This window comes from Cellulomonas sp. S1-8 (assembly GCF_026184235.1).
Lineage (GTDB): Bacteria > Actinomycetota > Actinomycetes > Actinomycetales > Cellulomonadaceae > Cellulomonas.
Genome location: NZ_CP110806.1, coordinates 2,693,887 through 2,750,910 on the forward strand (window position 1 = coordinate 2,693,887; position 57,024 = coordinate 2,750,910).

At 75.3% G+C, this 57,024-nt stretch carries 55 protein-coding genes and 3 tRNA genes (2 of these 58 cut by a window edge); 18 read left to right on the forward strand and 40 right to left on the reverse strand.

Going from position 1 to position 57,024, the window contains the following annotated elements; all coding sequences use genetic code 11:
• The 3 genes in view from OKX07_RS12090 to OKX07_RS12100 are tightly spaced (at most 26 nt apart) and all read left to right on the forward strand, a layout consistent with a single transcriptional unit that may run on beyond the window.
• Nucleotides 1-171: the final stretch of a hypothetical protein gene (locus OKX07_RS12090; protein ID WP_265628318.1), read on the forward strand. Its footprint begins 285 nt before the window's first position; only the last 171 of its 456 coding nucleotides appear in the window; its start codon lies off the left edge, out of view; the stop codon is at nt 169-171.
• 26 nt (nt 172-197) lie between these two features.
• Nucleotides 198-698, forward strand: a complete 501-nt coding sequence (locus tag OKX07_RS12095) for a MarR family winged helix-turn-helix transcriptional regulator (RefSeq protein WP_265628319.1) — start codon at nt 198-200, stop codon at nt 696-698.
• Entirely contained in the window at nt 695-1,258 is a 564-nt protein-coding gene (locus OKX07_RS12100) for a hypothetical protein (RefSeq protein WP_265628320.1), read from the forward strand. Before OKX07_RS12095 ends, OKX07_RS12100 begins: the two co-directional genes overlap by 4 nt.
• A 149-nt stretch (nt 1,259-1,407) precedes the next feature.
• On the opposite strand, the gene OKX07_RS12105 is transcribed toward OKX07_RS12100, so the two are convergent.
• The 12 genes from OKX07_RS12105 to OKX07_RS12160 form a co-directional block, all read right to left on the reverse strand.
• Nucleotides 1,408-1,480 (reverse strand) — tRNA-Ala (locus OKX07_RS12105).
• Between the two features lie 108 nt (nt 1,481-1,588).
• Entirely contained in the window at nt 1,589-2,290 is a 702-nt protein-coding gene (locus OKX07_RS12110) for a histidine phosphatase family protein (protein ID WP_265628321.1), read from the reverse strand.
• Nucleotides 2,287-2,670 (reverse strand): ribosome silencing factor, encoded by a 384-nt coding sequence (rsfS, locus tag OKX07_RS12115; RefSeq protein WP_265628322.1) that lies wholly within the window; start codon nt 2,668-2,670, stop codon nt 2,287-2,289. The genes OKX07_RS12110 and rsfS overlap by 4 nt, the downstream gene beginning before the upstream one ends.
• Nucleotides 2,671-2,737: 67 nt before the next feature.
• A complete protein-coding gene (locus OKX07_RS12120) occupies nt 2,738-3,169 on the reverse strand; it encodes a hypothetical protein (protein WP_265628323.1) in 432 nt (143 codons plus the stop codon).
• 909 nt (nt 3,170-4,078) lie between these two features.
• On the reverse strand, nt 4,079-4,696 hold the full coding sequence (gene nadD, locus OKX07_RS12125) for a nicotinate-nucleotide adenylyltransferase (protein WP_265628324.1): 618 nt from the start codon (nt 4,694-4,696) through the stop codon (nt 4,079-4,081).
• Between the two features lie 2 nt (nt 4,697-4,698).
• Complete coding sequence (locus OKX07_RS12130) at nt 4,699-4,854, reverse strand: hypothetical protein (protein ID WP_265628325.1); 156 nt, start codon at nt 4,852-4,854, stop codon at nt 4,699-4,701.
• A gap of 149 nt (nt 4,855-5,003) precedes the next feature.
• Nucleotides 5,004-6,308 carry a glutamate-5-semialdehyde dehydrogenase gene (locus OKX07_RS12135; RefSeq protein WP_265628326.1) on the reverse strand — a complete coding sequence of 435 codons (1,305 nt, stop codon included), beginning with the start codon at nt 6,306-6,308 and terminating at the stop codon, nt 5,004-5,006.
• 106 nt (nt 6,309-6,414) lie between these two features.
• A complete protein-coding gene (gene proB / locus OKX07_RS12140; RefSeq protein WP_265628327.1) occupies nt 6,415-7,563 on the reverse strand; it encodes a glutamate 5-kinase in 1,149 nt (382 codons plus the stop codon).
• 64 nt (nt 7,564-7,627) lie between these two features.
• On the reverse strand, nt 7,628-9,145 hold the full coding sequence (obgE, locus tag OKX07_RS12145; protein WP_265628328.1) for a GTPase ObgE: 1,518 nt from the start codon (nt 9,143-9,145) through the stop codon (nt 7,628-7,630).
• A 108-nt stretch (nt 9,146-9,253) separates the two neighbouring features.
• Nucleotides 9,254-9,511, reverse strand: coding sequence for a 50S ribosomal protein L27 (gene rpmA, locus OKX07_RS12150; RefSeq protein ID WP_089799742.1), 258 nt, complete (start codon nt 9,509-9,511; stop codon nt 9,254-9,256).
• A gap of 58 nt (nt 9,512-9,569) precedes the next feature.
• Nucleotides 9,570-9,878, reverse strand: a complete 309-nt coding sequence (rplU, locus tag OKX07_RS12155) for a 50S ribosomal protein L21 (RefSeq protein ID WP_265631916.1) — start codon at nt 9,876-9,878, stop codon at nt 9,570-9,572.
• 335 nt (nt 9,879-10,213) lie between these two features.
• Nucleotides 10,214-13,597 carry an Rne/Rng family ribonuclease gene (locus OKX07_RS12160; RefSeq protein WP_265628329.1) on the reverse strand — a complete coding sequence of 1,128 codons (3,384 nt, stop codon included), beginning with the start codon at nt 13,595-13,597 and terminating at the stop codon, nt 10,214-10,216.
• A gap of 478 nt (nt 13,598-14,075) precedes the next feature.
• Here OKX07_RS12160 and OKX07_RS12165 point away from each other — a divergent pair, with 478 nt between their 5' ends.
• Genes OKX07_RS12165 through OKX07_RS12185 form a run of 5 tightly spaced genes read left to right on the forward strand, consistent with a single transcriptional unit; the run spans nt 14,076 to nt 22,008 of the window.
• Nucleotides 14,076-15,602: a cytochrome ubiquinol oxidase subunit I gene (locus tag OKX07_RS12165; protein WP_265628330.1), complete on the forward strand. Its 1,527-nt coding sequence runs from the start codon at nt 14,076-14,078 to the stop codon at nt 15,600-15,602.
• 11 nt (nt 15,603-15,613) lie between these two features.
• Nucleotides 15,614-16,663 (forward strand): cytochrome d ubiquinol oxidase subunit II, encoded by a 1,050-nt coding sequence (gene cydB / locus OKX07_RS12170; RefSeq protein ID WP_265628331.1) that lies wholly within the window; start codon nt 15,614-15,616, stop codon nt 16,661-16,663.
• Nucleotides 16,664-16,682: 19 nt separating this feature from the next.
• Nucleotides 16,683-18,368, forward strand: a complete 1,686-nt coding sequence (gene cydD, locus OKX07_RS12175) for a thiol reductant ABC exporter subunit CydD (protein WP_265628332.1) — start codon at nt 16,683-16,685, stop codon at nt 18,366-18,368.
• Nucleotides 18,369-18,388: 20 nt separating this feature from the next.
• The gene (cydC, locus tag OKX07_RS12180) at nt 18,389-20,239 is read left to right on the forward strand and encodes a thiol reductant ABC exporter subunit CydC (protein WP_265628333.1); all 1,851 of its coding nucleotides are present in this window, start codon (nt 18,389-18,391) and stop codon (nt 20,237-20,239) included.
• A gap of 17 nt (nt 20,240-20,256) precedes the next feature.
• Nucleotides 20,257-22,008, forward strand: coding sequence for a GAF domain-containing protein (locus OKX07_RS12185; RefSeq protein WP_265631917.1), 1,752 nt, complete (start codon nt 20,257-20,259; stop codon nt 22,006-22,008).
• 27 nt (nt 22,009-22,035) lie between these two features.
• Here OKX07_RS12185 and OKX07_RS12190 read toward each other — a convergent pair whose 3' ends face one another.
• Nucleotides 22,036-22,662, reverse strand: coding sequence for a response regulator (locus tag OKX07_RS12190; RefSeq protein ID WP_265631918.1), 627 nt, complete (start codon nt 22,660-22,662; stop codon nt 22,036-22,038).
• A gap of 91 nt (nt 22,663-22,753) precedes the next feature.
• Here OKX07_RS12190 and OKX07_RS12195 point away from each other — a divergent pair, with 91 nt between their 5' ends.
• A complete protein-coding gene (locus tag OKX07_RS12195; RefSeq protein ID WP_265631919.1) occupies nt 22,754-23,692 on the forward strand; it encodes a phosphoglycerate dehydrogenase in 939 nt (312 codons plus the stop codon).
• A 23-nt stretch (nt 23,693-23,715) separates the two neighbouring features.
• On the opposite strand, the gene mutM is transcribed toward OKX07_RS12195, so the two are convergent.
• The 6 genes from mutM to coaD all read right to left on the reverse strand — a co-directional run bounded on the left by mutM (nt 23,716) and on the right by coaD (nt 27,402).
• On the reverse strand, nt 23,716-24,660 hold the full coding sequence (gene mutM, locus OKX07_RS12200) for a bifunctional DNA-formamidopyrimidine glycosylase/DNA-(apurinic or apyrimidinic site) lyase (RefSeq protein ID WP_265628334.1): 945 nt from the start codon (nt 24,658-24,660) through the stop codon (nt 23,716-23,718).
• Between the two features lie 3 nt (nt 24,661-24,663).
• On the reverse strand, nt 24,664-25,416 hold the full coding sequence (rnc, locus tag OKX07_RS12205) for a ribonuclease III (protein ID WP_265628335.1): 753 nt from the start codon (nt 25,414-25,416) through the stop codon (nt 24,664-24,666).
• Between the two features lie 45 nt (nt 25,417-25,461).
• Entirely contained in the window at nt 25,462-25,659 is a 198-nt protein-coding gene (rpmF, locus tag OKX07_RS12210) for a 50S ribosomal protein L32 (RefSeq protein WP_265628336.1), read from the reverse strand.
• A 2-nt stretch (nt 25,660-25,661) separates the two neighbouring features.
• Entirely contained in the window at nt 25,662-26,165 is a 504-nt protein-coding gene (locus OKX07_RS12215; RefSeq protein WP_265628337.1) for a YceD family protein, read from the reverse strand.
• A gap of 233 nt (nt 26,166-26,398) precedes the next feature.
• Entirely contained in the window at nt 26,399-26,899 is a 501-nt protein-coding gene (locus OKX07_RS12220; protein ID WP_265628338.1) for a hypothetical protein, read from the reverse strand.
• Nucleotides 26,896-27,402, reverse strand: a complete 507-nt coding sequence (gene coaD / locus OKX07_RS12225) for a pantetheine-phosphate adenylyltransferase (RefSeq protein WP_265628339.1) — start codon at nt 27,400-27,402, stop codon at nt 26,896-26,898. The genes OKX07_RS12220 and coaD overlap by 4 nt, the downstream gene beginning before the upstream one ends.
• Before the next feature lie 61 nt (nt 27,403-27,463).
• Between coaD and OKX07_RS12230 the strand changes: the two genes are divergently transcribed.
• The gene (locus OKX07_RS12230) at nt 27,464-28,135 is read left to right on the forward strand and encodes a GNAT family N-acetyltransferase (protein WP_265628340.1); all 672 of its coding nucleotides are present in this window, start codon (nt 27,464-27,466) and stop codon (nt 28,133-28,135) included.
• A 38-nt stretch (nt 28,136-28,173) separates the two neighbouring features.
• Here OKX07_RS12230 and OKX07_RS12235 read toward each other — a convergent pair whose 3' ends face one another.
• The 6 genes from OKX07_RS12235 to OKX07_RS12260 all read right to left on the reverse strand — a co-directional run bounded on the left by OKX07_RS12235 (nt 28,174) and on the right by OKX07_RS12260 (nt 35,821).
• Entirely contained in the window at nt 28,174-28,956 is a 783-nt protein-coding gene (locus OKX07_RS12235; RefSeq protein ID WP_265628341.1) for a DUF899 family protein, read from the reverse strand.
• A 114-nt stretch (nt 28,957-29,070) separates the two neighbouring features.
• Complete coding sequence (gene rsmD, locus OKX07_RS12240; RefSeq protein WP_265628342.1) at nt 29,071-29,643, reverse strand: 16S rRNA (guanine(966)-N(2))-methyltransferase RsmD; 573 nt, start codon at nt 29,641-29,643, stop codon at nt 29,071-29,073.
• Nucleotides 29,640-31,292, reverse strand: coding sequence for a DUF6297 family protein (locus OKX07_RS12245; protein WP_265628343.1), 1,653 nt, complete (start codon nt 31,290-31,292; stop codon nt 29,640-29,642). Before OKX07_RS12245 ends, rsmD begins: the two co-directional genes overlap by 4 nt.
• Nucleotides 31,289-31,975, reverse strand: coding sequence for an ABC transporter ATP-binding protein (locus OKX07_RS12250; protein ID WP_265628344.1), 687 nt, complete (start codon nt 31,973-31,975; stop codon nt 31,289-31,291). The genes OKX07_RS12245 and OKX07_RS12250 overlap by 4 nt, the downstream gene beginning before the upstream one ends.
• A gap of 101 nt (nt 31,976-32,076) precedes the next feature.
• Nucleotides 32,077-34,320, reverse strand: a complete 2,244-nt coding sequence (locus OKX07_RS12255; protein WP_265628345.1) for an ATP-dependent DNA helicase RecG — start codon at nt 34,318-34,320, stop codon at nt 32,077-32,079.
• Between the two features lies 1 nt (nt 34,321).
• On the reverse strand, nt 34,322-35,821 hold the full coding sequence (locus OKX07_RS12260) for a DAK2 domain-containing protein (RefSeq protein ID WP_265628346.1): 1,500 nt from the start codon (nt 35,819-35,821) through the stop codon (nt 34,322-34,324).
• A 356-nt stretch (nt 35,822-36,177) separates the two neighbouring features.
• On the opposite strand from OKX07_RS12260, the gene rpmB reads away from it, so the two are divergent.
• Both rpmB and OKX07_RS12270 read left to right on the forward strand, forming a co-directional pair.
• The gene (gene rpmB / locus OKX07_RS12265) at nt 36,178-36,369 is read left to right on the forward strand and encodes a 50S ribosomal protein L28 (protein WP_265628347.1); all 192 of its coding nucleotides are present in this window, start codon (nt 36,178-36,180) and stop codon (nt 36,367-36,369) included.
• 132 nt (nt 36,370-36,501) lie between these two features.
• Nucleotides 36,502-37,026: a GNAT family N-acetyltransferase gene (locus OKX07_RS12270; RefSeq protein WP_265628348.1), complete on the forward strand. Its 525-nt coding sequence runs from the start codon at nt 36,502-36,504 to the stop codon at nt 37,024-37,026.
• A gap of 112 nt (nt 37,027-37,138) precedes the next feature.
• Here OKX07_RS12270 and OKX07_RS12275 read toward each other — a convergent pair whose 3' ends face one another.
• Nucleotides 37,139-38,116 (reverse strand): thiamine-phosphate kinase, encoded by a 978-nt coding sequence (locus OKX07_RS12275; RefSeq protein WP_265628349.1) that lies wholly within the window; start codon nt 38,114-38,116, stop codon nt 37,139-37,141.
• 87 nt (nt 38,117-38,203) lie between these two features.
• Here OKX07_RS12275 and OKX07_RS12280 point away from each other — a divergent pair, with 87 nt between their 5' ends.
• Nucleotides 38,204-38,686 carry a DUF3515 family protein gene (locus OKX07_RS12280; RefSeq protein WP_265628350.1) on the forward strand — a complete coding sequence of 161 codons (483 nt, stop codon included), beginning with the start codon at nt 38,204-38,206 and terminating at the stop codon, nt 38,684-38,686.
• Between the two features lie 46 nt (nt 38,687-38,732).
• Here OKX07_RS12280 and OKX07_RS12285 read toward each other — a convergent pair whose 3' ends face one another.
• The gene (locus OKX07_RS12285) at nt 38,733-39,905 is read right to left on the reverse strand and encodes a D-alanine--D-alanine ligase family protein (RefSeq protein WP_416220782.1); all 1,173 of its coding nucleotides are present in this window, start codon (nt 39,903-39,905) and stop codon (nt 38,733-38,735) included.
• Nucleotides 39,906-39,982: 77 nt separating this feature from the next.
• Here OKX07_RS12285 and OKX07_RS12290 point away from each other — a divergent pair, with 77 nt between their 5' ends.
• On the forward strand, nt 39,983-41,269 hold the full coding sequence (locus OKX07_RS12290) for a trans-sulfuration enzyme family protein (protein WP_265628351.1): 1,287 nt from the start codon (nt 39,983-39,985) through the stop codon (nt 41,267-41,269).
• 43 nt (nt 41,270-41,312) lie between these two features.
• Here OKX07_RS12290 and OKX07_RS12295 read toward each other — a convergent pair whose 3' ends face one another.
• From OKX07_RS12295 to leuC, 5 genes are all read right to left on the reverse strand, one after another.
• The gene (locus OKX07_RS12295; RefSeq protein WP_265628352.1) at nt 41,313-42,332 is read right to left on the reverse strand and encodes an NAD(P)H-dependent glycerol-3-phosphate dehydrogenase; all 1,020 of its coding nucleotides are present in this window, start codon (nt 42,330-42,332) and stop codon (nt 41,313-41,315) included.
• Nucleotides 42,329-43,063 carry a lysophospholipid acyltransferase family protein gene (locus OKX07_RS12300; RefSeq protein ID WP_265628353.1) on the reverse strand — a complete coding sequence of 245 codons (735 nt, stop codon included), beginning with the start codon at nt 43,061-43,063 and terminating at the stop codon, nt 42,329-42,331. Before OKX07_RS12300 ends, OKX07_RS12295 begins: the two co-directional genes overlap by 4 nt.
• Nucleotides 43,064-43,112: 49 nt before the next feature.
• Complete coding sequence (murA, locus tag OKX07_RS12305; RefSeq protein WP_265628354.1) at nt 43,113-44,444, reverse strand: UDP-N-acetylglucosamine 1-carboxyvinyltransferase; 1,332 nt, start codon at nt 44,442-44,444, stop codon at nt 43,113-43,115.
• A 151-nt stretch (nt 44,445-44,595) separates the two neighbouring features.
• Nucleotides 44,596-45,264 (reverse strand): 3-isopropylmalate dehydratase small subunit, encoded by a 669-nt coding sequence (gene leuD / locus OKX07_RS12310; RefSeq protein ID WP_265628355.1) that lies wholly within the window; start codon nt 45,262-45,264, stop codon nt 44,596-44,598.
• A gap of 29 nt (nt 45,265-45,293) precedes the next feature.
• Complete coding sequence (leuC, locus tag OKX07_RS12315) at nt 45,294-46,754, reverse strand: 3-isopropylmalate dehydratase large subunit (protein ID WP_265628356.1); 1,461 nt, start codon at nt 46,752-46,754, stop codon at nt 45,294-45,296.
• Between the two features lie 116 nt (nt 46,755-46,870).
• On the opposite strand from leuC, the gene OKX07_RS12320 reads away from it, so the two are divergent.
• Nucleotides 46,871-47,590, forward strand: a complete 720-nt coding sequence (locus tag OKX07_RS12320) for an IclR family transcriptional regulator (protein ID WP_265628357.1) — start codon at nt 46,871-46,873, stop codon at nt 47,588-47,590.
• Between the two features lie 170 nt (nt 47,591-47,760).
• Here the strand turns inward: OKX07_RS12320 and OKX07_RS12325 are convergent.
• The 5 genes from OKX07_RS12325 to OKX07_RS12345 form a co-directional block, all read right to left on the reverse strand.
• Nucleotides 47,761-47,833: transfer RNA gene (locus OKX07_RS12325), tRNA-Glu, on the reverse strand.
• A gap of 142 nt (nt 47,834-47,975) precedes the next feature.
• Nucleotides 47,976-48,047, reverse strand: a tRNA-Gln gene (locus OKX07_RS12330).
• A gap of 153 nt (nt 48,048-48,200) precedes the next feature.
• Nucleotides 48,201-48,659, reverse strand: coding sequence for a DUF6912 family protein (locus OKX07_RS12335; RefSeq protein WP_265628358.1), 459 nt, complete (start codon nt 48,657-48,659; stop codon nt 48,201-48,203).
• A 26-nt stretch (nt 48,660-48,685) separates the two neighbouring features.
• Nucleotides 48,686-49,930 (reverse strand): AAA family ATPase, encoded by a 1,245-nt coding sequence (locus OKX07_RS12340; protein ID WP_265628359.1) that lies wholly within the window; start codon nt 49,928-49,930, stop codon nt 48,686-48,688.
• A 1-nt stretch (nt 49,931) separates the two neighbouring features.
• The gene (locus tag OKX07_RS12345; RefSeq protein WP_265628360.1) at nt 49,932-50,600 is read right to left on the reverse strand and encodes a hypothetical protein; all 669 of its coding nucleotides are present in this window, start codon (nt 50,598-50,600) and stop codon (nt 49,932-49,934) included.
• Nucleotides 50,601-50,819: 219 nt separating this feature from the next.
• On the opposite strand from OKX07_RS12345, the gene OKX07_RS12350 reads away from it, so the two are divergent.
• Nucleotides 50,820-51,044: a helix-turn-helix domain-containing protein gene (locus OKX07_RS12350; RefSeq protein WP_265628361.1), complete on the forward strand. Its 225-nt coding sequence runs from the start codon at nt 50,820-50,822 to the stop codon at nt 51,042-51,044.
• A gap of 38 nt (nt 51,045-51,082) precedes the next feature.
• Here the strand turns inward: OKX07_RS12350 and OKX07_RS12355 are convergent, their stop codons facing one another.
• Nucleotides 51,083-51,640: a hypothetical protein gene (locus OKX07_RS12355; protein WP_265628362.1), complete on the reverse strand. Its 558-nt coding sequence runs from the start codon at nt 51,638-51,640 to the stop codon at nt 51,083-51,085.
• A 98-nt stretch (nt 51,641-51,738) separates the two neighbouring features.
• On the opposite strand from OKX07_RS12355, the gene OKX07_RS12360 reads away from it, so the two are divergent.
• Both OKX07_RS12360 and OKX07_RS12365 read left to right on the forward strand, forming a co-directional pair.
• On the forward strand, nt 51,739-52,710 hold the full coding sequence (locus OKX07_RS12360) for a LysM peptidoglycan-binding domain-containing protein (RefSeq protein WP_265628363.1): 972 nt from the start codon (nt 51,739-51,741) through the stop codon (nt 52,708-52,710).
• A complete protein-coding gene (locus OKX07_RS12365; RefSeq protein WP_265628364.1) occupies nt 52,707-53,435 on the forward strand; it encodes an Rv3235 family protein in 729 nt (242 codons plus the stop codon). The genes OKX07_RS12360 and OKX07_RS12365 overlap by 4 nt, the downstream gene beginning before the upstream one ends.
• A gap of 79 nt (nt 53,436-53,514) precedes the next feature.
• Here OKX07_RS12365 and secA read toward each other — a convergent pair whose 3' ends face one another.
• Entirely contained in the window at nt 53,515-56,307 is a 2,793-nt protein-coding gene (gene secA, locus OKX07_RS12370; protein ID WP_265628365.1) for a preprotein translocase subunit SecA, read from the reverse strand.
• Between the two features lie 121 nt (nt 56,308-56,428).
• Nucleotides 56,429-57,024, reverse strand: the 3' portion of a protein-coding gene (locus tag OKX07_RS12375; protein WP_265628366.1) for a winged helix-turn-helix domain-containing protein. It continues 688 nt past the right edge of the window; 596 of the gene's 1,284 nt are visible here — the last part of the coding sequence; its start codon lies off the right edge, out of view; its stop codon occupies nt 56,429-56,431.

The following is a 57,024-nucleotide window of genomic DNA, read 5'->3' on the forward strand; positions in this document are numbered from 1 at the left end:
CTGGTGCACCGGGCCGACGGGACGTGGCGGGTGTGGGTGGGTGACGTACCGCCCGACGGCTTCCCCCTCGTCCCCGAGGGCCTGGACACGCTGGCGGCCCCCGAGCTCACGATCCTCGGGGTGCCGGTGCGGCGGCTCGACGGCCCCGCGCCGACCACGGATAGGCCGTAGTTGTCGCGTCAAGTAGAATCCGGGGAGTGACCTCCGACACCTCCTGGCTGACCCCCGCCGAGCTGCGCGCCTGGCTCGGGCTCGTCGCCGTCGCCGAGCTCCTGCCCGCACAGCTCGACTCCCAGCTGCAGCGCGACGCCGGGCTCACGCACTTCGAGTACCAGGTCCTCGCGATGCTGTCCGAGGCCCGGGACCGCACGCTGCGCATGTCGGCGCTCGCGCAGCGCGCCAACGCGACGCTCCCCCGCCTCTCGCACGTCGTCAGGCGCCTCGAGGAGCGCGGCCTCGTCGAGCGCGCTCCGTGCGCGCAGGACCGCCGCGCCACCAATGCGCACCTCACGCCCGCCGGGTGGGACCTCGTCGTGCAGACGGCGCCCGGCCACGTCGCCACGGCGCGCGAGCTGGTCGTCGACGCGCTCACCGCCGACCAGGTCCGCCAGCTCGAGGACCTGACCCGCACGATGCTGCAGCGCCTCGACCCCGAGGGGCGCCTCGCCCCGCCGCTCGACGAGGTGGGGCGCGCGTGAGCACGCACGACGGCACGGGGCCCGCGACGACCGGCGACGGCACCGTCCGCGACGCGGTCGCGGCCCTGCGGCGCTGGGAGGACTCCGGTGCGGTGTGGCGCGTGCTGTCGCGCGACGGCGCGCAGCTCACCGTGGGCCTGCTGACGTGCACGGGCGACGAGGTCGTCGACCGCATCACCTCCACCGACCCCGCGCTCGCGCGCTTCGTCGCGGGCCGCGCCGGCAGCGACGACCCCGCCGCCTCCCCCAGGACGCCCCCCGGGGCCGACGCGGGCGAGCTCACGCTGTGCTGCCTGCTCTGGGCGGTCCCGGGGCAGGAGGCCGCGATGTCGGGCTACGAGGACACCGTGCTCGCGCTCGTCGCCGACCACGACGCCCGCGTGCTGCAGCGCGTGGTCGGGGACGGCGCGGACGGGCACCCGCACGAGGTGCAGGTCTACCGCTTCGGCAGCAGGGCGGCGCTCGACGCGTACCTCGCCGACCCGCGACGCGTGCGGCTCGCCGCCGAGCGTGACCGCGTGGTCGCGCGCACGGAGACCTTCCCGGTCAGGGAGCGCTGAGCGGAAGGGGCCCGCACCCCCGGACCGCAGGGCACGACCGGCTCCGTCGTCGGCTCGGTGGCACGGCAGGTCCGCGCCCCGGACGACCAGAGGCCACGTCGGCCCCTGTGTCCAGGATCCCGGCGTGGCCTCTGACCAGCACTCTCGGGTGGAGCTGAGGGGATTCGAACCCCTGACCCCCTGCATGCCATGCAGGTGCGCTACCAGCTGCGCCACAGCCCCGTGGTCCGCGGACGGACCGTGCGTCCCCCGAGGGGCGCCCGGAGAGTCTAGGACGAACGTGCCGCGGAAAGCGAATCGCCCCCGCGGCCCGCGCAGCCCCGGTCAGCGTCAGTCGGGGTCGCGGGTGGAGCCGTCGGGGTCGTCCGCCGGCTCGGGGTCGGGCCCGGCGTTCCAGTCCGACGACGCGTCCGTCGGGCCGATGTTGTAGCCGAGCATCCGCCACGCCGGGGCGACACCGGTGCCGGCCGCCACGAGCTCGGCCCAGTGGGCGTTGTGCATGCCGACGAACCCCCGCCACGCGGGGTCCTGACCCAGCAGCTCGGCGACGACCGACCCGATCGCGGCGCCGTGGGACACGAGGACGAGCTCGCCGAGCCCCGCCGTGCGCTCTACCTGGTCGGCGACCGCGTCCGCGAGCCGCCGGGCGAGGTCCGCACGCGTCTCGGCACCCACCCCGACGGGGTCGCCACCGGCACGCCAGGCGCGGAACTCCCCGGGCCACCGGGCGTCGATCTCGTGACCCGCCAGGCCCTCCCACTCGCCGAACGCGCGCTCCCGCAGCCGCGGGTCGAGCTCGACCGGGACACCCAGCGCCCGGCCGAGGTAGCCGGCCGTCTCGGCCGCGCGCGTCAGGTCCGACGCGACGATCCGGGCGGGCCGCCGGTGCCGTGCCGCGAGACGTGCGGCGGACGTGCGCGCCTGCCAGTGCCCGACCTCGTCGAGCGGGATGTCGATCTGGCCCTGCAGGCGCGCCTGCGCGTTGTACGCCGTGCGCGCGTGCCGCCACAGCAGCAGGTGCTGCTGCGTCACGCCTCGGCCAGCTCTCCGCGCTCCTCGGGGGGCAGCTCGATGAGCGGGCAGTCCTTCCAGAGCCGCTCGAGCGCGTAGTAGACGCGGTCCTCGGCGTGCTGCACGTGCACCACGACGTCGCCGAAGTCGACGAGGACCCACCGGCCCTGCGCCTTGCCCTCGCGCCGCACGGGCTTGGCGCCCAGGCGGTGGAGCGCTTCCTCGACGGCGTCGACGATCCCGCCGACCTGCCGCTCGTTGGTGCCCGACGCGATGAGGAACACGTCGGTGAGGACCAGCTGCTCGCTGACGTCCAGCGCGATGATCTCCTGCGCCTTCAGGTCGGATGCGGCGCGCGCAGCGGCGTGGGCCAGCTCGATTGCGCGGGGGGTCGCGGGCACAGGTGCTCCTCGTGTCGTGTCGGGACGGGTCGCACCGGAGGCGCGACGCCGGAAGGTGTCAGGTGCGTCAGAGCGGACCGGCGTGACCGGTGACCTGCACGACGGTCGCAGCCGCCGTCTCGCCGGGCTCCTCACCGCCGCGCGTCTGGATGACCAGCAGCATGATGAGGAAGCCGAGCACGAACGCCACGACGGCGAGCACCAGCACGTGCAGCCACGTGTACGGGTGCATGCGGCGCGTCGGCTCGTCGTCGTCGTCCTCGTCGTAGTCGTCGTCGTCCTCGTCCGTTGCGGCGTCCGCCGGGGCGGTCGCCGGACGGGACGCGGCCCAGGGCGGTGCGGCCGGCTCGTCGGTCGGTCGCGCGGGCGCGTCGGGCGTCGGACGACCGGCGCGCGGCCACGCGTCCGGCGCCGCGGCCGGGGTCGCGACGTCGGGCTGCGCCGGCGCGGCCTGCGCGCCCGCGGGTGCCCAGGCCGGGGACGCCGGGGGCGACGCCACCGGTGCCGGTGCGGCGGCCTGGAACGAGCTGACGGACGGGGCAGCAGGCTGCGCGGGGCCGCCGGACGGGGTCCAGGGCTGCGTCGCCGGGGCCTGCGGCGCCTGCGTGCCGGAGCCCCACGCGGAGGTGCGGGGAGGCGCGGGCGGCGCCGAGGACGCGGCCGCGGCCCAGCTGGGTGCACCCGACGCGGGTGCGGCACCGTTCTCGCGCGACCACCCCGGGCTCTCCGCCGGACGGGGTGCCGTTGCGGGACGCGGCGTCGGCGCGGGTGCCGCGCCCTGCTGCTGGCCCCAGGGCGTGGACGGTGCGGGCTGCGGTGCGGCCGACGGGCGGGACGTGGCGCGCTGGTCGGCGCCGCCCTGCGGGGCGGGCGAGGCCCCCAGGCCGGCGCGCCCGACGTGGGCGCAGGACGCGGGGCGGGCGCGGGGCGCTGCTGGGGCTGGGGTGCGGCGGGCCGCGGGGCGGGCGGCGGTGTGCCTGCCCGCGGTGCTGCGGGACTGCCGGACCGGGGCCCGGACGTCGGGTCGAGCGCCGAGTCTCGGTACGAGCGCCGGGACCGCGACGAGTCGGCGCCGGGCGGCGGACCCTGCGGTGCGGACGGACCCCGCGAGGCGGGGCCCGGACCGGCCGGGGTCGACCGTGGACCTGCGGACACCGGACCTGCGGACACCGGGCCCGCGGACACCGGGCCGGGACGTGCGGGCTGCTGACCGGGACCCGAGGACCACGCCGGGGTCGCCGGGGGCGGCGCCGAGGTGGTGCCGGTGGGCGGCGTCACCAGTCGGCTGCGCATGGCGCGGCGCGAGCTGGGGGCTGACTGCTCGTCGCCGGCGGACGGGGACGCAGGTCCCTGACCGCCGTCCTGGGCGGCTCGCTCCATCTCACGACGGCGGCGGCGCTCTCCGGGTTCACTCATCAGGACCTCGATACAACCTGTGTTTGGCGATGTACTGGACGACCCCGTCCGGGACGAGGTACCACACGGGCTCTCCCGCACGCGCACGGGCGCGGACGTCGGTCGAGGAGATCGCCAGGGCCGGGATCTCCAGCACGTCGACCCGCCCGGCGGGTAGGTCGTCGACCGACAGTGCGTGACCCGGGCGGGTGACCGCCACGAACCGCGCCATGTCGAACAGCTCCACCGCATCCTTCCACGTGAGGATCTGGGCGATCGCGTCCGCACCGGTGATGAAGTAGAGGTCGACCTCCGGACGCTCGGCCTTGAGGTCCCGGAGCGTGTCGACCGTGTACGTCAGGCCTGCGCGGTCGATGTCCACCCGGCTGACCGTGAAGCGCGGGTTCGACGCCGTGGCGATGACCGTCATGAGGTAGCGGTGCTCGGGCGGCGACACGTCGAGGCCCTGCTTGAAGGTCGGGTGCCCGGTGGGCACGAACACGACCTCGTCGAGGGCGAACCGCGCGGCGGCCTCGCTCGCGGCCACGAGGTGGCCGTGGTGCACGGGGTCGAACGTGCCGCCCATCACCCCGAGGCGTGGGCGGGCAGGGACCCCCGCGGTGGCCGGCACCGTCAGTGGCGCGTCCCGACGGACCGGAAGGCGTACGTCACCAGGAGCATGGCGATCAGCCCCGCGAACGCGCCGACGCCGAAGACCACGGGCGAGAAGGGCAACGTCGTGGTGTGCTCGGCGGCCGTCTCGGCCGCGGCGATCAGGGTGGCGTTCACGTCGTCCTCCTGCTGGTCGTCGTCGGTGTGCGTGTCCGTCGTCGCGGCTCCCGGTCTCCCGAGCCCGCAGCGACCCAGTGTCGCACGCGGGGGCGGAGCGCCGGACCACGTCCTGACACGGTGCCAGAGGTGCCAGAGGTGTCAAGGGGTCAGGGCCGGACGTGCCCGTCGCCGTGCACGACCCACTTGGTCGTCGTGAGCTCGCCCAGACCCATCGGACCGCGGGCGTGCAGCTTCTGCGTCGAGATCCCGATCTCCGCGCCGAGACCGAACTGGCCGCCGTCCGTGAACCGGGTCGAGGCGTTGACCACCACGGCCGCCGAGTCGACCTCCGCCACGAAGCGCTCGGACGCGCCCAGGTCCTGCGTGAGGATCGCCTCGGTGTGCCCGGTCGACCAGCGCCGGATGTGCGCGATCGCGGCGTCGAGGTCGTCGACCACCCGCACCGCGAGGTCGAGCGACAGGTACTCGGTCCCCCAGTCCTCGTCGGTCGCGGGGACCGTCGGCGCCTCCTCCGGCGCCCGTCGCAGCGTCGCCTCGTCGCCGTGCACCGTCACGCCGGCGTCCGCGAGCGCCGCCACGGCGGACGGCAGGAAGTCGTCGGCGACGTCGCGGTGCACCAGCATCGTCTCGACGGCGTTGCACACGCCCACGCGCTGCGTCTTGGCGTTGAGCAGGATCGCCAGCGCGTCGGCCAGGTCGGCGCTCGCGTCGACGTACAGGTGGCAGTTGCCCGCACCGGTCTCGATGACCGGGACGGTCGCCTCCCGCACGACCGTCGCGATGAGGTCGGCGCCGCCGCGCGGCACGAGCACGTCGACGAGCCCGCGCGCGTGCATCAGCGCGACCCCGCCCGGGCGTCCCCACGCGTCGACGGACTGCACGAGGTCGCCCGGCAGCCCCTGCGCGAGGAGCGCGTGGGCGAGCACCTCGACGATCACCTCGTTGCTGCTCGCAGCGGCCGATCCCCCGCGCAGGATCACGGCGTTGCCGCTCTTGAGAGCCAGTCCCACGGCGTCGACCGTGACGTTGGGACGGGCCTCGTAGATCATCCCCACGACGCCCATCGGCACGCGCAGCTGACGCAGCCGCAGGCCGTTCGGCAGCGTCGAGCCGCGCACGACCTCCCCCACCGGGTCGGGCAGCGCCGCGAGCTCGCGCAGCGCGTCGGCGATCGCGGCCACCCGCGGCGGGGTCAGCGCGAGGCGGTCGAGCAGGCCCGGGGACATGCCGTTCGCGCGACCGCGCTCCAGGTCCCGCGCGTTGGCGTCCAGGACCCGGTCGGTCGCGGCCACGAGCGCGTCCGCGAGGGCGTGCAGCGCCGCGTCCTTCGTGGCGCGCGTCGCGGTGGCGAGCGCCCGCGACGCCTCCCGGGCACGGCGGGCGACGGCGAGGACCGCGACCTCGGGGTCGTCCTGGACGGCGGGTGTCTGCTGCTCCAGCGACGTCGTCATGGCGCCAGGTTAGCCGTGCGGCGCGGTCGGGTGCTGCGGGGCCCGGGCCTCGATCCGCGGCCGGCGCGGGCCTCCCGTCCGACCGGGCGTGCCGACGGTGCCGGGCTCAGCGTCGCCGACGCACCAGCACGAGGTCGTCGCGGTGCACCAGCGCACGGTCCCACCCGGGGCCCAGCGCGTCCCGCAGCGCCCCCGTGCTGCGTCCGAGCAGCTGGGGGATCTCCTGGTCGCCGTACGCGACGAGCCCGCGCGCGACGACGGCGCCGGCCGGGTCGACCAGCTCGACCGGGTCACCCGCCTCGAAGTCCCCCTCGACGCCGGTGACGCCCGCGGGCAGCAGCGACGTCCGGCGCTCGACGACGGCCCGCACCGCGCCCTCGTCGAGCACCAGCCGCCCGCGGGTGCGCGCCGCGTGCGCGAGCCACAGCAGCCGGATCGAGCGGCGCCGACCGGTCGCGGCGAACCACGTGCCGACGTCGTCGCCCGCCAGCGCGGACGCGGCCAGCGCCGCCGACGTCAGGACGACCGGGATGCCCGACTGGGTGGCGATCGCGACGGACTCGAGCTTGGTGACCATGCCCCCCGTGCCCACGGCGCTGCCGCGCGCCGTGACGTCGACGCCCTCGAGCTCACCGGGCCCGTGCACCTCGCCGATGCGTCGCGAGCCCGGCCGCGACGGCGGCCCCGTGTACAGCGCGTCGACGTCCGTGAGCAGCACCAGCGCGTCGGCGTGGACGAGGTGCGACACCAGCGCCGCGAGCCGGTCGTTGTCGCCGAACCGGATCTCGTCCGTGGCGACCGCGTCGTTCTCGTTGATGATCGGCACGACGCCGAGGTCCAGCAGCCGGGTCAGGGCACGGTGCGCGTTGCGGTACTGCCCGCGCCGCCACGTGTCCTCGGCGGTCAGCAGCACCTGCGCGACCCGTAGCCCGTGCGCCGCGAACGCGCGCGTGTAGTGCGCCACGAGCAGCCCCTGGCCCACGGAGGCCGCCGCCTGCTGCGTCGCGAGGTCCCGCGGCCGGGCCGCCAGCCCCAGCGGGCCGATGCCCGCAGCGATCGCCCCCGACGACACCAGGACGACCTGGGTCCCCGCCGCGCGGCGCACCGCGAGCACCTCGACGACGGCGGCGAGGCGCTCGGTGTCGAGGTGCCCGTCCGGCGTCGTCAGCGACGACGAGCCGACCTTGACGACGATGCGGCCCGCGGCGGGCAGCTGGTCACGTCCCGACAGGGCGGCGGCACTCACGGCCCCCATGATGCCCCGCCCGCGGCCGCTGCCCGTGCAGCGACCGCCCCCCGGACGCACGGCGCGCGCCGGCTCAGGAGTCGGGGTCGGTCCAGACCCCCTGCTCGCGCTCCGTCCACAGCTCGGCGCGCGCGGCCGCCTTGGCGTCCATGCGCTCGGTGTACTCGCGACGCTTCTGGCCGCGCGTGGGCCGCGCCCGGTCCTCGAGCCGCGCGTCGGAGCCGCGCGGGCCGCCGAGCAGCTCGGACCCCGTGAGCAGGGTGGGCTCCCAGTCGAACACCACCGAGTTCTCGTCGGGTCCGATCCGTACCTCGTCGCCCGCCACGGCGCCCGCCCGGTACAGCGCGTCCTCGACGCCGGCGCGTGCCAGACGGTCCGCGAGGTAGCCGACCGCCTCGTCGTTCGAGAACTCGGTCTGGCGCACCCACCGCTCGGGCTTCTCGCCGCGGATCGCGAACCAGACCTGCCCGCCGCCCTCGCGGCGCTTCACCGTGAAGCCGTTGTCGTCGACGGCGCGCGGGCGCAGCACGGTGCGCGTGGGCTCGGGGAGCGGTGCGGCGCGACGCGACGCGTCGACCTGCCCCGCGAGCGCGAACGTCAGGGCGCGCAGGCCCTCGTGGCTGGCCGTCGAGATCTCGTAGACGGGCAGCCCGCGCGCCTCGAGCTCGGGTCGCACCAGCTCCGCGAGCTCGCGCGCCTCGGGCACGTCGATCTTGTTCAGCACGATGACGCGCGGACGCTCCGCGAGCGGCACGCCGCCGGCCGCCACCTCGAGGTCCTCGGCGTAGGTGCCGAGCTCGGCCTCGATGACGTCGAGGTCGGTGATCGGGTCGCGGTCGGGCTCGAGGGTCGCGCAGTCCAGGACGTGCACGACGAGGGCGCAGCGCTCGATGTGCCGCAGGAACTCCAGCCCCAGCCCCTTGCCCTGCGACGCGCCGGGGATCAGACCGGGGACGTCCGCGACCGTGTAGCGGGCGTCACCGGCCTGCACGACGCCCAGGTTCGGCACGAGCGTCGTGAACGGGTAGTCAGCGATCTTCGGCCGGGCCGCGGAGATCGCCGCGACGAGGCTCGACTTGCCGGCCGACGGGTACCCGACCAGCGCGACGTCGGCGATGGTCTTGAGCTCGAGGACCACGCTGGCCTCGTCGCCGGGCTCCCCCAGCAGCGCGAAGCCCGGGGCCTTGCGCCGCGGCGACGCGAGCGCGGCGTTCCCGAGGCCGCCCCGCCCGCCCGCGGCGACGACGTAGCGCGCACCGGTCCCGACGAGGTCGACGATGACGGTGCCGTCGGGCGACTTCACGACGGTGCCGTCGGGGACGCCGAGGACGAGGTCCTCGGCCGTCGAGCCGCTGCGGTGGTCGCCCATGCCCTGCGTGCCGGACGCGGCGCGGCGGTGCGGCAGGTGGTGGAACGGCAGCAGGGTGGTGACCTGGGGGTCGACCTCGACGATCACGGACCCGCCGTTGCCGCCGTTGCCGCCGTCGGGGCCGGCGAGCGGCTTGAACTTCTCGCGGTGGATGGACGCGCAGCCGTGCCCACCGTCACCGCCGGTCGCGTGCAGCACGACACGGTCGACGAACGTCGCCATGGCTGGACCTCCTTCACCTTCTCCTGCAGATCTTGATCGTCACACGACGAAGGGGCGCACCGTGCCGGTGCGCCCCTTCGACCGTGAAAGCTGGGGTGTGTCGCGACCTCAGGCGTCCGCGACCACGATGTCGATGACCTTGCGGCCACGACGCGTGCCGAACAGCACCGAGCCCGCGGCCAGCGCGAACAGCGTGTCGTCCCCACCGCGGCCGACGTTGTCGCCCGGGTGGAAGTGGGTGCCGCGCTGGCGGACGATGATCTCGCCGGCCTTGACGACCTGACCGCCGAAGCGCTTGACGCCGAGGCGCTGCGCGTTGGAGTCGCGACCGTTGCGCGATGAGCTCGCGCCCTTCTTGTGTGCCATGACTGACCTGCTCTCCGGATGCTCAGAAAAGGTGGACGGCCGCGTGAGCGGCGCGGGCTCACGCGATGTCGGTGACCTTCAGGCGCGTCAGCCGCTGACGGTGACCCTGACGCTTGCGGTACCCGGTCTTGTTCTTGTACTTGAGGATGTCGATCTTGGGACCCTTCTCGTCCCGCACGACCTCGGCCGTCACCGTCACCTTGGCGAGCGCCGCGGCGTCGGTGGTGACCTTGTCCCCGTCGACGAGCAGCAGCGCCGTCAGCTGGACCGACGACCCTGCCCCGGCGGCGAGGCGGTCGACGACGACGACGTCGCCGACGGCGACCTTCTCCTGGCGGCCGCCAGCCTTCACGATCGCGTACACCACGTTGCTGCTCATCTCTGCTCGTCGGACCTGCTCATCGGTGCTTCGTGCGTCCTGCCCGTCGGTGCCGCGTGACCCGCCGGTACCCGCGCACCGCCGCACCACGAGGGTGAGGGGTTCGCGTCGGCGATGTCGTCCGCGGCGCCTGGACCAGGACCGGCAGGACGTCCGCCCCCGGGTCTCCCCGGGTCACGCGGCCGTCAGGCCTCCCGGCACGCGCGCGACGCACCGACGTTCTAGCGTACGGACCCGCCCCCGCCCGGTCAAACGAGCACCGGCGGGGCCGGGTCCTTCGTGCGGGATCGCTCGTGATCGCACGTGCGATCACGAGCATTCCCTCAGTCGTCGCGGTCGGACGGACCCTCGCCGGTCACGTCCGCCGCCTCGCCGTCCTGGTCGGCTGCCTCGCCGTCCTGGTCGGCCGCCTCGCCGTCCTGGTCGGCCGCCTCGTCCTGCCGGTCCGCGTCCTCGAACAGCTCGGGTGCGACGGCGTGCAGCTCGAGGGGCGCGTCCGTCCCGACGGCCGGCGCTCCCGCGCCGTCCGTGCGCTCGACCCCCACGGCGCTGAGCTCGGCGAAGACGTCGAGCGTGCCGCTCGTCGGTGCCGCAGCGACGGCCACCGCGTCCTGCGGCGCCCCCGCGTCGCCGGGCGCGTCCTCGACGGGCACCACGGTGTCGTCGGCGGGCTCCTCGGAGGCGCCACCGTCGACGGTCGGAGCGTCGTGCTCGTGCTCGTGCTCGTGGGCGTGGGCGGCCGCGGCCGCGATCGTGGCGAGCGTAGCCTTGACGGCCTCGCGCGCCTCGGGCAGCACGGGCACGGCGGGGTGCGACGTCCCGTTGCCCTGGTCGGAGGTCGCGCGCTTGCGCCGCGACCGCTTCGACTCCGCCGCCTCGGGTGCCGGCTGCGCGACGACGTCCGGACGACCGCCCTTGCCGACGGGGTCGGTGTGCACGATGAAGCCGCGCCCGTGGCAGTGCTCGCACGTCTCGCTGAACGCCTCGACGAGGCCCTGGCCGACGCGCTTGCGGGTCATCTGCACCAGGCCCAGCGACGTGACCTCGGCCACCTGGTGCTTGGTGCGGTCGCGTCCCAGGCACTCGACGAGCCGGCGGAGCACCAGGTCGCGGTTGGACTCGAGCACCATGTCGATGAAGTCGATGACGATGATGCCGCCGATGTCGCGCAGCCTCAGCTGGCGGACGATCTCCTCGGCGGCCTCGAGGTTGTTGCGGGTGACCGTCTCCTCGAGGGTGCCGCCGGCACCGGTGAACTTGCCGGTGTTGACGTCCACGACCGTCATGGCCTCGGTCCGGTCGATGACCAGCGAGCCCCCCGACGGCAGCCAGACCTTGCGGTCCATGCCCTTGGCCAGCTGCTCGTCGACACGGTGCACCGTGAACACGTCCTGGGTCCCCGTCCAGCGCTCGACGCGTGCGGCGAGGTCGGGTGCGAGGTCGCCGACGTACGTCGAGATCGTCGACCAGGCGTCCTGCCCCTGCACGACCAGCGAGGAGAAGTCGTCGTTGAAGATGTCGCGGACCACGCGGATCGCCATGTCCGGCTCGCCCTGCAGCAGCGCGGGCGCGTTGGCGGTCTTGCGCTTCTTCTCGATCGCCTCCCACTGGCCCTGGAGGCGGACGACGTCGGCGCGCAGCTCGTCCTCGCTCGCACCCTCGGCCGCGGTCCGCACGATCACGCCGGCGGTGTCCGGGACGAGGTCGCGCAGGATCTTCTTGAGCCGCGAGCGCTCGGTGTCGGGCAGCTTGCGGCTGATGCCGGTCATGCCGCCGCCCGGGACGTAGACGAGGTAGCGGCCCGCGAGCGTGATCTGGCTGGTCAGCCGTGCACCCTTGTGGCCGATGGGGTCCTTGGTCACCTGGACCAGCACGGCGTCGCCGGACTTCAGCGCCTGCTCGATGCGGCGCGACTGGCCCCCTTCGAGGCCGGCGGCGTCCCAGTTCACCTCGCCGGCGTAGAGCACGGCGTTGCGGCCCTTGCCGACGTCGACGAACGCGGCCTCCATGCTCGGCAGCACGTTCTGGACGCGGCCGAGGTACACGTTGCCGACCATCGAGGCCTGCGCCTGGTGGGAGACGTAGTGCTCGACGAGCACGCCGTCCTCGAGCACGGCGATCTGGGTACGGGCGTCGACCTCGCGCACGACCATCGCCCGCTCGACCGACTCGCGGCGTGCGAGGAACTCGGCCTCGGTGATGACCTGACGACGCCGGCCCGCGTCGCGCCCCTCACGGCGCCGCTGACGCTTGGCCTCGAGGCGCGTCGAGCCGCGCAGCGCGGTGACCTCGTCACCGGCGGGCCGACGACGCGGCTCCTCGGCGGGGGCGTCGCCGCGGGCACCACGACGACGACGGCGGCGCCGGCGGCTGGAGCTGCCGGCCTCGTCGTCTCCCGCGTCGTCCGCGCTCTCGGGCTCCGTCTCGGTCTCCGGCTCGTCGTCGCCGGGCTCGTCCGTCGCGTCCTCGCCCGGCGCGTCGGCACGGCCACGACGTCCGCGGCCGCCCCGCCGGCGGCGTCGACGCGGACCCGCGCCGTCGTCGCCCGGCTCGTCGTCGTCCACGTCGCCGGTCTCGTCGCCGGTCTCGTCGCCGGTCTCGTCGACGATCTCGGCGTCGTCCTCGTCCTCGTCGACCGGCACGGCGTCGGTGACGGGCAGGTCCTCGTCCGTGGTCTCGTCGGCGTCGGCCGCGGGCCGCCGACCGCGACCCCCGCGGCGGCGACGGGAGCGCCCCGCACCCTCCTCGGGGGCGGGCGTGGGGTCGGTCTCCCCCTGGACGGCGTCGTCCTGCACGTCCTCGTGGCGAGGCTCGGGCTCGGACGTCTCGACCCGGGCGGACCCCGAGATCTCCTCGGGAGACCCGGCCGAGGCCTGGGCACGGCGACGGCGCGGACGTGCCGCGGCGGCGTCCGGCGCCTGGAAGAGCAGTGCGGTCGTCGCGAGGCGCGCCCGGGCGGGCGACTCCTCCTCGGTACGCATGCCGCCCAGCTCGGCCAGCACGTCGAGCGGAGCGTCGGCGCGGGCCGCGGTGACGGGCTGCGCGGTGTCCGGCGTGCCCACGTCGGCGGCGTCGGCATCAGGAGCGACGTCCGCGGCGTCGGTCGCACCGGACGCGGCGTCGGCGTCCTGCGCGGTGCGGGTGGCCCGGCCGCTGCGACGACCCGACCGACGGCGCCGCGAAGTGCGCTCCTCGGCCTCCTCGGCCACGGACTCCGCGACCCCGCTGGCCTCGGGCTCGTCGGCGTCGGGCGTGCCTGCGTCGTCGGGCGTGACCTCGGCGTCGGGCGTGACCTCGTCGGCCGTGAGCTCGTCGGGGTCGACCTCGTCGACCACGGGTGCGTCGGTCACGGGGGCGTCGACCACGGGTGCGGCGGGTGCGGCGGCGGGCGCCTCGGCCACGGCGTCGAGGACGACGGTGCGCGTCACCCGACGGGAGCCCCGCGCGCGGGTCGTCCGCGCAGGGGCCGCGGTCGGCTCGGCGGCGTCCTGCGACCCTGCGGCGGTCTGCGGCGCGGGCTCGTCCTGCGGCGCGGGCTCAGGGACCACGACGGGGGCGGGCGGTGCCTGCTCGGTCACCTCGGCCGCGGGGGCCTCGGTCGTCACGACGTCCCGCACGACGCGGCGTCGTCGCTTCTTCGGTGCCGGGTCGGCCGCCGCGGTGACGTCGGTGTCGGTGGTGTTCTCGGTGCTGTTCACGGGAGGCAAGCCAGTGCTCCTGGGTACCAGGGAACCCCGTCCACACGACGTGCGCCCCCGGGCGGTCGGTCGTCGCTCACGCCCGGTCGGGCGCCGCGACGGAAGTCAACGGTCGTCGTCGCCGCCCGTCCGGCGCCATCGCCTGCCAGGCCGACTCGGGGCTCCGATCTGGAGCCCGGCGAGGGCGGGGCGGCGGCTGGCCTGCACGGTCACTGCTGCGGCGAGCTCGTCGGTCCCGACGGTGTGGGCGTCAGGACCTGGGCGTCAGTATCGCACAGCCCCCGGGGCCCGCCTCTCCGACGGCGGGTGAGTTGACGACGTCTCGTCAGCAATCGGGACCTTGGTCCCGCCCGTGCGAGTGCTCCCGTCCTACGGTTCCGAGCAGGACGTGGCACGACCCGCCATCGCCTGCGGACGCGTCGTCGGCACGTCCGCGCAGGACGCACCGCCCCCGCCCCGACCCCCTCGCACCAGCACGGAGACCCGCGTGGACGCCCTCGACCTGGCCCGTTGGCAGTTCGGCATCACCACCGTCTACCACTTCATCTTCGTGCCGCTGACGATCGGCCTCGCGCCGCTCGTCGCCATCATGCAGACCGCGTGGAACCGCACCGGCAACGAGCGCTGGCTGCGCCTGACGAAGTTCTTCGGCAAGCTGCTGCTGATCAACTTCGCGATCGGCGTGGCGACCGGCATCGTGCAGGAGTTCCAGTTCGGCATGAACTGGTCGGAGTACTCGCGGTTCGTCGGCGACGTGTTCGGGGCACCGCTGGCCATGGAGGCGCTCGCCGCGTTCTTCGTCGAGTCGACGTTCCTGGGGCTGTGGATCTTCGGCTGGGACAAGCTGCCGCGGCGGATCCACCTCGCGTGCATCTGGGCGGTCGCGATCGCCACCAACCTGTCGGCGTACTTCATCCTCGCCGCGAACTCGTGGATGCAGCACCCCGTCGGCACGACCTACAACTTCGAGTCCGGGCGCGCCGAGATGACGGACGTCGTGGCGGTGCTCACCAACCCGACGGTCCTCGCGGCCTTCCCGCACACCATCTCCGCCGCGTTCCTCACCGCCGGCACGTTCGTCGCCGGCATCGCCGCCTGGTGGATGGTGCGCCTCGTGCGTTCGGGCGACGAGGCCAGGGCGCGGGACGTCTACCGACCGGCGGTCGTCCTCGGCCTGGTCACGATGCTCGTCTCCGGTGCCGGTGTGGCGGCCTCGGGCGACTGGCAGGCCAAGCTCATGTTCGACCAGCAGCCGGCCAAGATGGCGGCCGCCGAGGGGCTGTGCGAGACGCAGGACGGCGCCGCGTTCTCGATCCTCGCGATCGGCGACCTCACGGGCGACTGCGCGGGAGTCCGGCACCTCATCGAGCTGCCCGGCTTCACGTCGTTCCTCGCGACTGGCGACTTCGACGCCCGGATCCGCGGCGTCGACGAGCTGCAGGAGTTCTACGCGGACTGGATCAGCCAGTGGGAGCAGGACAACGGCGTCGAGGCGACGTTCGACCCGCAGGACACCCGGTTCTACCCCAACCTCGCGATCACCTACTGGTCGTTCCGCCTCATGATCGGCTTCGGCGCCGGCTCCGCCGCCCTCGCGCTTGCCGCTCTGTGGCTGCTGCGCCGCAAGGGCTCGGTCACCGACAAGGCGTGGTTCGGGCGCCTCGGCCTCGCCGCCATCGCCACGCCGTTCCTCGCCTCCGCGTTCGGCTGGATCTTCACCGAGATGGGCCGCCAGCCCTGGGTCGTCACCCCGAACCCCAACGCCTCGGGCGTCGACGGCGTGTGGCTGCTGACGCAGCGCGGCGTCAGCGTGGTCGTCAGCCCCGGCATGGTCGTGTTCTCGATGGTCGGGTTCACGCTCCTGTACGGCGTGCTGATGGTCGTCTGGTTCCGGCTCATGAAGCGGTACGCCGTCGAGGGCGTCGCCGACAGCGAGCACGACCCGAGCCCCGACAACCCCGCCAACGCCCCCGACGCGGACGGCACCGACCGTCCCCTGTCCTTCGCGTACTGAGGAGACCGGCCATGGAGCTCTCGACCGTCTGGTTCCTCCTCGTCGCCGTGCTGTGGACCGGCTACCTCGTGCTCGAGGGGTTCGACTTCGGTGTCGGCATGCTGCTGGCGATCCTGCCCCGGGGCGACCGCGCCCGCCGGGAGAAGGAGCGCCGGCTCATGATCAACACCGTCGGCCCCCTCTGGGACGGCAACGAGGTGTGGCTGCTCACCGCGGGCGGTGCGACGTTCGCGGCGTTCCCCGAGTGGTACGCCACCCTGTTCTCCGGGTTCTACATCCCGCTGTTCCTCATCCTGGTCGCGCTGATCGTGCGCGTCTGCGCGTTCGAGTGGCGCGGCAAGATCGACTCCCCCGTGTGGCGCGCCTGGGCGGACCGGGCCCTGATCTTCGGCTCCGTCGTCCCGGCGCTGCTGTGGGGCGTGGCGTTCGCCAACCTCGTGCGCGGGGTCGAGCTCGACGCCGACCACCAGTACGTCGGCGGGTTCTGGGCCCTGCTGTCGCCGTTCGCGCTGCTCGGCGGCGTCGTGACGCTGAGCATCTTCCTCACGCACGGCGCGGTCTTCCTGGCGATGAAGACCGCCGGGGAGATGCGGGAGCGTGCCGCGGCCTTCGCCGCGCGCAGCTCGGTCGTGACGCTCGTCGTCGCCGGTGCGTGGGCCGTCTGGGCCCAGCTCGCGTTCAGCGGCAAGGCCTGGACGTGGGCCGCCGTGCTGGTGGCCGCCGCGGCCCTCGTGCTGGTGGTGGCCGCGACCCGCGCGAGGCGCGAGGGCATCGCGTTCACGGGCTCCGCGGTCGCGATCGTCGCGGCCGTCGTGCTGATCTTCGGCTCGATGTACCCGGACGTCATGCCGGCGTTCGACCCGGCCAACTCCCTGACGGTCGACAACGCGTCCTCCACCGACTACACGCTCACCGTCATGACGTGGGTCGCCGCGATCCTCACGCCGCTCGTGCTGCTCTACCAGGGCTGGACCTACTGGGTGTTCCGCAAGCGCCTGACCCTCGAGCACATCCCCGAGGCGACCGGGCTCACGTTCGACCGCGTGATCTCGCGGTCCTGATCGTGGTCGGCCGGCCCGCGTGAAGCCCCTGGACCCGCGCCTGCTGCGGTACGCGCGCGCCGCCCGCGGGTACCTCGCCCTGACGGTCGCGCTCGGTGTGCTCACAGGCGCCCTGGTCGTCGCGCAGGCCCTGCTCCTGGCGCACGCGCTCGGCGCCGCCGTCGCCGACGGGGCGTCGCTGGACCAGGTCTCCCCGCTCGTCGGCGGGCTCGTCCTCGTCGTCGCCGCGCGCGCCCTCGTCACGGGCGTGCAGGAGCGGTACGCGCACCGCGCCGCGACGCGGGTCGTCGCCGAGCTGCGTGAACGGGTCGTCGCGCACGCCGCCGCGATCGGCCCGCGCCGCGCCGCGCCGGACGACGGTGCGAGCCTCGTGACCCTGGCGACCCGCGGGCTCGACGCCCTCGAGCCGTACTTCGTGCGGTACCTGCCGCAGCTCGTCCTGGCGGCCACGCTGACCCCCGCGACCCTGCTGGTGGTCCTGGGCCTCGACTGGGTGTCGGCCGCGATCCTGCTCGGCACCCTGCCGCTGGTCCCGGTGTTCATGTGGCTCGTCGGCGTCATGACGCAGGGCCGCTCGGAGCGTGGCCTGGCGACCATGCAGCGGCTCGGCGCCCAGGTCCTCGACCTGCTCGCCGGGCTGGCGACCCTGCGGGCGTTCGGCCGCGAGCGCGGGCCCGTCGCCCGCGTCCGGGACCTGGGGGACGCGCACCGTCGCGCCACCGCGGGCACGCTGCGCATCGCGTTCCTGTCCGGCATGGTGCTCGAGCTGCTGACGACGCTGTCGGTCGCGCTCGTCGCGGTGGGCGTCGGCCTGCGGCTCGTCGAGGGCCACCTCGACCTCGTGACGGGCCTGGCGGTCCTCGTCCTGGCCCCCGAGGTGTTCGGCCCGCTGCGGCAGGTCGGCGCGCAGTTCCACGCGTCGACCGACGGGGTCGCGGCGGCCGAGCGTGCGTTCGCGGTGCTTGCCGTCGAGGCCCCGACCGCCGGGACGTCCCCCGTGCCGGACCTCGCCGCCGGGGCCGTCCGCGCCCGCGGCATCGCGGTGCACGGGCGCGGCGGGTGGGCGCCGGGGCCGCTCGACGTCGACCTGGTGCCCGGACGCGTCGTCGCGCTCGTCGGGCCGTCCGGCGCGGGCAAGTCGACGGCCGTCGAGGTGCTGCTGGGTCTGCTGCCGCCCGACGCGGGCACGGTCGTGCTCGTCGGGGCCGACGGCGGTGAGACCCCGCTCGACGACGTCGACCGCCAGGAGTACTGGCGTCAGGTGACGTGGCTCCCCCAGCGGCCCGTCCTCGAGCCGGGGACGGTGCACGAGGTCCTCGGGTCCCCTGCGCCCGCGGACCGCGACCGCGCCGCGGCCCTCACCGGTCTCGACCACGTGGTCGCGACACTGCCGGACGGGTGGGACACCCTGCTCGGCGGTGGCGGCGCGGGCCTGAGCGTGGGGCAGCGGCAGCGGCTCGCCCTCACGCGTGCCCTGCTGCGTCCCCGCCCGGTCGTCGTGCTCGACGAGCCGACCGCCCACCTCGACGGGGCGGGCGAGCAGGTGGTCCTCGCGACGATCGACGCGTTGCGCGACGCCGGCAGCGCGGTACTCCTCGTGGCGCACCGCGCGTCGCTCGCGCGGCGCGCGGACGTGGTCGTCGCCGTCACGGCGGCGACCGGTCGCCCGGACGTCACGCCCGCGGCCGCGGGGGCGGCGCGGTGAGCGGCGCGGTGAGCGGCGCCGTGAGCGGCGCCGTGGACGTCGACGTGGAACGCCGCGCACCGCGCGGCACCCTGCGCCGCGCGGTCCGGCTGCTCGACGTCGACCCGCGCCGCGTGGCGCTGGCCGTCCTGCTCGGGACCCTCGCGCTGGGCTGCGCGGTCGCCCTGGCCGCGGTCTCGGCGTGGCTCATCGCACGCGCCTCGCAGATGCCCCCGGTGCTCGAGCTGTCCGTCGCGACCGTCGCCGTCCGCACGTTCGGCATCGGGCGCGGCGTGCTGCGCTACCTGGAGCGGCTCGTGTCGCACGACGTGGCGCTGCGCGGCATGGCGGCCCTGCGCACGACCCTGTACGACCGTCTCGCGGCCGGCCGGCCGCAGGCCCTGCTCGCGGTCCGCCGCGGCGACCTGCTGGCCCGCGTCGGGTCCGACGTCGACGCGGTGGGCGACGTCGTGGTGCGCGGTCTGCTGCCCGCGGCGGTCGCCGCGACGCTGGGGATCGGCACGTGCGTCGCGATGGCGCTGTTCTGGCCGCCCGCCGGTGCCGCGGTGGCCGTCTGCCTGCTCGCCGCGGGGGTCCTCGCCCCGTGGCTGGCGGCCCACGGCGCGCGGACGGCGCAGGAGCGCGGCGTGGCCGCACGCGCGCGCATGAGCGCCACGGCGCTGGGCGTGCTGGACGACGCCGGCCCGCTCGCGGTCTCGGGCCGGCTGCCCGGTGAGCTCGCCGCGCTGCGGGCCGCCGACGGCGACCTGGCACGCGCGGCCGACACGGCGGCCGGGCCGGCGGCCCTGGCCGCGGCGATCGCGCAGCTGGCCGTCGGCGGGGCGGTGCTCGCCGCGCTCTTCACGGGCGTCCCCGCGGTCGCGGCCGGGCTGCTCGCACCCGTCGAGCTCGCGGTGGTGGTGCTCACCCCCCTGGCCGCCTTCGAGGCGACGTCGCTGCTGCCGGCCGCGGCCGTGCAGGTGCAGCGCTCCCGCGCCGCGGCGGCGCGGGTGCTCGCGCTGCTCGACGACGCCGGGGTGGGCGCCGACGCCGACGCCGGGGGCGGTGAGCCGGACCGCTCGTCGGTGCCCGCCGCGGGCCCGCGGGGCACCAGGGCCGCGGCTGCCTCCCCCGCGGCCGCCTCCCCCGTGCTCGCGGCGACGGGACTGGCGTGCGGCTGGCCGGGTCGACCCCCCGCGCTGACCGATGTCGACCTCGTGCTCACCCCCGGGTCGCGCGTCGCGGTCGCGGGCCCCAGCGGCGAGGGCAAGACGACGCTGCTGCTGACCCTCGCCGGGCTGCTGCCGCCGCTCGCGGGCGGCGTCACGCTCGACGGCGCACCGCTGGCGTCGCTGCCCCGCGGCCGGGTCGTCCGGGGCGTCGTCGTGACCGGCGAGGACGCGCACGTGTTCGCCACGACGGTGCTCGAGAACCTGCGCGTCGCGCGCGGCGACGTCACGCCGCAGGAGGCGCGCGACGCGCTGCACCGGGCCGGGCTCGGCCCATGGCTCGCCGACCTGCCCGACGGGCTCGACACGCTCCTGCTCGCCGACGCCCGCACGGTGTCCGGCGGTGAACGACGTCGGCTGCTGCTCGCCCGCGCGCTGCTGGCCGACGCTCCCCTGCTGCTCGTCGACGAGCCCGCCGAGCACCTCGACGCCCCCACCGCGGACGCCGTCCTCGACGGGCTGTGGCAGGCACCGCCGACCCGCGCCGGCACGCCCCGCGGCCTGCTCGTCGTCAGCCACCGGCTCACGCCGCTGGCGACGGCCGACGAGGTCCTGTGGCTCGCCGGGGGCGGCATCGCGGCGCGCGGCACCCACCGCGACCTGGTGGCGCGCGTGCCGGGCTACGGTGAGGCCGTGCGGGCCGAGGGGCGGGAGTCGTCGTGAACGAGCACCGGGGCGAGATGCGTCAGGTCGCCGGGCGGTCGCCGACCACGGGAGCACCGTTCGAGCGGGGCGTCCTGGCCGATCGCGCACCCACGCCCGCGCCGCTCACGGGTGACGCGCTCACCGACCTCCTCGGCGCGATCCTCGCAGTGGCGGGCAACCTGGAGCTGCCCGCCGTGCTGGACCGGTTCGTGCAGGTCAGCGCCGAGCTGACGGGCGCCCGCTACGGCGCGATCAACGTGCTCGACGACGCGGGCGCGTCCACCACGTTCGTCTACACCGGGGTCCCGACGGCCGTCGCGCGCATGATGCGCCACCCCCCGCACGCCGAGGGGGTCCTGGGGCGCATCCCGATCGACGGCGTGCTGCGGCTCGACGACCTGACCCAGCACCCCTCGTTCCAGGGCTGGCCCGCGCACCACCCGTCGATGGGCTCGTTCCTCGGCGCGTCCGTCAAGGTCGGCGAGCACGTGTACGGCCAGCTCTACCTCTCGGAGAAGGACGGCGGGGGCCCGTTCACCGCGAGCGACGAGGGCATGGTCGTGGCCCTCGCCGCGGCGGCGGGCGTCGCGATCGCCAACGCCCAGCTCTACGCCGACGCGGAACGCCGCGAGCACTGGCTGCGGGCCGGTCAGGACATCACGACGATGCTGCTCGAGGGCGTCGACGAGGAGTCCGCGCTCGAGCACGTCGCCCGCACGGCGCGCGAGGTCGCGGACGCCGACACGGCCGCCCTGGCGCTGCCCGGCATGGGCGGGGAGCTGTACATCGAGCTGGCCGACGGCTTCCAGGCCGACGTGCTGACCGGTCTGGTCATGCCGCGCGGGGGACGCGCGTGGACCGTCCTGGAGGAGGGCCGCGGGCTGCTCACGCCGTCGCTGTCGGCGTCCCGCACCGTCAAGCTCGAGGAGATGCGCGCGTTCGGTCCGGCCATGTTCGCGCCCCTGCACTCCTCGGGCCGCGGCGTCGGCGTGCTCGTGCTGCTGCGGCGCATCGGCCGCACCCCGTTCGACGAGAGCGACCTGGCCACCGCCGAGTCGTTCGCGGCGCAGGCGGCCCTCGCCTACGTGCTCGCGGAGGCCCGGCACGCGCAGGACGTCGCGGCGCTGCTCGACGAGCGCGAGCGCATCGCCCGTGACCTGCACGACCTCGCGATCCAGCAGCTGTTCGCCACCGGCATGCAGCTCGAGACGGTGCGGCGTCGGGCGGCCCGGGGCGTGGACCCGCACGAGCTGACGAGCATCGTCGAGGCCGCGCTGGACAACGTCGACAGCTCGGTGCGCGAGATCCGTCAGATCGTCTACGCGCTGCGCGACCCCGACGCCGCGACGGGCCTGGTGGAGCGGCTGCGCCGCGAGGCGTCGCTCGCCCGCACGGGGCTGGGCTTCGCGCCGTCGCTCGTCCTCCTGCTCGACGGTGAGGGCCTCGCCGCGGGCGACGGCGAGGCCGAGGACCGCATCGACGAGCGGCTCGAGCAGCAGCTCACCGACGACGTCGTCGCGGTGGTCCGCGAAGGGCTCGCGAACGCCGCGCGGCACGCCCACGCGTCGTCCGTCAGCGTGCGCGTCGTCGTGCGCGGGTCCGGGCCGACGGGTTCGGTCGCGGTCGACGTCGAGGACGACGGCGCCGGCCTGCCGTCCGTCCGCGAGCGCAGCTCCGGCACCGGCAACCTCGCCTCACGCGCACGCCAGCACGGGGGGGCGTTCAGCCTGGGGGCGTCCCCCAGCGGTCACGGGACGTTGCTGACCTGGCAGGCGCCGCTCGGGTGAGCGGCTGCCGGCCCGGCGGTCCTGTCGTCAGTGCCCCGGGTCGGCGCGCCAGCCGGAGTTCTTGCGCGACGCGACCCACGCCGCGACCTGCGTGCGGCGCTGCAGGCCCATCTTCGCCAGCAGCGACGTGATGTGGTTCTTCACGGTCTTCTCCGCGACGCCGAGCCGCTCGGCGATCTCCCGGTTCGACATCCCCTCGCCGATGAGGTCGAGCACCCGCAGCTCGCTCGGCGTCAACGACTCCGTGGGGTCCTCGTGGCCCGCGCGGCGCCGTGCGACGGTGCGGTCGTCGAGCAGGGTGCGACCGGAGGCCACCGCGCGGATCACGTCGGTGATCTCGGCGCCGCGCACGCTCTTGAGCAGGTAGGCGGCGGCGCCCGCGTCGAGGGCCGCCGCCAGCGCGTCGTCGTCGTCGAAGGACGTCAGGACGATCGCCCGGGCGTGCGGCAGCGTCTCGCGCACCGCCTTCATGAGGTCGATCCCCGTGCCGTCGGGGAGCTGCAGGTCGACCAGGAGCACCTGGGGGCGCACGAGCGTCGCCCGCCGGACGCCGTCGGCGACGGAGCCCGCCTCGGCGACGACGGTCATGCCGTCGGTGCGCTCGACGACCTCGGCGATGCCGCGGCGGACGACCTCGTGGTCGTCGACGATCATGACGGAGATGGGCCCGGACCGGGCGCCCGTGTCGGGCGGCGGGGTCGACTGGTTCGTGGCTGGCACGGTGGCATCGTATCGACCCGTGACCATGATCCTGCTGCCCGCGTCCGTCGACGGCGCGCCGTCACTCCCCCGGGGTGTCACGGCCGTCCGCTACGACGTGACGGCGCCTCCCCCGCCCGAGTCCCGCGGGGCCGACGCGATCGTCGTGTGGGGCAACCCGTCGGACCGGCTCGCCGAGCTCGCGGCGGCCGCCCCGGCGGTGCGCTGGGTGCAGACGCTCGCCGCGGGGCCGGACGCCGTGCTCGCCGCCGGGTTCGCCCCCGACGTCGTCGTGACCAACGGCCGCGGGCTGCACGACCACACGGTCAGCGAGCACGTCCTCGCGCTGACCCTGGCCTGCGTGCGGCGCGTGCCCGACCTCGTGCGCGCGCAGGCGCAGCACCGGTGGGCCGGCGACCTGGGGGGCCTGCAGCCGCTGCACCCGCCGGGCCAGGTGCGCACGCTGCTCGGGGCGCACGTCACGGTGTGGGGCTTCGGCTCGATCGCCGCGCGGCTCGCGCCCCTGCTCGCGGGTCTGGGCGCGCACGTGACGGGCGTCGCGACGACAGCGGGCGAGCGGCACGGCTTCCCCGTCGTCACGCCCGCCGACCTGACGGAGGTTCTGCCGCGGACGGACGTGCTCATCGGGCTGTTGCCGGCGGGGGAAGGCACCCGGCACGCGATCGACGCCCGCGTGGTGGACCTGCTCCCGCCGCGCGCGTGGGTGGTCAACGCGGGACGCGGGTCGACGCTCGACGAGGACGCGCTGCTCGCCGCCGTGCGGGCGGGCGGGATCGCCGGCGCGGCCCTCGACGTGTTCGCCACCGAGCCCCTGCCCGCGTCGTCGCCGCTGTGGGACGAGCCCCGGGTGCTCGTGAGCCCGCACGCCGCGGGGGGCCGACCGGTGGGCTGGCAGGACCTGGTGGCGGACAACGTCGCCCGGTTGGTCGCCGGGGCCACCCTGCGCAACGTCGTGGCCCGCTGACGGGACCGACCGCGCGCGGCGTGTCAGGGGCGCCGGGCTCGGGGGCGCGGCTGGCAGCGCGGGCAGGTGGACGACGACCGGTTCGCGAACGCGTCGCGCCGCACGAGGGTGCCGCAGCGCGGGCACGGCCGGCCCTCCTGCCCGTACACCGCGAGCGACCGGTCGAAGTACCCCGACGCCCCGTTGACGTTGACATACAGCGCGTCGAAGCTCGTCCCGCCCTGGGCGAGCGCCTCGGTCATCACCTCGGCCGCGGCGTCGAGCACCCGCGTCACCTCGGTGCGGCGCAACGTCGCCGTGGGACGCGCGCCGTGCAGCCGGGCCCGCCACAGCGCCTCGTCGGCGTAGATGTTGCCCACACCCGACACGAGCGTCTGGTCGAGCAGCGCCCGCTTGACCTCGGTCCGCCGCGCACGGACGGCCTCGACGAGCGCAGCGCGGTCCAGCGCGGGGTCCAGCAGGTCGCGCGCGATGTGCGCGACGGGCACCGGGACCACGGGCCGGGGCGAGCCGAGCCCGCCCGCCGCGCAGTCCGACGTCGCGACGAGGTCGGGGACGGACAGGTGGCCGAAGGTGCGCTGGTCGACGAAGTCGAGCGCCGAGCCGTCGTCGAGCGCGAGCCGGACGCGCAGGTGCGGGTGCTCGACCCAGCCCGCGGGACCGGGAGCGGCGGCCGCACCGGGCGCCTGCGGCCCGCGGACCAGGAGCTGCCCGCTCATGCCGAGGTGCGCCAGGAGGGCGTCGTCGCCGCGTCCCGGCCCCTCGTCGAGGAGGAACCACAGGAACTTGCCGCGGCGCACCGCCGCCTCCAGCCGCCGGCCCGTGAGGCGTGCGGCGAGGTCCAGGGGTCCGGCCTCGTGGCGGCGGACCGAGTAGTCGCGGCGCACCTCGACGGCCGTGACGGTGCGGCCCAGCACGTGTCGCGCGAGGCCGTCACGGACGGTCTCGACCTCGGGCAGCTCGGGCACGCGTCAGCGCACGTCGGCGACGGGGGCCGCGGCGAGCGCCGGGACCTCGTCCGTCGTGCCGTCCTGCGCCTCGCGCAGGGCGCGCAGCACCTCCCACGCCGCCGACGCGGCCTCCTGCTCGGCGATCTTCTTCGCCGACCCGACGCCGCTGCCGCGGACCTCGCCGCCGACGACGGCGTGCGCCGTGAACGTCCTGGCGTGGTCGGGGCCCTCACCGGTGACGTCGTAGGAGGGTGCACCGAGGCCGAGGGCCGCCGACAGCTCCTGCAACGAAGTCTTCCAGTCGAGGCCCGCACCGAGGTCGGCGGCGGCGGCGAGCGTCGGGCTGACCAGACGGTCGACGAGGACTCGGGACGTCTCCAGGCCGTGCGAGAGGTAGACCGCACCGAAGATCGCCTCGAGCGTGTCGGACAGGATCGAGTCCTTGTCCTTGCCGCCGGTCGCGAGCTCACCCTTGCCGAGCAGCACGTACGCGCCGAGGTCGAGCGTGCGCGCGACCTGCGCCAGGGCACGCTGCGACACCGTGGCGGCGCGCATCTTGGCGAGGTCGCCCTCCGAGTGCCCCGGGTGGGTGCGGTACAGGTGCTCGGTGACGACGAGCCCCAGCACCGTGTCGCCGAGGAACTCCAGCCGCTCGTTCGTCGGGATGCCGCCCGCCTCGTGGGCGAACGACCGGTGCGTCAGGGCCAGCACGAAGAGCTCGGGGTCCAGGTGGACCCCGAGCTTCTCCAGGAGCGACTGCGCTGCCGTGCTCACGCGACGTCGGTGTCGACGGGTGTGCCGGTCATCAGGCCGCGAAGGTCAGACGGCCTCGTGCTCGCTGCGCACGGCCTCGGCGTAGCTGCGGCCCTTGTAGGTGCCGCACGTCGGGCACGCCACGTGCGGGCGCATGTGCGACTTGCACTGGGGGCAGGTGGTGAGCGTCGTGGCAGTGGTCTTCCACTGCGACCGACGCGCACGGGTGTTGCTGCGCGACATCTTGCGCTTCGGAACCGCCACGGTCAGCTCTCTCTCTTCTCGTCGTCAGGGCCCTGCAGGCTGCCGAGGGCGGCCCACCGGGGGTCCAGCAGTTCGTGCGTGTGGTCCGGGTCGTCCGCGAGCCGCGCGCCGCACTCCGAGCACAGGCCCGGGCAGTCCGGCCGGCACAGGGGCCGGAACGGCAGCGCGGGCACGACCGCGTCCCGCAGCGCGGGCTCGAGGTCGACCAGGTCGCCGTCCAGCTCGCGCACGTCCTCGTCCTCGTCGTCCCCGTTGCTCGCCGCGGCGTCGGCCTTCTCAGGGTAGACGTACAGCTCCTGCACCGTGGCGTCGACAGTCTCGACGACCCGGTCCAGGCACCGCACGCACTCCCCGACGGCTTCGCCGTGGATCGCACCGGAGACCAGGACCCCCTCCATGACCGCCTCGAGCCGCAGATCCAGCTCGAGGTCGCTCCCGGCGGGGATGCCGATCATGCCACTGCCGAGCTCGTCGGGTGCCGCGACCGTCCGCTGCACCAACCGCATCGATCCCGGACGTCGGCCGAGCTCGTGTGTCTCGAGCACGTACGGCGAGCGGGGATCGAGACGGGATGGGCGCACGGTCCGGTCCCCTCGTTCCAGGTGGCACCGCGCGCGGGCGCGCGGTACGTCTACGGCGATAGCAAATTACGGCGGTGACGGCTCGGTCACGCCATGACCGGCAGGACCAACCGAGAACTCTACGGTACGGCGAGCCGCCGCCCAAACCGGTACCGGTGCTAGCTGCTCTCGCCCGGGGCGAGCCGCCCCGCGAGCTTCGCGCGTCCGGCCTGCACCTGCGACAGCACCTTGCCGAGGTCGATCTCGAAGTCCGCGAGCCGGCGGTCGCAGTAGTCGTCGGCGTCGCGGCGCAGCACGACCGCGGTCTCCTGCGCCTCGGCGACGATCGCGGCAGCGCGGGTCTGCGCCGCCGACACGACGCCCTCCTGCTCCACGAGCTCCGCCGCCCGGGCGCGCGCCCGGGCCAGGACCGTGTCGGCCTCGGCGCGGGCCGCGGCCCGCGCCGCGTCCGCATCGGCCAGGACCTCGTCCGCCCGGTACAGCTGGGCGGGCAGGGCCGCGCGCACCTGGTCGACGAGCTCGAGGATCTCCGCACGGTTCACCAGGACCGACGAGGACATGGGCATCGCCCGGGCCTGCACCACCGCCTGCTCGATCGCGTCGAGCACGCCGCCGACCCCCTCGGTGCGCTCCTCGCCGTCGTCCACGTGCTCCGTCATCGTCCGTCCTCTCCCCCGCCGCCCGCCGTGGGCGCCAACGCGTCGAGCACCGCCGCGGCCACCGCGGGGGTCACCATGTCGTCGATCCGACCGCCGTGCCGGGCCACGTCCTTGACCAGCGACGACGCGATGTGCGCGAGACCCGGGTCGCCGACGACGAAGACCGTCTCGACACCCGACAGGTGCCGGTTCATCAGGGCCATCGCCAGCTCGGCGTCGAGGTCCGCACCGCTGCGCAGGCCCTTGACCACGGCGCACGCACCGAGGTCGCGCACCAGGTCCACCAGCAGCCCGTCGGTCGTCACGACCCGCACGCCGTCCATCCCGGCGAGCGCGTCGGCCGCGAGCCGGACCCGCTCGGCCGGCGGCAGCAGGGTGCGCTTGGACGAGTTGTGCGCGACGGCGACGACGACCTGGTCGAACATCGACCGGGCCCGCCGCACGACGTCGACGTGGCCGAGCGTCATCGGGTCGAAGGACCCGGGGCAGACCGCGATGCTCACGGACGCCAACCTACGTCACACGCCCCTGACGGTCCTGGTGGCGGCCCGGTACCGTGCCGCGATGACGACGATCCGGCCCGCGCGGCCCGCGGACCTGCCGCGCCTGCGGACCGTGTGCGCCCTGGCCTACGACGACAACCCGCTGATGCGCTGGGTGCTGCCCGACGACGCGCTGCGCGTGGCGGCGTGCGCCGCGTGGCTCGGGCCCTCCCTCGAGCGCTACGTCGCGGCGGGGCACGTCGACGTCCTGACGGCCGACGACGAGGTCGTCGCGGTCGCGGCGTGGCGCCTGCCGGGGACCGCCGTCGCGAGCTCCGGTGCAGGCGCAGGCCCCGGTGCAGGCACCGGCGCCGGTGCGCCGCCGCCGCCGCGACCGGCCGCCGTCCTGGGCGCGCTCGTCGGCGACGAGCGCGCCACGCAGGTGCTGGGCGCGCTCGCCGGATCGACGGCGCTGGCCCCGGCGTCCGCAGGCCCCTACCTGAACTACCTCGCCGTCCTGCCCACGCAGCAGGGACGCGGGAGCGGCGGGCGGCTGCTGCGCCACGGCCTCGAGACGCTGGCAGGCGTGGTCGGCACGCCCTGGCTGGCGACGACGGACCCGCGCAACGTGCCGTTCTACGAGCGGCACGGCTTCACGACGGCCGGCACGCACCGCCTGGGGGACGACGGGCCGCGCCTGGCCGTGCTGCACCTGGACGCGGGCGGCACGCCGCGGGGACCGTCCGGGGCCTGACCGGCGGGCCGTGGGGCGCGGGCCCCGCGGTCGCGGTGTCAGTGGTGGTGGCCGTGGCGACCCAGGGTCTCCACCGGGCCGGCACCCGGGCGGGTCCACTGCGGGGCCGGACGGCTCGTCGGGCCCCAGCCGGCCTGCCCCGCGGCGTCGGAGCGCCAGTACCAGCACGCCTCACGCCCCTGCGGCCAGCCGTCCGGGACGTCCTGCCAGGCCTCGCCGCGGCCGTAGGGCGTCATGTCGAGCAGCGCGAACGACCCGTCCGGGCCCTCGGTGCCGCGCCCCGTCGTCTCGTAGGTGAGGAAGACCCGGTCACCGACGCGCAGGAAGACGCGGAACCACCCCATGTCGCCGCCGATCGGGGCGGGCGCGTCGCGCACCGAGAACCACGGCTGGGCGTAGCCCATGAACGCGACGAACGGCTCGACCTCCTCCCACGGCCCGGTCGTGAGGATCGCGAACGACACCCCGCGGGCGTGCAGGTAGACGGCGTCCTTGAGCTGCCAGGCGGTCATCGTGCAGCCCTCGCACTGGCCCTGGTGCGGGGCGCCGTCGTGCCACATGTGCTGGTAGACGACGAGCTCGTCCCGGCCCTCGAAGAGGTCGAGGAACGGGACGGGTCCGCCGGGACCGACCACGTCGACCGTGCCGTCGATCTCGACCATCGGCAGGCGACGCCGGGCCGCGGCGATCGCGTCACCTGCGCGCGTGTGCGCCTTCTCCTGCAGGAGGAGCTCGTCCCGCGCGGCCCGCCAGGTGGCGAGGTCGACGACGGGCGGGCGACCGGGAGACGGGGTGGCCAGGTGGTCGGGGGTGGTCGTCATGCTGTCCTCCGGTGGGTGTCGTCCGACGTCGTCGCCGGTCCACCGGGCAGACCTGCGGGGCGGTCAGAACTCATCGCCGCGGCCGGAGCCGGGCGAGACCTGCCGTGCGTCACCTCAGGCGGGATGCTCCGCGAACCACACCTGCGTCTCGCCGTAGCGGCGGTCGGCGAGCGCGACGAGCGGCGCGGGCCACGTCGGCGCCGACGCACGCGCGGAGCGTTCGACGACCACGACGCCGCCCGGCGCCGTGCACCGGGCCACGCCCGCCACGGCGGCCGCCAGCGCGTGGTCCTCCAGGTCGTACGGCGGGTCGAGGAGCACGAGGTCGAACGACTCGGCCGCGGCCCCCTCCTGCGGGGCGACGCGCCCGAGGTACCGGTCCGCGCGGTCCGCGACGACGTCGACGCGATCGGCCAGGCCGAGCGTGCGCGCGTTGCGGCGGCACACCTCGACGGCACCCCGCGCGACGTCGACGAGCACCACGTGCGCCGCGCCCCGGCTGACCGCCTCGAGCCCGAGCGCGCCGGAGCCGGCGTAGAGGTCGAGCACGCGGGCTCCGTCGACGGCGTCGAGGTGCTCGAGCCGGGAGAACAGCGCCTCGCGGACGCGCTCGCTCGTCGGCCGGGTCCCGGACGGCGGCACGGCGAGCGTGCGGCCGCCCGCGCTGCCGGCGACGATGCGGGTCACGCCGCGGCACCCTTGCGCTGGTCCTGCTCCTCGAGCATGCGTTCCATCCAGCCCTTCTCGGCCGTCGACGACGCGATCATCACCGCGATCACCGAGAGCACGACCTGCGCGCTCACCATGACCGTGACGACGGTGCCCAGACCGATCGCGATCCACAACGGCAGCAGGCAGAAGGCCACCAGGTCGGGCCCCCGCGCGATGACCTGCAGGACGCCGGTCGGCAGCGCCCCGGCCGGGGTCGCGACCAGCGGCTTGTCCCAGCGGGGTGCCGGGCGGTAGGCGGCGCGGACGGCCGCCGCGGCCCACACGGGCGTGGTCACGACGGCCAGCACGACCCAGTCGGGGGTCGACCCCGCCCACCGGCCGACCGCGGCGAGCGCCACCACCGACCACCCGAGCATGACGATCCCGGGCACGACCATCCGCAGGCGTCGGACCGTGCGGTCGTCGAGGGGCAGCAGCCGGTCGACGACCGGCGCCATCTCGGCCCACCGCGCGCCCTCGGCGCTCGCGCTGGACGCCATCCACCCGCCCAGCAGCACCGCGACGAGCACGCCGACCGTGCTCGCGAGCTGCGGCACGACCGTCGCCAGCACCGGCAGGCCCGTGGCGACGACGATCTGCACGAGGTGGCGCAGGGACCGCCGCAGCACGACGAGGTCGGCCGTCACGAGCGCCGTCGCGGGGCCGCGGGCCGTGCGCAGCCGCGACGTGCGCCGTCGCGAGGACGGCGCCGTCCCGCCCGTCAGGGCCCGCCCGAGCTCGCGGGAGTCGAGCGACACGACAGCACCCACCGCCTGCGTCGCGACGGACCCGCCCTCGCGCAGCGTGCGACCCGGCAGCGTGCCCAGGTGCCGGTCGACGACGACCGCGAGCGCGGCCGCGACGAGGGCGGCGGCCAGGACGGCGACCCACGACGGCGACGGCAGCGTCGTGGGAGTCCGGCCGCTCAGCACGACGACCGCGGCGAGCAGGGGCGCCGTCACGAGCACCGCGTCGCCGACGAGCGCGGTCCGGCGGCGCGGCACGCCCCGGGTCTGCGCGAGGGCGGCGAGCAGCACGACGACCGCGGAGGCCGCCGCACCCAGCAGACCCGCACGCAGCAGGTCCGCGCCCGTGCGGGCCAGCAGCCCCGCCTCGAGGACCACGACGACGGCCCCGCCCGCGAGCGCCGCCAGCACCGGGACGCGCACGGCCGCGGGCCGCAGCAGACCGCGCCGGTCGACGGGCAGCGGCAGCCACCACGCCGCCTGCGCACCCTCGGCGCCGACGGGACCGAGGCGACCGGCCGTCGACAGCAGCGCGCCGGTGGCCGCCAGCAGCACGACCGCGACGAGCACGGGCAGGCTGAGCCCGCCCGCGTCCTGGACGGGGGGTGCGGGCGGCAGGGAGTCGCCGAGCTGCTGGACGATGCCCAGGACGATCAGCACGGAGATGACGACGCTCGTCGCGGCGGTGTACACGTCCGTCAGCAGCGACCCGATGCCGGCGCCCGCCCGCGCCCGCGCGGCCTGCGCCGTGAAGCGGCGGATCGAGCGCGGTGACGGCACCTCGCCGAGCTCGAAGTCACCCACGCGCGGGTCGTCGTGGGGATCGTGCGCGTCGGGGTCGTGCGCGTCGTCGGCGCGCGCGTCGTCGACGTCGGTCACAGCGCGACCCGCGCGATCCGGTCGGCGGCCTCGCGCGGGCTCAGGACGCGCGACACGTCGTCGGCGACGTGCACGGCCTGCGTGCACACCGCGGCGACGAGCTCGGGGTCGTGCGTGGCGATGAGCACCGCGCCGCCCGCGTCCCGCTCCGCGCGTAGCCGGTCGGCGAGACGCGCGCGCATGCGCTGGTCGAGGCGCTGCTCGGGCTCGTCGAGGACGAGCAGCGAGCGCGGCCGTGCGAAGCCGGCGGCCAGCAGCAGGCGCCGGCGCTGCCCCGACGACAGGGACACGGGCGTGGCGCGCGCGTGGTCGGCGAGCCCGAACTCCGTCAGCAGGTCCGCGACCTCGTCCTGCGCGTCGAGGACGCCGTGCCCGCGAGCCGTCAGGTACAGGTGCTCGGACACGGTCAGCGCCGGGAAGTACGCGTCGTCGTCGAGCACGGAGGACACCTCCCGCCGGAACCACGCCTCACGCTCGTCGACGGGCCGGCCGAGGACCTCGATGGTGCCGACGATCGGGTCAAGGAGCCCGAGGACGGTCTTGAGGACCGTCGACTTGCCGGACCCGTTCGCGCCGACCAGCGCCAGCGCGCGGCCCGCGCCGAGCGTGAACGAGACGGGAGCGCACACAGGTGCCGCTCCGTAGCCGACCTGCAGATCACGGACGCGCACCACCGGAGCCATGCGGTCAGGGTAGTCAGCGCCGGGGCGTCGCCGGACCGCGGGGTCGCGCGGGCCGGGTCGGGCCGGCGTGCGGGCCGGGCCGGCGGGCGCGAGGCGGGCGGTCAGGCCCGCTCGAGGAACTCCTCGCGCTCCCCGGCCAGCGACGCCTCGATGGCCGCCTGCAGCGCCGGCCACGCGTCGAGGTCGGCGTCCTGGTCCACGAGCGCGCGGGCGTCGGTGCGCGCGGTCGCGATGACGTCGGCGTCCCGCGTCACCCGCAGGAGCCGCAGCGAGCTGCCGCGCCCGTGCTGCGCCGCTCCCAGGACGTCACCCTCGTGCCGCAGCTCGAGGTCGAGCGCCGCGAGCTCGAAGCCGTCGGTCGTCGCGGCCAGCGTCTCGAGCCGGGTGTGCGCGTCGGTCCCCTGCGCGGCCGCGCTCACCAGCAGGCACAGGCCCGGGCGCGACCCTCGCCCGACCCGGCCCCGCAGCTGGTGCAACTGCGAGAGCCCGAACCGGTCCGCGTCGAGGACCACCATGACGGTCGCGTCCGGCACGTCGACGCCGACCTCCACGACCGTGGTCGAGACGAGCACGGGCGTCTGCCCCGAGCCGAACGCGGCGAACGCGCGGTCCTTCTCCTCGGGCGCCAGGCGGCCGTGCAGCACGCCGATCCCGATCCCCGCGAGGTCCGGCCGCGCGCGCAGCTCCTCGGCGACGTCGAGGACGGCACGCAGCGGGCGGCGCTGCCCGGCATCCGGTGCCCCGACCGTGGGGTCCGCGGCGGCGACCAGGTCGGTCCCGTCCTCGTCGGCCGGGTCACCGGCGGTGGCGTCGCCGTCGATGCGCGGGCACACGACGTAGGCGCGTCCGCCGCCGTCCACCTCCTCGCGCACGCGCTGCCAGGTGCGGTCCGTCCAGCGCGGGTTGTCGGCCGGCACGGTGTGCGTCGTGATGCCCTGGCGCCCCGCGGGCACCTCGCTCAGCACCGACGTCTCCAGGTCGCCGAACACCGTCATCGCGACGGTGCGCGGGATGGGCGTGGCCGTCATGACGAGCGTGTGCGGCGTGCTGCCCGCCTTGGCCCGCAGCGCGTCGCGCTGCTCGACGCCGAAGCGGTGCTGCTCGTCGACGACGACGAGCCCCAGCTCGGCGAACTGCACGTCCGGCGAGAGCAGCGCGTGGGTGCCGACGACGATGCCGGCCGCGCCGCTCGCGGCGTCGAGCATCGCCGCACGGCGCGCCGCGACGGGCAGCGACCCGGTGAGCAGCGCGACGCGCGTCGCCAGGGTCGCGCCACCGAGGAACCCGCCGTCGGCGAGGTCCCCCAGGAGCGCACGCAGGGTGCGCGCGTGCTGCGCCGCCAGCACCTCGGTGGGGGCGAGCAGGGCGGCCTGCCCGCCGGCGTCGACGACCTGCAGCATCGCGCGCAGCGCGACGACGGTCTTGCCCGAGCCGACCTCGCCCTGCAGCAGCCGCTGCATGGGCCGCGGGGCCGCGAGCTCGGCGGCGACCTCCTCGCCGACCGCCCGCTGCCCGGCCGTGAGCGTGAACGGCAGGCGCGCGTCGAACGCGTCGAGCAGTCCGTCGGCGCGCCGGGGCCGCGCGACGGCCTCCTCCCGGGCGACGCGGGCACGTCGGCGCGCGAGCTCCGCCTGCAGCACGAGCGCCTCCTCGTACCGCAGCCGCGCACGCCCCCGCTGCCACTGCGCCTCGTCCTGCGGGACGTGGACGAGCCGCAGCGCCTCGACGAGCGTCGGCAGCCCGTCGCGCGCGAGCAGGTGGCCCGGCACGGGATCCGGGACGTCCTCCTCCCGCAGTGGGTCCAGCACGGTGCGGACGGCCTGGGCCACCTTCCAGGACTCGAATCCCGCGACGGCCGGGTAGACGGGGATGGGCCGGCCGGCCTCGACGAGGGCCTCGTCCTCGTCGTGGCCGTCCTCGTCGGCGCCGAAGAGCCTGCACTCGGGGTGCATCAGCTGCAGCGTGTCCCGGTAGAGCGAGACCTCGCCGGTGAACAGGCCGCGCCGGCCGGGGCGCAGCTGCCCCTGCCGCCACTCCAGCTTCTTGACGTGCGACGCGAAGAACGTGAGCTCGATACGGCTGTGCCCGTCGGTGATGGTCGACTGCAGCAGGCCGCGACCCTGGGCGGTCGGCCGCAGCGACGAGCGCACGACCTCGGCGACGACCGTCACGTGCTCACCGACGCGCAGGCTCGCCATGTCGGTGAGCGTGCCCGGCTCGGCGTACCGGCGCGGGTAGTGGCGCAGCAGGTCGCCGGACGTCTCCAGGCCGAGCTTGCCCAGCGCCTTCGCGGTCCGGGCGTTGAGCCGCGTCAGGGGGACCGTCAGTGGGTCGGCGGCGAGCACGTCAGTCGACCCCCAGCCACCAGCCGTGGCCGACCGCCGGGCCGGCGAGGACCACCTCGAGCTGCGGGTGCGCGTCGGTGGCACGGGCCGCGACCGCACGCGCCGCGTCGCCGTCGACGTCGTCCCCGTGGACCAGCGTGACGCTCTGCGCTGCCGGGGCCCGAGCCAGCAGGCCGGCGAGCGCGGTCGGGACGGCGTCCGGACCGCTCGGTGTGGCGCTGCGCAGGCGTCCCAGCGCCTGCCGTCCGGCGTCCGGGCTCACCTCGGGGTCGGCCACGAGCGCGAGGCACACGACCACCGCGGGTCCGTCACCCGACGTCGTCAGCAGGTCGTACGGGCCGTCGACGTCCGCACCCCCCGCCTCCGGGCCGTCGAGGACGGCCGCGACGCCCGCGTCGACCACGACCGCCCGGCCCGCCCGGGTGTCCGCCGCGGCACGCGCGACCTGGCCCGCGTCGGGCACCGGCCCGACCAGGGTGACCGCGCCGCACGTCGCGTACCAGGCCGCCAGCCCGGCCGACGCCGTCAGGACGACGAGCCCGCGCGCGACGGGGGCGGGCTCGTCGACGCGCCGCACGACCACCTGCTCGCGCGCGTCCGGCGGCACCAGCCCGATCGCCGCCGCGGGGTCGTCGCAGTGCACGTGCGCGTGCTGCAGCCCGCCGGCGTCGACCACGGCGACGGCGTCGCCCACGTCCAGCAGGTCGTGGGCAAGTGCGGCCACGCCCGGCCACGTGGGGCGCACGAGCATCATCACCTCGAAGGCGCCGCCGGCGGCGGGTGCGCGGCCGGCCACGACCCCCGGACCGGCCTGCGGCAGCCAGCGCAGGTCGACGTCGGCCTCGGCCTGCGGAGGCCCGCCGTGGCGCAGCGTGCGCACCAGCGCGTCGAGGACGACGAGCAGCGCGCACGCCCCCGCGTCGACCACCTGGGCGGCCCGCAGGACGTCGTGCGCCGCGCTGAGCCGGCCCAGGTCCGCGCGCGCCGCGTCCGCCGCCGCCGCCAGGACGTCCGCCGGCGATCCCGGCGACTCCCCCGCGACGCGACGCGCGTGGACCGCGACCTCGCGGGCCACCGTGAGGACCGTGCCCTCCTGCGGGTCGGGCACCGCGTCGCGGGCCGCACGGGCGCCCCGCTCGAGCGCGCCGACGAGCGTCCCGGTCCCGACGTCACCGCCCGCGCCGCCCGCCAGCCCGGCGGCGAAGCCGACGAGCCACTGGCTGAGGATGATGCCGGAGTTGCCCCGCGCGGCACGCGCTGCGCCGTGCGCGAAGGTCGCCGCCAGCACCGCCGCTCCCCCGTCGCCGGGGTCCGCCGCCACGGCGGCGGCACCGCCCGCGACGGTGAGGGTCACGTTGGTGCCGGTGTCCGCGTCGGGCACCGGGAAGACGTTGACCGCGTCGATGCGCTCACGCGCCGCACGGCACGCGATCAGCGCACCCGCCGCCCAGGCCCGCACCGCGGCACCGTCGAGCGCGACCTGCCGCGACACGACCTCCACCCGCACCCTCTCCCTCACCTCCGGAACCGCCGGACCTCGGCCCACCACCGACCGCGCCTCCTGCGGGCGACGCCCGGGACTCCCGGGGCACCCTCGGCGACCCCCGGGCACCCTGAGCGCGCCCGTGCGTGCCCATGCGCGCCAACTGTGCCGCACCGCACCCACATTTGGGCGCCACCGCCGCGATGGGCTAGTCTTGCCAGGTTGCCCGGACCCGGTCCGGCACCCCCACCGACCTTCCGACGCACCGTCGTGCGGTCCTGGCCGTCTGGCCGGAACCCACCACGGGAGCGCGGGGACGTGCACGACACCGGGCCGCCCGTCGGCCCGCGACAGGACAGAACCAGGAGAGAACCGTGGCTGCCAACTGCGACGTCTGCGCCAAGCGCCCGAGCTTCGGGCACAGCGTCTCGCACTCGCACGTGCGCACGAAGCGACGCTGGAACCCGAACATCCAGCGCGTGCGCGTGGTGGTCGCCGGGACTCCCAAGCGACTCAACGTGTGCACGTCGTGCCTCAAGGCCGGCAAGGTGCAGCGCGCCGTCTGAGCGCACTGCACCCTCGAGCGCACGGCCCCACGGGCCGCCCGCCGCCGGGACACACGTACGACACGCCGACAGGCCCGCGAGCTCGGCTCGCGGGCCTTCGTGCTGCCCGCACCCTGTGGCAGGGTGGGCGTCATGGTCGAGCAGATCGACGAGGTCCTCATCCGTCCCGCGACCACTCAGGACGCGGCGGGCATCGCCCGCGTGCACGTCCGCTCGTGGCAGGAGGCGTACACGGGCATCGTCCCGGACGACTACCTGCGCTCCCTGGACCCCGACCAGCGTGCCGAACGCTGGGCACGGCAGCTGGCCGACGGCCCGGCCGACCACGTGCGCACGTTCGTCGCCCAGTCCGGGGACCAGGTGATCGGGTTCGCCTCCTACGGGCCGAGCCGCGACGAGGACGCGCGTCGGCGCGAGCGGGAGATCTACTCGATCTACCTCGACCCCGGCACGTGGGGCCACGGCGTCGCGCGCGACCTGATCCGCACGGTCCTGGCGGAGGCGGGCGAGCAGACCCCGATGTCGCTGTGGGTGCTCGCCGACAACGCCCGGGCACGGCACTTCTACCGCCGCCACGGCTTCTCCCCCGACGGCATCGAACGCCTCGAGACCCTCGGCGGCGCCGACCTCCTGGAGGTCCGCTACCGCCGCGGCTGACGCACCGGCCGACGCATCGGCTGACGCACCGCGGAGCTGGTCACACAAGTGACCCCCTTCCGGCTCCCACCGGTGCCGATGTGACCACTCCGCGCCGGTTCGCGCGTGCGCGTCAGCTCGCGAAGTGGTCCCAGCCTGTCGTCGTCGTCCCCGGCGGGCGGCCCTGCACCTGGACGAGGTCGGACGTCCGCGCCGTCACCGTGCCGACGCGTCGGAACGGTGACGGCAGGGGGGCGTCGGGCGGGAACGTCGCCAGCAGCCCGTGGTCCTCACCACCCGTCAGCACCCACGCGCGCGCGTCCGCGTCGAGCGCACCCGCCGCGTCGGCCAGCCGGGCCAGGTCGGCCGCGAACGCCACGGCGGGGTCGTCCAGGTCGAGCGTCACACCGCTGGCGCGCGCGAGCCGGCGCCCGTCGCGCAGCAGACCGTCGGAGACGTCGAGCATCGCGGTCGCACCCGCCCGCGCCGCCGCCGGCCCGGCCGCCAGGTCGGGCTCGGGCGCCCGGTAGGCCGCCACCAGGCCCGGGTCGACGTCCCCGCGGTCCGCGGTGAGCAGCGCGAGCCCGGCCGCCGACCAGCCCTGCCGGCCGGCGAGCGCGACGACGTCACCGGCCCGTGCGCCCGTCCTGCGCACTGCCGCACGCCCCTCCAGGTCACCGTGCGCGGTCACCGCGACCACGACCACGGGACCGGACGACAGGTCGCCCCCGACCACGCCCACGTCGAGCGGCCGGCACGCGTCGCCGAGGCCGCGCGCGAGGTCCTCGACCCACGCCACGGGCGTGTCCCGGGGCGTCACGAGCCCCACGACGAGCGCGACCGGGCGGGCACCCATGGCCGCGACGTCGGCGAGGTTCTGCATCGCGGCACGGCGCCCCACGTCGACGCCGGACGACCAGGCGCGCCGGAAGTGGACGTCCTCGACGAGCACGTCGCACGTCACCACGTACCGGCCGTCCGGCGCGACGACGACGGCGGCGTCGTCACCGGGCGGGACGAGGGTGCGCGACCCCACGGGCAGGTGCGGGAAGATCCGGTCGAGCAGGTCCTGCTCGGCGAGGTCGGCGACGACGGGACTCTCGGACGGCACGCGCCCACGCTAGACGCTCACCGGGGCCCCTGCGCGCGACGCCCCGCCCGCGGACACGAGGCGTCGAGTCCCGGGTACCGTGGCGGCGTGCACCACCGTCCCGCCGACCGCGCCGCCGCGACGACTGCCGTGGTCGGCCTGCTCGCGACGCTGACGGCGTGCGCGCCGACCGTGCCCGTGCAGGTCGCGCCGTACGCGACCGACCCCGTGTGCGCGTCGGTCGTGCTGGCGCTGCCGGAGTCCCTGGGCGAGGGGCTCGACCGGCTCGACACCGACGCGCAGGCCACGACCGCGTGGGGCGCACCGAGGGCCGCCGTCGTGCTGCGCTGCGGGGTCGAGCCCCTGGGGCCGACGACGGACCGCTGCGAGTCCGTCACGACACCCCGCGGCCCCACGGTCGACTGGGTGGTCGTCGAGGACGACGGCGACTGGACGTTCACGACCTACGGGCGGGTGCCCGCCGTCGAGCTGCACGTGCCGCGGGAGGTCGCCGCGACCCGCGCGACATCGTTCGTCGACCTGCTGGGCCCGGGCGTCGCCCTCACCGTGCAGGAGCGGGAGTGCCTGTGACGCGCTCCCGCCCGGTCGACCCGCTCGACCCGGTGGGCCGGCCCGCTCAGCGCAGCCCGGTGGGCCGCTCGAGCGCCAGACCGACCAGCTCGTCGACGAGCGTCGCGTAGTCGACGCCCGTGACCTCCCACATCCGGGGGTACATCGAGTACGGCGTGAAGCCCGGCATGGTGTTGATCTCGTTCACGACGACCTCGTCGTCCGCGGTGACGAACACGTCCACGCGTGCCAGCCCCTCGCAGCCGACGGCCTCGAACGCGCGGACGGCGACGTCCTGCACGCGGGCCACGACGTCGGGCGCCAGGTCGGCCGGGCACGCGAGCGTCACGCCTGCCTCGTCGAGGTACTTCGCCTCGAAGTCGTAGAACGCGTGGCGTGCGTCGGTCACGAGGATCTCCCCCGGCAGCGACGCCCGCGCGGGTGCGCCCGCTCGTCCGCCGAGCACCCCGCACTCGATCTCGCGGCCCACGAGCGCGGCCTCGACGATCACCTTCGGGTCGTGCTCGCGGGCCGCGGCGACCGCGGCGGGCAGGTCGGCCGGGTCGTCGACGCGGGAGATGCCCAGGCTCGACCCGGCGCGTGCCGGCTTGACGAACAGCGGCAGCCCGAGGTCCGCGACCAGCGCGTCGAACGCGGCCGCGTCGGGCGTGCTCCCCGCCGGCAGCACGCGGGACGGTCCGACGCGCAGCCCCGAGCCGGCGAGCACGAGCTTCATCATGTGCTTGTCCATGCCCACGGCCGACGCCAGCACGCCCGAGCCCACGTACCGGACGTCGGCGAGCTCCAGCAGGCCCTGCAGGGTCCCGTCCTCGCCGAACGGCCCGTGCAGCAGGGGGAAGACCACGTCGACCGTGCCCAGCGGGGACGCGAGCTGGCCGTCGCGCACGACCTGCACCTCGCGCTCGGTCGTGCCCTGGGGCAGCAGCACGCGCGTCGCGGTGTCCTGGACCTCCGGCAGGCGGCCGTCCCGGATCGCCCAGCACTCCGGGTCGTCGTCCGCCAGCACCCACTGGCCCGAGCGCGTGATGCCGACCGCGACCACGTCGTACCGGTCGCGGTCGATCGCACGCAGCACGCCGCCCGCCGTCGCGCAACTGATCGGGTGCTCGCCCGACCTGCCCCCGAACAGCACCATCACCCGGGGTCGCCGACCGCCACCGGTCCCGTCACCGTCGGGGCGGCCACCGGCCTCGGTCAGGGGGATCGTCGTGTGGTCCATCGGGGCCCGACCCTACCCTCCCGGCGCGGCTGTCGTGGCGACGGACCGGGCACCGCCGCCGGGCGTACCCTGCCGGGGTGACGACCCCGGCACCGACCCCAGCGGAACCCCCCGTCGCCCCCCCGGGCGCCCTCTCGCCGCGCACGCTCGCGGTCAGCGCAGGACGCCCCGCGCGCGTCCCCGGTGCGGCGCTGAACCCGCCCGTCGTGCTGTCCTCGACGTTCGTCTCGCAGGGCACGCCGGCCGCGGGCGAGCACCTGTACGGGCGCATCGGCACACCCGCGTGGGAGCCGTTCGAGCTGGCGCTGGCCGCGCTCGAGCGCACCGACCACGAGGCCGCCGGCCTGCCCGTCACCGGCCCGCCCGCGACCGTGTTCGCGTCGGGCATGGCCGCGATCGACGCGGCCCTCGCGCTCGTGCCCGTCGGCGGACGCGTCGTCGTCCCGCGCCACGCCTACCAGGTCACGCTCGTCCTGCTGCGCGAGCAGGCCGAGCGCGGGGTCCTGCGGGTCGACCAGGTCGACGTCGTGGACACCGCCGCGGTCGTCGCCGCGCTGCGGGGCCACGACGGCGACGGGAGCGACGGCGACGGGCCTGCCGCGATGCTGTGGCTGGAGTCGCCGACGAACCCGATGCTCGAGGTCGCCGACGTGCCCGCCCTGGTCGCGGCCGCGCACGAGGTCGGCGCGCTCGTCGTGGTCGACAGCACCTTCGCGACCCCGCTGGTCCAGCGGCCGCTCGCGCTGGGTGCCGACGTCGTCGTGCACTCCGTCACCAAGTACCTCGCGGGGCACTCCGACGTGGTCCTGGGGGCGACGCTCGCCGACGACCCCGCGCTGCACGCCCGCCTCGTCGCGCACCGCACGACGCACGGCGCGATCGCCGGTCCGTTCGAGGTGTGGCTTGCGCTGCGCGGGCTGCGGACGCTCGCGCTGCGGGTGGAGCGCGCGCAGGCCACCGCGGGAGAGCTGGCGCGCCGGCTGGCCGCCCACGCGCACGTCGTCGAGGTCCGGTACCCCGGGCTGCCGGACGACTCGGGTCATGCCCGGGCGGCCGCCCAGATGGACGGGTTCGGCGCGATCCTGGGGCTGCGCCCCGTCGGTGGGGTCCCGGGCGCCGACGCGCTCGTCGCCGCGGTCGCCCTGTGGGTGCCGGCCACGAGCCTCGGGGGCGTCGAGTCGACGCTCGAGCGCCGCCGCCGGTTCCCGACCGAGTCCCCGACGGTCCCCGAGGACCTCGTGCGGCTGTCGGTGGGCATCGAGGACGTCGAGGACCTGTGGGCGGACCTCGACGCGGCGCTGTCGGCCGCGGCACTGTCGGCCGCGGCGCGCTCCACCGGGGCGCGAGAGGGCGACACGCGCTGACCGCGTCCCGCCGGCCCGTCGGCCGTCCCCGGCGGTCGTCGGGTCAGACGCCCTCGGCCCGGTGCGGCCGCGCCAGCAGCAGGCCGGCGAGCCGGTCCACGGGCAGGCCCTCGTGCAGCACCTGCACGACGGCCGACGTGATGGGCATGTCGACACCCAGGGACGTCGCGAGCTCGAGGACCGAGCGGCACGACTTGACGCCCTCCGCGGTGCCGCCCGTGGCGACGACCGCGGCGTCCAGGCCCATGCCGCGGCCGATGTGCACGCCGAGCGTGTGGTTGCGCGAGTCGGGGGACGCGCACGTCGCCATGAGGTCGCCCATGCCCGCCAGGCCCGGGAACGTCTCGGCGTCCGCGCCGAGCGCCCGGCCCAGGCGGGTGATCTCCACCAGGCCGCGCGTGATGACGGTCGCCATCGTGTTGTAGCCCATCCCGCGGCCCTGCGAGATCCCCACGGCGAGGGCGATGACGTTCTTCACGGCACCGCACAGCTCGACGCCCACGACGTCGGGGTTGGTGTAGGGCCGGAAGTACGACGACGCGCACGCCCGGGCGACGAGGCGCGCCGTGTCGGCGCTCGTGGAGGCGACGACCGTGGCCGTCGGCTGGCGCTGCGCGATCTCCCGCGCGAGGTTCGGGCCGGACAGGACCGCCACGCGGTCGGGGTCGATGCCCAGGCTCTGCGCCACGACCTCGCTCATCCGCTGGTCGGTGTCCAGCTCGACGCCCTTCATCAGCGACACGACGACCGCGTCCGCCGGCAGCGCGTCCGCCAGCGGCGCGAGCACCGCGCGGGCCTGCTGCGACGGCACGGCCACCGCGACCACGTCGGCGCCGGCCACCGCCGCCCGCACGTCGTGGGTGGCCCCGACGCGGTCGGGCAGCTCGATGCCGGGCAGGTACCGGGTGTTGCGGTGCTCGTGCGCGATCTCCTCGACGGTCGCCGCGTCGCGGCCCCACACCGTCACGTCGCACCCGGCGTCGGCCATGACGGCCGCGAACGTCGTGCCCCAGCTGCCCGACCCGAGCACCGTGGCGCGCAGGCGCGCCTCGGGCTCCGTCACGACGCGGACCCGCCGTCGACCGGCGGGCGGCGGCGCATGTCGTGCCGCCGCGGCGGTGCCTGCTCGCCGCGGATCTGCTCCAGCAGAGCGGTGATGGCGTCCATGACCCGCTCGGTCGCCTCCCGCAGGGTCGCGGAGTCCTGCGGTCGGTCGTACAGGTCGGACAGGTCCACCGGCGGTCCGGCCACGATCGTGACCTTCTTGCGGGGGAACGGTCGCAGCACCTTGCCGTAGCGCGCCAGCAGGTCCTGCGGGCCCCACTGCGCGACCGGCACGACGGGGGCACGCGTGGACAGCGCGAGGCGCGCGACGCCCGTCCGGGCCATCATCGGCCACAGGTCGGGGTCCCGCGTGAGCGTGCCCTCGGGGAAGACCGCGACGCACTCCCCCTGCTCGACGGCCGCCACCGCCGAGCGCAGCGAGTCGCCCGCGGCGGACGTCTCCCGGTGCACCGGGATCTGCCCGGTGGCCCGCAGGACCGGCCCGACGACGGGCACGGTGAACAGCGAGGACTTCGCCAGGATGCGCGGCACGTACCCGTGGTCCCACAGGAAGTGCGCGAACGTCAGCGGGTCCACCTCGGTCATGTGGTTGGCGGCAGCGATGAAACCGCCGGCCGACGGCAGGTGCTCCGCACCGTGCCAGTCCGGACGGGTCGTCGCGAAGAGGAACGGCCGCACGATGCGTGCGACGTTGCGGTAGGCGAGGTTGGAACGAGGCGGCGACGGCACGGGAACCGATGGTAGTCGCGGCGGCGCCGCGCCAGGTCCGCCGTCCGGGTCAGGGGCGCCCGTCGTCCTCGCGGCTGAACTGCGCGCCGAGCGCCTCGAGCTTGTCGGTGAACCGCTCGTAGCCGCGGTCGATGAGGCTGATGCCCCGCACGGCCGACGTGCCCTTGGCTGCGAGCGCCGCGATGAGGTGGCTGAAGCCGCCCCGCAGGTCGGGCACCTCGATCTCGGCGGCCGACAGGGGCGTCGGACCGGAGATGACGGCCGAGTGGTAGAAGTTGCGCTGACCGAACCGGCAGGGCCGCCCGCCCAGGCACTCCTTGTAGACCTGGATCGTGGCCCCCATGCCGACGAGCGCGTCGACGAAGCCGAAGCGGTTCTCGTAGACCGTCTCGTGGACGATCGACAGGCCGCGGGCCTGCGTCAGGGCGACGACGAGCGGCTGCTGCCAGTCGGTCATGAAGCCCGGGTGCACGTCGGTCTCGAGCTGGATCGACCGCAGGTCGCCGCCCGGGTGGAAGAACCGGATGCCGTGGTCGTCGATCGCGAACTCGCCGCCGACCTTGCGGAACGTGTTGAGGAACGTCGTCATCTCGGGCTGGGTCGCGCCCCGCACGTAGACGTCGCCGCCGGTCGCCAGGGCCGCCGACGCCCACGACGCCGCCTCGATGCGGTCGGCCAGCGCGGTGTGCTGGAAGCCCACGAGCCGGTCGACGCCCTCGATGCGGATGACCCGGTCGGTGTCCACCGAGATGATCGCGCCCATCTTCTGCAGGACGTTGATGAGATCCATGATCTCGGGCTCGATGGCCGCGTTCGCCAGCTCGGTGATGCCCTCGGCACGCACCGCGGTGAGCAGCAGCTGCTCGGTGGCCCCGACGCTCGGGTACGGCAGCGCGATCTTGGTGCCCTGCAGGCGGTGCGGCGCGCGGATGTGGATGCCGTTGTCGGTCTTGTCCACCACGGCCCCGAACTGCCGCAGGATGTCGAGGTGGAAGTTGATCGGCCGGTCGCCGATCCGGCAGCCGCCGAGGTCGGGGATGAACGCCTCGCCCAGGCGGTGCAGCAGGGGCCCGCAGAACAGGATCGGGATACGGCTGGACCCTGCGTGCGCGTCGATGTCGGCCACGTGGGCGGACTCGACGTCGGTGGGGTCGAGGCGGATCGTCCCGGCGTCGTCGTCGATCTCGACCTGCACGCCGTGCAGGCGCAGCAGGCCCGACACGACGGCGACGTCGCGGATCTGGGGGACGTTGCGCAGCTCGCTCGGCGTCTCGCCGAGCAGCGCAGCCACCATCGCCTTGGAGACGAAGTTCTTGGCTCCGCGGACGGTGATCTCTCCCCGCAGCGGGTTGCCACCGTCGACGTACAGCAGGTCGGTCATGAACACATCGTCCCCCACCTGGCGGCATGCGCGCGTCATCCGCGCGGGGATGACCTGCGGTCCTCGCAGAACCCTCACAACGTGGCCGGGCGGGCGCGCGGCCGGTGCCGTGCGCCCGCCCTGCGGGAGTGCTCGTCCGGTGCGTCCGCGCTCAGGCGCCGCGCGTGGGACCCAGGTCGAGCGTCACGACGGGGCGCGCGGGCTCGACCGGGACGGACGGCAGGTGCTTGGCCGGGAGCGTCGCGGGACGCCACGACTCGCGGCGCTGCTCGAACTGCGTGATCTCGTCGGCGTGCTGCAGCGTCAGACCGATGTCGTCGAGGCCCTCCATCAGGCGCCAGCGCGTGTAGTCGTCGACCTGGAACGGCACCACGACGTCGTCGCAGGTCACGGTGCGCGAGCCGAGGTCCACGGTCACCTCGGTGCCCGGGGTGGTCTCGAGGACCTTCCAGAGCAGCTCGACGTCCTCCTGCGACACCTGGGCCGCGAGCAGGCCCTGCTTGCCGGAGTTGCCGCGGAAGATGTCCGCGAACCGCGCCGAGATCACGACGCGGAAGCCGTAGTCCTTCAGGGCCCACACGGCGTGCTCGCGTGACGAGCCGGTGCCGAAGTCGGGGCCGGCGACGAGCACCGAGCCGCTCCGGTAGGCGTCCTGGTTGAGCAGGAACGCCGGGTCCCCGCGCCACGCGGCGAACAGCGCGTCCTCGAAGCCGGTGCGCGTCACCCGCTTGAGGTAGACGGCGGGGATGATCTGGTCGGTGTCGACGTTGCTGCGTCGCAGCGGGACGCCGATCCCGGTGTGCCGGGTGAACTTCTCCATGAGGGGCCTGCCTGTCGGGTCTCGGGGCGTCAGACGGTCTGCAGCGCGTCGGGCGTCAGCGGGCTGCCGTCCGGGACGGGGACGTCGGCGCCGAGGTCCGCGACCGAGGACAGCGTGCCCCGGATGGCGGTCGCGGCGGCGACGAGGGGCGACACGAGGTGCGTGCGGCCGCCCTTGCCCTGGCGACCCTCGAAGTTGCGGTTCGACGTCGAGGCCGAGCGCTCCTGCGGCGCGAGCTGGTCGGGGTTCATGCCCAGGCACATCGAGCAGCCGGCGTTGCGCCACTCCGCCCCGAAGTCGAGGAAGATCCGGTCCAGGCCCTCGGCCTCGGCCTGCAGGCGCACGCGCGCCGAGGCCGGCACGACGAGGACGCGCACGTCCTGCGCCTTGGCGCGGCCCTTGACGAGCTTGGCGACCGCGCGCAGGTCCTCGATGCGACCGTTGGTGCACGAGCCGATGAAGACCGTGTCGACCCGGATCTCGCGCAGCGGCTGGCCCGGCGTCAGGCCCATGTACTCGATCGCGCGCTCGGCCGCGACGCGCTCGTTGGCGTCGGCGATCTGGGCAGGCACCGGCACGTTGCCGGACAGCGGCAGGCCCTGGCCGGGGTTGGTACCCCAGGTGACGAAGGGCTCGAGGTCCGCCGCGTGGAGCACGACCTCGGCGTCGAAGACGGCGTCGTCGTCCGTGCGCAGCGTGCGCCAGTACTCGACGGCCGCGTCCCAGTCGGCGCCCTCGGGCGCGTGGGGACGGCCCTTGAGGTACTCGAAGGTCGTCTCGTCGGGCGCGATCATGCCCGCGCGGGCGCCGGCCTCGATCGACATGTTGCAGATCGTCATCCGGCCCTCCATGGAGAGCCTGCGGATCGCCTCGCCGCGGTACTCCAGGACGTAGCCCTGGCCCCCGCCCGTGCCGATCTTGGCGATGATGGCCAGGATGATGTCCTTGGCCGACGCGCCGACGGGCAGCTCGCCGTCGACCGTGATCGCCATCGTCCGGAACGGGACCAGGGGCAGCGTCTGCGTGGCGAGCACGTGCTCCACCTCGCTCGTGCCGATGCCGAACGCGAGGGCGCCGAACGCGCCGTGCGTGGACGTGTGCGAGTCCCCGCAGACGACGGTCAGGCCGGGCTGCGTCAGGCCGAGCTGCGGGCCCACCTGGTGCACGATCCCCTGGTCGGCGTCGCCCAGGGAGTGGATCCGCACGCCGAACTCCGCGACGTTGTTGCGCAGCGTCTGGATCTGGGTCCGGCTCGTCGTGTCCGCGATGGGGCGGTCGATGTCGAGGGTCGGGGTGTTGTGGTCCTCGGTGGCGATCGTGAGGTCGGGACGACGCACGGGTCGGCCGGCCAGCCGCAGCCCCTCGAAGGCCTGCGGGCTCGTGACCTCGTGCACCAGGTGCAGGTCGATGTACAGCAGGTCGGGTGCACCGTCCGTGCCGTGGCGCACGACGTGCGCGTCCCAGACCTTCTCCGCCAGCGTGCCGGCCATGTGCGTCGTTCCTCTCGTCCGGGCGGGGGCGTCCCGGGTCCGGGTCGACGACCGCGGACCACGGGCATCGGGGCCCCCGGCTTGCATCTCAGCCTTCGAGACGCCAATATCGACCTATGGACAACTCTAGCGGAGTCGGCGTCCTGGACAAGGCCGCGTCGGTGCTGAGCGCCCTGGAGGCCGGACCCGCGACCCTCGCACAGCTCGTCGCCGCCACCCATCTTGCCCGTCCGACGGCCCATCGGCTGGCCGTCGCCCTGGAGCACCACCGACTCGTGGCGCGCGACCTGCAGGGACGGTTCGTCCTCGGACCCCGTCTCTCGGAGCTCGCGACCGCCGCCGGCGAGGACCGCCTGCTCGCCGCAGCAGGTCCCGTGCTGACGATGCTGCGGGACCACACGGGTGAGAGCGCGCAGCTCTACCGCCGGCAGGGCGACCAGCGCATCTGCGTCGCTGCTGCCGAGCGGCCGATCGGGCTGCGTGACTCGATCCCGGTCGGCGCGACGCTGACGATGCAGGCCGGGTCGGCCGCGCAGGTGCTGCTCGCGTGGGAGGAGCCCGACCGCCTGCACCGCGGTCTGCAGGGCGCGCGGTTCACCGCCACGATCCTGTCCGGCGTGCGTCGCCGTGGCTGGGCGCAGTCGGTGTCGGAGCGCGAGGTCGGCGTGGCGTCCGTGTCCGCGCCGGTGCGCGGGCCGTCGGGGCGTGTCGTCGCCGCCGTGTCGGTCTCCGGGCCGCTCGAGCGGCTGTCCCGGCAGCCGGGCCGCCTGCACGCCGCGGCGGTCGTGTCCGCGGCCAACCGCCTCACCGAGGTCCTGCGCCGCACCGCCGACTGACCGCCGACAGGCGCGTCTGAGGGGAACCACGGATCCGGTGGCTCATCGCGAGGGATGAGCCACCGGATCCGTGGTTCGTCGGCGTGCCCCGGGACGGCCCCGGGATCGTCACGGGCACAGGTCCGAGCACGAAGAAGGCCCGGTCACCTGAGTGACCGGGCCTTCGACCGTACCCCCGACCGGATTCGAACCGGCGCTACCGCCGTGAGAGGGCGGCGTGCTAGGCCGCTACACAACGGGGGCCTTGCGCACGACCCGGAAGCCGTGTGCCGAGTGGAAACTGTACCCGACGTTCACCGCGAGGTGACACCTCGCGACGTCCGCGGGCCCGCCACCAGGGCGGACGCGTCCGTGCTGCTCAACCGGCTGCTGCCGGTGCACAACGCTGGGGTACCAGGACTCGAACCTAGACTAACTGAACCAGAATCAGTCGTGCTGCCAATTACACCATACCCCACGGGCTGTGACCGGAAACGGGGTCCGCGCGCAGCACCAGCGGCACGCGCCTTGCGGCTCGTACCGGCGGTGAACACTACCCGAGCGAGGGCCGCTCGGTCCAACCGGCACCTCGTCAGCACCGGCGGCTCTGCCACACCGGCGCCTCCGCCACTCAGGGCACCGGGATCTGCTCGATCTCCGACACGTCGTACCAGAGCAGGTCACGGTCCCCCAGGCGCTCGAGTGCCGCCTCGTCCCCGGCGGCCGCCGCCGTGACGTCCGCCACGGCGGCGGGCTCGTCGACGTGGACGCTGGCCACGTGGCTCACGTCGACGCCGCACACGAGCTCGAGCGCCGAGGGCACCGGCGGGGCCTCGAGCGCGCGCACGCACGCCTCGGGGACGTCGGCCGCGACGACCACCCGGAGCCGCGGCGCGCCCGGGCGAGCGGCGAGCAGGACGACGGACTCGTCGGCGGCACCGGCCTGGGCTGCGTACTCCCAGCCCTCGTCGTCCTCGTCCGGCCACAGCGCGCGCAGCGCGGGCGTCACGCCGTGCGCGACGCGCGGCGCGAGCAGGACCGGCGAGCCGTGCTGCAGCTCGTCGAGGGTCACGGGCAGGTAGACGCGCACAGGACCAGTGTGCCGCCCCGAGCCGCTCAGCCGACCGGGACGCGCGCACCCGGCGCGTCGGACCGCACCGCGGCCACCACCTCCGCCGCCAGGGCCGCCAGGCTGCGCCGCGCCGGCGAGCCCGGTGCGACCTCCCGCAACGCGCGGCCCTCGAGCATCGCGCTGTCCACGGCGGAGCGGTCTTCCGGGACGAGCACCACGTCCTCGACGCCCGCGTACCGCGCGAGGGCGGCGACGACCGCCTCACCCGGACGTGCCCCGGCGACCGTCGGCCGCACCCGGTTGACGACCACCCGCCGTGTCAGCGCCAGGCCGCGGTCGGCGGCGTCGGCGAGCGCCCGCACGAGCCGCTGCACGCCGACAGGGTCGGCCGCACCGACCACGACGACGAGGTCGGCCTGCTCGAGCGCCGCGAAGGTCGCGGCGTTGCGCGCAGGGGCACGCGTGTCGTAGCTGAGCATCTCGTCCTGCTCGAGGCAGAAGCCGGTGTCGACGACCGTGACGTCCGCGAGCTCACGGGCCCGGGACAGCACCAGCTCGAGCGAGCTCGCCGGCAGCTCGGGCCAGCGGTCGGCGCGCGAGATGCCGGAGAGGAGCCGCAGGTCGGGCAGCACGACGGGCGCCAGCCGCGCGAGCGTGCGCAGGTCGAGCGCGCCCTGCCCCGCGGCGCGGGCCGCCGCGGCGACGCCCGGGGCCTCGTCCAGCACCCCCAGGACCTGTGCGACGACGCCGCCGTACGTGTCGGCGTCGACCAGCAGCGTCGCGCGGCCGAGAGCCGCCACCTCGGCGGCGAGGTTGACGGCAACGAAGGTACGCCCCGGTGCGCCCGTGGGACCCCACACCGCGACCGTCGCGCCGCGCCGCGTGGTGGTGCTCTCCTCCGGTGCCGGCGGCGGCACCGGAGGGGAGTCCCCGAGCACCGACAGGGCCTCCCGCACGACGTCGGGCACGTGGCCGTCGCTGTCGACGTCGACGACGAGGTCGGCGCCGTGCGCCGTCAGGCGCTCCGCCAGCCACGGGCGTGCCGGGTCACCCAGACCGACTACGCGCACACCGCAGCGGTGCAGCACCGCCACCGCCTCACGGTCCAGCCGTTCCAGGTCCCCCGAGACGACCGCCAGCCCGCCCAGCCCGGCCTCGGCGGCCGCGAGCAGCTCGGTGAGGTCGGCGCACCGCCGGGTGACGGACAGCCGCCCCCCGGACCCCTCGACGGCCTGCACGATCGCGGACTCCGCGGCCCCCTGGACCGCGCACAGCACCCCGACGCCCATCTCAGGCGCCCGGGACCGGGACGACGTCGACCGTGCCGTCGCCGGCGAGCGCGCCGAGCACGGTCGGCAGGTCGTCGACGGGCACGAGGACGTGGACGGTGCGGGCACCGCCGCTCGCGAACGCGCCGTCCGCGCTGCTCACCTCGGCGACCGTGAGCGCGGCAGCCAGCTCGCGCGGCGCCGTGCTGGCGGTGCGCTCCTCGGACGCCGCGCTCGTGTCGTCGCCGGGCGTGAACCACAGGTCGACGCGCGAGCCGGCGACCAGCCCCGTCGGGGCGGGACCCGACAGGGTCACGGGCACGGCCCGGACCGCGAGGTCGGCTGCGGACCCGACCGCCGCGACCGGGACGAGCTCGCCCGCACCGACGGACCGCAGCAGCACGGCGTCCTCGGGCAGCGGCTCGTCGGCGCGCAGGTACCCCTCGACACGATCCGCGAGCCGCACGTCGGCGACGACCAGCGCGGCGGACGAGAGCGAGCCGCCGGGCACGAGCACGTCCCGCGCCACGTAGACGGGCACCGTGCGCTGCGCGGTCGTGACGACCCAGCTGCCGAGCGCGACGGACGCGGCGATCAGTGCGACGCCGACGAGCAGGCGCGGGTCGCGCCACCCGGGACGGCGCAGTCGCGTGGCCGTCGGGGCGGGCAGGTCCAGCACGGAGGTGTCCACGGGGGCTCCAGGTCAGCAGGTCAGCGGGTCAGGCGGTCAACGGGTCGGGACGGGTCGTGACCCCGGTCGGGGGCGTCGGACAGGGTCCTGCACCGCCGGGACGGGCAGCTCGCCCCGTCCGGCGTGACGAGTGTGACGCGGACCGGGGTGTCGCGACAGGCCCGATGTGCGACCTGTGGACAACCGTCCGGGGCATGCCCGTCGTGCGAGACTTCCGGCATGGCACCGAGGTTCCTGACCCTCGCCGACGTGTCCGAGATCCTCAACATCTCGGCGCCACAGGCGTATGCGCTCGTCCGTTCCGGCGAGCTGCCCGCGATCCAGATCGGCGGGCGGATGCAGTGGCGCGTCGAGTCCGCCGAGCTCGAGCGGTACATCGAGCGGATGTACGCCGAGACGCGCGCGCGCACCACCCACGGGGCGGCGTCGGACGGGACCGTCTGACGCCCGCGCCGACGCCCCCGTGAGAGCGGCGTCCGGCGTCACCGCGACACCACCGCGAGCAGCGCGGCGAACGGCACGGTGGTCCACCGCCCCGCGGGGGCCTCGAGGGTCAGGTCGACGTGGTCGGCGCCCACCCGGTCGAGCCTGCCGGCGAGCGTCCCGGCGTCGGTCCGGACGGTCACGACGACCCGGTCACGCGCCAGGGCTCGCAGGACGTGCCCGAGCCCGAGGGCCGACTCCAGCCTCCCGGCGGGCGGTGCGGCCCGCGGGCCGAGCCCGTCGACCGACCGCACGGCGGCCGTCGGGACGACGGCTCGACGACCGGCTCCCAGGTCGAGGAGCAGCCACTGCGCGGCGGCCTCGGTCACCAAGCCCTCGAGCGGCTCGCCGTGCGCCGTCACGACCCGCAGCCGCGTGCCGATCGCGCCCCGGAGCCGGTCGGTCAGCGTCACGCGGGCCCGCTCGGCCCGGGTGAGCTCGGCCACGTCCCACCGGGCCTCGTCGGCCCGCCCGGCGGCGAGCTGCGCCTCGAGGTCGGAGAACAGCTGCTCCCAGCGGCCTGCGGGCGCGCGCCCGGTCCCGCCGTCGCCATCCACGGATCGGACCTTACTGGACATACCTGCCCTCTTTCGACTACATCTAGAGCCATCAGACTTCATCAAACGACATCAAACTGCATCATCGAGGAGAACTCGTGACCGACCACCCCGCACCCCCTCGGCCAGGTGCGCCCCACCCCGCGCTCACCGCGGCCGGCCTGCTGCTCGCCGGTGCGGTGGCGCTCGCCGCAGCCGGGCTGCTCGGACTGTGGGTCGTCGACCAGGTCGGGTCCACCCGCCTGTGGCGCGTCGAGTCCGTCGTCGCGCCGGTCGTCGTCGCCGTCGGCGTGCTCGCCGCAGGCTGGGTCGGCACCTCCTCCCTCGTGGCCGGCGCCTGTGCGGGCGTCCGTGCGGCCGGCGGCGCCTGGCGCGGCGGCGAGGCCGCGGTGCACCGGTGGGCCCCGGGGCTCGTCCGCCGCGCACTGGCCGTCGCCGTCGCCGCAGGTGTCGGGCTCGGGTCCGCCGCCGGTGCGCACGCAGCGGAGATCGTCCCCGTCGAGCCGGGACCCGCAGCCGTGAGCGTCGACCTCGCGTGGACGCCCACGACGGCCGACCTGGGCGCCGCCGCAGCCGCCGGGACGGCGGTCCCCACGACTCCCGCCGGGCCCGAGGCGTCACCCACCGCACTGCCCTCCCCCGCCGACGCCGTCCCCGCCCTGAGCTGGGAGCCGACGGAGCCGGTGGCGGCCGACGGGCCGCCACCGACGGCGGCGGCCGTGCCGACCCCCGCGCCCACCGCGGGCGGGACGGCCGCCGGCCCCGCGTCGGTCGTCCCCGTCGCCGCCCCGCTGCCCGCGCCGGCAGCCGTCGAGCCACCGGCGCCCGCACCCGCGCCCGTCCCACTGCCTGGCGGTCCTCCGGGACCGACCGTCGAGGTCCGGTCGGGCGACACCCTGTGGGGCATCGCGGCCCACGCCCTCGGGCCGGGCGCGTCCGACGCCGCGATCGCCGCCGAGTGGCCGCGCTGGTACGCGGCGAACGCGTCGGTCATCGGGCCCGATCCCGACGTCCTGGAGCCCGGGCAGGTCCTGGTCGTGCCGACCACCGTCGACGGGAGCGCCCGATGACCACCGTGCACCACGACGACGCCACGCCGACGACCGCCGTCGAGGACGCCCTGACCCGGCTGGACGTCGCGCCGCGGACGCCGTCGCCCGCGCGGGCCCACCTCAGCGCAGTCGACCCGCGTCCCGTCCGCCCGGACGCTGCGACCAGCGAGGTGGACGGTCGCGGCCGCACGGGCAGGGCAGGTCGTCAGGCTCGCGTCGCGGCCACCGTACGCGCCGCGGGCGAGGGTGACGGGGCGCGACCGCGGCTGCGGCTCGTGCCCGCACCGTCGCCCCTCCGTCCGACGCCCGCCCCGGCGCCGGCGCCCCCTGCGCTGCTCGCGGACCAGGTCCGGCGCCTCGTGGCGGTGGACCGGGCGCAAACGATCGACGACGACGACGAGCGGGGTGCCGCACCGCGGACGGATGCCGGCCGGTTCGCCCACGGTGTCGGGCTGGCGTGCGTCGAGGTCGTGCTGGGTCGCCGCCCGGCGGCTCAGCTCGTGCGGTGGGTCACGCCCGACGTCCTGGGGTCGTTGCACGACCGCGCCGACCTGGTCCGCCGCGCCGGAGTCCTGCGCCATGCCCGCCGTCCCACGGCACGACGCGTCCGGGTGTGCTCGGTCGACGCGTACACCGCCGAGGTCTGCCTGGTGGTCGACGACGGTGTGCGCGTCCGTGCGGTCGCGATGCGGGTCGAGGCGCACCGCGGTGCGTGGCGCGTGACGACGCTCGAGATCGGCTGACCACGCACCGACCGCACGCACCGGTGGCGCACCGGTCGCGGCTCTCGCGGAGCCACGGTCCGGCACGCCACCGGGACGCTCAGCGCTTGCGCTGCTTGGCCTGCTTGCGTCGGTCGGCCCGGTTCGCCGAGCCCGGCGTCTCGGGGCGCACCCGGCCCGCACCGTTCTCCGCCTTGGTGACGACCTCGCCGTCACCGTCCGCCGACGGCGCCGAGTACTGCAGCGGCGTGGGTTCGGCGGGCCCGTCCAGACCCTTGGCCACGAGCCCACCCGGCTCGTCCGCGGTGGGGCGTGCGGCCGTGGCCGCGGCGCCGGCGGACCCGGCGGCTGCCGCCGCGGCGTCGGCGCTGATGACCGGGGCGTCCGACGGCCGGTCGACCTGCACCTCGAGGTTGAACAGGTACTGGACCGACTCCTCCTTGATGGCGTCCGTCATCGCGGTGAAGAGCTGGAAGCCCTCACGCTGGTACTCGACGAGCGGGTCGCGCTGGGCCATCGCCCGCAGGCCGATGCCCTCCTTGAGGTAGTCCATCTCGTAGAGGTGCTCCCGCCACTTGCGGTCGAGCACCGAGAGCACGACGCGGCGCTCGAGCTGGCGCATGTTGGCCTCGCCGAGCCGCTCCTCGCGCTCCGCGTAGGCGTGCTCCGCGTCGGACAGGACCTCGCGCGTGACGAGCTCGGCGGTGAGCCGGGTCGCCCCGCCCGCCTCCTCGACGACCTCCTCGGGCGTGATCGTGACCGGGTAGACCGCCCGCAACGCCGTCCACAGCGCCTCGAGGTCCCAGTCCTCGGGACGCCCCTCGGCCGTGGCCAGCCCGATGTAGTCGGTGAGCACGTCCGTGCGGAAGTGCGTGACCTGCTCCTGCAGGTCCTCGCCGTGCAGCACGCGGCGGCGCTGCTCGTAGATGACCTCACGCTGGCGGGACATCACGTCGTCGTACTTCAGGACGTTCTTGCGGATCTCGAAGTTGCGCGCCTCGACCTGCGACTGCGCGGACTGGATGCCGCGGGTCACGATCTTGGACTCCAGCGGCATGTCCTCGGGGAAGCCCGCGCGCGTCATCATCGACTCCGCGAGCCCCGAGTTGAACAGGCGCATGAGGTCGTCCTGCATCGACAGGTAGAACCGGGACTCGCCCGGGTCGCCCTGACGACCGGAGCGCCCGCGCAGCTGGTTGTCGATGCGACGCGACTCGTGCCGCTCGGTGCCCAGCACGTACAGGCCACCCAGGTCGGTGACCTCGTCGTGCTCGGCGGCCACGGCCCGGCGCGCCTTCTCGAGCACATCGGGCCACGCGGCCTCGTACTCGTCGGCGTTCTCGGCCGGGTCGAGCCCGCGGGCCGTCATCTCGGAGACCGCCATGAACTCCGCGTTGCCGCCGAGCATGATGTCGGTGCCACGGCCGGCCATGTTCGTCGCGACCGTGACGGCGCCCTTGCGGCCCGCCTGCGCGATGATCGACGCCTCACGCGCGTGCTGCTTGGCGTTGAGCACCTCGTGCGGGACACCCTGCTTCTTCAGCTTCGAGGAGAGCAGCTCGGACTTCTCGACGCTCGTCGTTCCGACCAGCACGGGCTGACCCTTGGCGTGGCGCTCGACGATGTCGGTGACGACCGAGTCGAACTTGCCCTCCTCGCTCTTGTAGACGAGGTCCTTGCCGTCGATGCGCTGCATCGGCTGGTTGGTCGGGATCGGCACGACGCCCAGCTTGTAGGTGCCCTGGAACTCGGCGGCCTCGGTCTCGGCCGTACCGGTCATCCCGGCCAGCTTGCCGTAGAGCCGGAAGTAGTTCTGCAGCGTGATCGTGGCGAGCGTCTGGTTCTCGGCCTTGATCGCCACGCCCTCCTTGGCCTCGATGGCCTGGTGCATGCCCTCGTTGTAGCGCCGTCCCGCCAGGATGCGGCCGGTGTGCTCGTCGACGATGAGCACCTCGCCGTTCATCACGACGTAGTCCTTGTCGCGCTTGAACAGCTCCTTGGCCTTGATGGCGTTGTTGAGGAAGCCGATGAGCGGGGTGTTGAGCGACTCGTAGAGGTTGTCGATCCCGAGGTAGTCCTCGACGCGCGCGATACCGGGCTCGAGGACACCGACGGTCCGCTTCTTCTCGTCGACCTCGTAGTCGCGCTCGGGCTGCAGCCTGCGCACGACCTTCGCGAACTCGCCGTACCACCGGTTCGTGTCACCCGAGGCGGGCCCCGAGATGATGAGCGGTGTACGCGCCTCGTCGATGAGGATCGAGTCGACCTCGTCGACGATCGCGAAGTGGTGGCCGCGCTGCACCAGGTCGTCGACGCTCCACGCCATGTTGTCGCGCAGGTAGTCGAACCCGAACTCGTTGTTGGTGCCGTACGTGATGTCGGCGGCGTACTGCTCGCGGCGCTCGGCCGGGGTCATCTGCGACAGGATCGTGCCCGTCGTCAGGCCCAGGAAGCGGTACACGCGGCCCATGAGGTCGGCCTGGTAGCCGGCGAGGTAGTCGTTGACCGTCACGACGTGCACGCCCTCGCCCACCAGCGCGTTGAGGTAGGCAGGTGCGGTCGCGACCAGCGTCTTGCCCTCACCGGTCTTCATCTCGGCGATGTTGCCCAGGTGGAGCGCGGCACCGCCCATGAGCTGGACGTCGAAGTGCCGCTGCCCGAGCGTGCGGCGGGACGCCTCACGGACCGCGGCGAACGCCTCGGGCAGGAGGTCGTCGAGCTTCTCCCCCTCGGCGAGGCGCGCCCGGAACCGGTCGGTCTCCTCGCGGAGCTCGGCGTCGGACAGCGACGTGAAGCTGTCCTCCAGCGCGTTGACCTGGGCCGCGACGCCGGACAGCTTCTTGAGGATCCGCCCCTCGCCCAGCCGGAGGACCTTCTCGAGGATCGCCGTCACGCAACTCTCCCGACGTCGTTGGCGCCCGTCCGCTCACTGCGTCGGGGCGGTGCGTGTCACCCGACCGCTCGGTCGGGGCCCGACCATCGTAGGCGAGCCGCGGCACCTGCGTGGTCGTCGCTCAGCCCGCGGCGGGCGCGAGCCCGCGCACGAGCGCCGCGACGAGGTCACCCGCGGCGTCGGGCCCGACGTGCACGTCGGACATGCCCAGCCAGCGGGCGGTCGTCCACAGCTCGGCGGCCAGCTCGCGCGCGACCTCCTCGTCCCCCGGGGCGCCGGCGGCGACGTCGCCGGCCGGAATCGGTGCACGGTGGGCCGCGAGCACCCGCAGGACCCCCGCGCGGCGGTCGGCCTTGAGGTCGACGAGCGCGACGAGCCGCTCCCCGAGCAGGAACGGCAGGACGTAGTAGCCCCACACGCGTGCGGCCGCCGGGACGTAGATCTCGAGGCGGTAGCGCAGGCCGAACAGGGACTCCGTCCGCGTGCGCTCCCACACGAGCGGGTCGAAGGGGCTCACGAGCGCGCGGCCCCGGGCGCGCCGCGGCACGGTGGCGTCGCGGTGCCGGTACAGGGGGCCGCGCCAGCCGTCGACCTCGACCGGGACCAGCACACCGTCCTCGACGAGCTCGTCGACGGCCACCTGGGTGGGGGGGACCGCGGTGCGCCAGTGGTCGGCCAGGCACCGCACGCTCGCGACGCCGTGGGCGCGCGCGGCGA

Coding starts and splice junctions, on each gene's coding strand:
- OKX07_RS12350 (WP_265628361.1), top strand. CDS start 50,820: ATGGCACCGAGGTTCCTGACCCTCGCCGACGTGTCCGAGATCCTCAAC.
- OKX07_RS12195 (WP_265631919.1), top strand. CDS start 22,754: ATGATCCTGCTGCCCGCGTCCGTCGACGGCGCGCCGTCACTCCCCCGG.
- OKX07_RS12285 (WP_416220782.1), bottom strand. CDS start 39,905: ATGGACCACACGACGATCCCCCTGACCGAGGCCGGTGGCCGCCCCGAC.
- cydB (WP_265628331.1), top strand. CDS start 15,614: ATGGAGCTCTCGACCGTCTGGTTCCTCCTCGTCGCCGTGCTGTGGACC.
- proB (WP_265628327.1), bottom strand. CDS start 7,563: ATGGGGGCCGTGAGTGCCGCCGCCCTGTCGGGACGTGACCAGCTGCCC.
- murA (WP_265628354.1), bottom strand. CDS start 44,444: ATGACCGACCTGCTGTACGTCGACGGTGGCAACCCGCTGCGGGGAGAG.
- OKX07_RS12250 (WP_265628344.1), bottom strand. CDS start 31,975: ATGGCTCCGGTGGTGCGCGTCCGTGATCTGCAGGTCGGCTACGGAGCG.
- OKX07_RS12270 (WP_265628348.1), top strand. CDS start 36,502: ATGGTCGAGCAGATCGACGAGGTCCTCATCCGTCCCGCGACCACTCAG.
- rpmA (WP_089799742.1), bottom strand. CDS start 9,511: ATGGCACACAAGAAGGGCGCGAGCTCATCGCGCAACGGTCGCGACTCC.
- OKX07_RS12230 (WP_265628340.1), top strand. CDS start 27,464: ATGACGACGATCCGGCCCGCGCGGCCCGCGGACCTGCCGCGCCTGCGG.
- OKX07_RS12135 (WP_265628326.1), bottom strand. CDS start 6,308: ATGACGACGTCGCTGGAGCAGCAGACACCCGCCGTCCAGGACGACCCC.
- OKX07_RS12320 (WP_265628357.1), top strand. CDS start 46,871: ATGGACAACTCTAGCGGAGTCGGCGTCCTGGACAAGGCCGCGTCGGTG.
- OKX07_RS12190 (WP_265631918.1), bottom strand. CDS start 22,662: ATGATCGTCGACGACCACGAGGTCGTCCGCCGCGGCATCGCCGAGGTC.
- OKX07_RS12220 (WP_265628338.1), bottom strand. CDS start 26,899: ATGACGGAGCACGTGGACGACGGCGAGGAGCGCACCGAGGGGGTCGGC.
- OKX07_RS12215 (WP_265628337.1), bottom strand. CDS start 26,165: ATGCGGTTGGTGCAGCGGACGGTCGCGGCACCCGACGAGCTCGGCAGT.
- OKX07_RS12365 (WP_265628364.1), top strand. CDS start 52,707: ATGACCACCGTGCACCACGACGACGCCACGCCGACGACCGCCGTCGAG.
- OKX07_RS12235 (WP_265628341.1), bottom strand. CDS start 28,956: ATGACGACCACCCCCGACCACCTGGCCACCCCGTCTCCCGGTCGCCCG.
- obgE (WP_265628328.1), bottom strand. CDS start 9,145: ATGGCGACGTTCGTCGACCGTGTCGTGCTGCACGCGACCGGCGGTGAC.
- leuC (WP_265628356.1), bottom strand. CDS start 46,754: ATGGCCGGCACGCTGGCGGAGAAGGTCTGGGACGCGCACGTCGTGCGC.
- OKX07_RS12185 (WP_265631917.1), top strand. CDS start 20,257: ATGCGTCAGGTCGCCGGGCGGTCGCCGACCACGGGAGCACCGTTCGAG.
- OKX07_RS12340 (WP_265628359.1), bottom strand. CDS start 49,930: ATGGGCGTCGGGGTGCTGTGCGCGGTCCAGGGGGCCGCGGAGTCCGCG.
- leuD (WP_265628355.1), bottom strand. CDS start 45,264: ATGGAGAAGTTCACCCGGCACACCGGGATCGGCGTCCCGCTGCGACGC.